A 56,889-nucleotide genomic window follows, 5' to 3' on the forward strand; every position below is an offset into this window, starting at 1 on the left:
TCGGCCGGTGTCATGGGTGATGTCACGGGCGATGTCACTTGGCGGACCTCTCAGTGCCTGGTGTCGAGTCAGTGCCTGGTGTTGATCAGGAATCCGGCGCGTTCGCGTTCCAGCCGCAGATCGGCCTTGAGCAGTCGGCTGAGAGGCGCGTACAGGGCTCGTACGAGCTCGTCGGTGACGGGCGGGGCCTGAGCGGACGGGCCTGACGCGGCGGTGGCCGCGGTGGCCGTGTCCGGGAAGGCGGAAGCGGGATCGGCGGCGTCGGCGGCGGATTCCTCGGATTGTTCAGGAGCGGGTGCGGACTCGGGCTCGGGTGTCGGTTCCGGTGGGGAGTCGGGGACGAGATCCGGGACGGGGAACGAGGGCGGCGCCTCGCTGCTCATGGCCTGACGCTGGACGGTTCGGGCTGCCTGGGCCGCTCCGGTTGCCTGGGCGGCCGGGATACCGAAGACCACACTGCCGTCGGCCATCCGCTGGGCCACTCCTGCGGCGACGGCGACGGAACCGGCGTCGCGGAAGCCGGAGGTGGGGAGGGCTCCGGAGACCGACCGGGGCGACGGAGGGCCTCCGAAGGTCCGTGGCTGCTGTTGTGGCTGTCGCTGCACTGCGGGCGGGAGTTGTGTGGGTGGCGGCGCCATCACCGTACGGGCCGCTCGGTCACCGGTGTCGTACGAGCGCTGGACCGCTGTCTCCGGGTGTGGAGCGGACCAGCGGACCGGTACGACGGGTGGTTTTGGTTCCGTACGTCCGGAGACCGAAGCCATGAGGGAGGCCGTGGGCGCGTCCGGGCCGGTGGCGAAGAGGGGTACCGCCCGTTGCGCGACGAGCGGCGCCACCGGCCCGGACGCTGGTTCGGTGGTGGGGCGGGGGAGTGTGCCGGGACCGTGGAGGCGTTGGATCCGTACGGGCGTGAGGGTGGGGCTGGGGCTTCGGTCGGGTGAGGGCGGGACCGTCGTGTGGTCTTGGGTGTGCTCTTGGGTGTGGTGTGGTGCGTGTTGTTCCATGTGCCGCTGTACGAGGGACGGCGCATCGCCGAGCAGTGGCCCTGTCGAAGTCTCCGCGTCCGGTGGGAAGTTGGGACCGGCCAGGTCCGGCGGTTCGGTCGGTTCGGTCGAGTCGGTGGTCGGCCCAGGAACACGTGCGGCGATCTGCCGCTGTGCGGTGGGCGGCAGCCCGGCCAGCGGTGCGCCGAGGCCCGGCACACGGGAACTGTCCCGTACAGGCGGGGCGCCGGATCCGGACGAGGCGGGCGCTGAGGCTGTCGCGGGAGGTTCAGGCGGTCGTCCGGACGGTTGGGGCAGCGACGGTTCGACCGGGCGTTCACCGACCAGTTGGCGTACGGGCAGTTCGGCGGGCGATGTCCCGGCCGAGACCAGCGAACCGGCCGCCTCGCTCCGTTGCACCGGCATGGCTGTGGGCTGTATCTGCGCCTGCACACGGGCTTGCGCCTGCCCCGGCATTTGTCCTGCGGCCGTGGGCGCCGTGGGCCAGGAGGCGACGACACCGTCCTCGGCCCGGCGACTCACCGTCGTGGGACCGCGGGACGCGACTAGTCCGTGCATCAGCCCGGAGGGCGCCTGCGGGCTGACCAGATGCCCGAGAGGAGTGGTGAGTGTGGCGTCCTGCCAACTGCTGAGTGAGCCGCGGAAGCCGTCCGGGTCTGTCACCAGGCCGGGAGTGGTCACCGTGCGCTGTACCGGAGGGAGTTCGCGCCAGTCGGCCACCGGGCGTTCGGACGGAGACGCGCTGCGCGCCGCGCCGATGGCGTCCTCTGCGTCCGTAGCGTCCGTAGCGTTCGCCGCGTCCGTCGTCTCCGTAGCGTCCGCCGTGTCCGTAGCGTCCACCGCGTCCGATACCTCGGCCCGGTCACCGCGCAGCCAGGAAAGCAATCCCATGATCCCGTGTCCCCCTCTCGCCTCTCGCCCTGCTCTGTCCTACTGCCCGGTGAGCCGGGCGATCTGTGCGACGTACCTCAGCCGCTCGGCATGCTCCAGATCGAGCAACTGGTCGAGCGGCCAGTGGAAGTGGTAGGCGAGGTACGCGACCTCCTCGTAGAGCAGGTCGGCCGCGTACGTCACGATTCCCCCGGGCGACCACCTCCGGCGAGATCCACGGCGAAGCTCTCCTGGCAGGACGGGCAGGTGACGGCGGCCCGGGTGTGCCCCTCGGCGTTGATCCGGCGGTAGAAGTCCTGGAGAAAGGCGAGATCGGAGGCGAACAGGTCCTCGATGACGCCCGGATGGATGTCCTCGACGGTTCCGATCCTGCTGACCACGCGGGCGATCAGGACGACCGACAGATACGCGGCGTTCTCCCGTACCCGGTCGTCCCTGAGCGGGATCAACTCGTCGCGAGCGGTGGCCAGTCGCATCACGCCCGAGCGGTGCACGGTGCCGGACTCGTCCACGTAGCCTCGTGGCAGCTCGAACGGGAACTCGGTACGCAGAGTCTCGCGAGCCTCATGGGCAGCACGAGACCCGTGGCCGTCCTGGTGCTCCCGCCCGTCACCGCCCGACCTGCCCGGCGCGGTGCCGTCGTCCGGTCGTACGGCGGGAGACAGTACGCGCCGCATCAGTCGACTTCCATGCTTTCGTAGGTGATGGCGAGCTTCTCCGTGAGAACGGAGGTGTCGCCCGCCTTCAGCGTGCCGATCTCCAGGGACTTGGGCCAGGCGTTGATCAGCTTGTAGCGCTTGATCGCGATGCCCTCGTAGTCGTAGACGATGATCGCGCCGTTGCGCCGGGCGTCCGACATCCGGCCGAACCGGGAGTCCTTGATCCACTGCTCGAAACTGTTGTCCTCGGTCAGTCCGCGGCTGACCGTGACCTCGCCCGCCTTGGGACGGCCCGGCAGCTTCTTGATGGCGTACTTTCCGTCGGCGGTGTTCTGCTTCAGCTCGATGACGTCCTGTTCCATCTTCAGACCGCTCACCTCGGTGATCTGCTTGATGAGGACGCTGTCGAATTCCAGACCGAAGGAGTGTCCGACGGAACTGTCGAGATCGGGAAGTGGCACTACCAGCCTCCAAAGCACTCGCTGTCGCTACTGCTCATCTCAGCCGTCTCACTCATCGACCGCGCCGGTTCCGCCGGTCAGTTGGGAGAGCCGGAAGACCACGAACTCCGCCGGTTTCACCGGTGCCACTCCGATCTCGCAGATGACCTGTCCGGCGTCGATGCTCTCGGGCGGGTTCGTCTCGCGGTCGCACTTGACGTAGAACGCCTCTTCCGGCGTCAGCCCGAACAGCGCGCCTCTGCGCCACTCGTTGACCAGGAACGCCGAGACCGTACGCCGGATACGGGCCCACAGCGCGTCGTCGTTCGGTTCGAACACGACCCACTGAGTACCGGCCAGAATCGACTCCTCCAGATAGTTGAAGAGCCGTCGTACGTTGAGATAGCGCCAGGCGGGATCCGCGGCCAGGGTGCGCGCGCCCCAGACGCGGATACCGCGCCCGGGAAAGGCGCGGATGCAGTTGAGGCCGATCGGGTTGAGCAGATCGTGCTCGTTCTTGGTCAGTTGGGTCTGGAGAGAGACCGCTCCTCGTATGACTTCGTTCGCCGGGGCCTTGTGGACTCCGCGTGAGGCATCGTTACGGGCCCATACTCCGGCGATATGACCGCTTGGCGGCACAAAGGCGTTACGGCCCGCCGCCGGGTCGAAGACCTTGATCCATGGGTAGTAGAGCGTCGCGAACTTCGAGTCGAAGCCGGTCGTCTCCATCCGCCAGCCCTTGATCTGCCGAGGGCTGAGACTGGGCGGCGGATCGAGGATCGCGATCCGGTCGCCCATCAGCGCACAGTGGTCGATCAGGCTCCGCTGCACCGAGACCACGGACTCCAGGTCCAGATCGCCGCGTTCATAGGCGCTCATCAGATCCGGTACGGCGACCATGGTGACCTCGTCGATCGCCTCCAGCGCGCCCAGGCCCGTGCGCCGATCGGGATCGCCGACGTACTCCTCCGCCGACAGCGGACCGGATGCGCCGCCGGCGTCGCCCGCGGGCCGGAGCGTCACGGTCTGGGCCTCGGGCCTGGTGGGCGCGGGGCCGCGTCCCGGCTCGCGGATCTCGATCAGTTGCGACCGCGCCCTCACCTGCGAGGCGACATTGTCCTTGCTGCGCTTGGACGAGACGGTGGGATAGGTCTCCACGACCTTGCCGTCGCGGGCCACCACCAGGGTGAACACATCCTGTGGCGGGTCCTCGCCCTCGGGATCGGCCACCGAGACGGTGATCTCGCCGGTCACACCGGGCAGCGTCCGTACGGTGTACGGTCCGAGCTGGGCCTCCGTACCGTCCGTACCCTCTGCACCTTCCGTACTGTCCGTACCTTCCGTGCCGGCCGGGAGCTCACTGGTTGTCCGGGCCTCGGATCTTTCGTCGTCGCCCTCACCCTCGCCCGTACCGCCGCCGCCGATGCGGATGACGTAGCAGATGCCGCCGCCATTGGCGAAGAAGCCGTAGACGGCGGAGGCGAGGTAGGTCCCTTCGACGAACTCGCCGAAGAGGCTGACGAACTGGGTCCAGTTGGTGATCAGCGTCGGTTCGTTGAACGGACCGCGCTGGGCGAAGCCGACAAAGGCGGCGACGGACGTACCGACGCCCTCGATCGGCCTGCTGCCGCTTTGTACCTCTTCGACGTAAACGCCCGGGGACAGATACGACGGCATGCGACTCTCCTTGACCGGGAACGAGGACGTCTTGACCAGGGGACGGGGTGATTCTCGCGGTGGGGGCGATCACCGGGAACGGGCGTACGGCCGCCTCGCCGTACCGAACCGACTGCCCGAAGAGGCAGAGCCGTCGGGCCATCTGATCGGGCAGTGAACACTGCCCTCGGCGCTGTCCCGCGTGTGCTGCTCCGTGTACGGTCCGGCCCCGCACCCTGGCTGACATGTCGGGGATCCGCGGCCCGGAGCGACGGTGAAGGCGACTCCGGAGAAGAGTTCCGCCGTCGTGGCGACGCGCGCCGCTGCTCCGCGGCAGGCGCCGCACGCGGATGTGTCGCATGCGGACGTCTCGCACGCGAACGTGTCGCACGCGGATGTCCGACACGCGGACGTGTCGGGCTCCTCGTCCGACACCTTGTCCGAGACCTTGTCCGACACCGGCACCACCGCCCCAGCGGTATCCCCCACCGGCCCGGGGCTGGATGTGCGGAGTGTGCGGCGTCTTCAGGCGGGCGCCGGGAACGCGGCGGTGGCGCGGCTGGTGGCGCAGCGGTATGCCGAGGTGGTCAAGCCGCCGCCGTCGCAGGCGCCGGGCTTCCGCCGGGTGCAGTCGGACGTCGCCGCGAAGAAGGCGAAGCTCAAGCAGCACAAGTCGGCGGCGGTGGAGTCGAGGTCGGCGCAGGACGCGGCGGTGGCTCCGCCGGACGACAGGCAGGCGCAGGGCAAGGCGGCCAACGCCGAGAAGATGAACGAGGCGAAGCCGGGCGAGTTCGACAAGAACGCGTTCATCGGGGCGGTGAACGAGGCGATCGCCGCGCAGGCGCCGAAGAACCTCGAAGAGGCCGACGGCTTCGCGGACTCCGGCCGGGCCGACTCCATCAAGGATTCGGTGGACGGCAAGGTCAAGGACGGCAAGGAGTCCTCCGCCGAGGAGATCGAGACCGCCACCACGGCCGCTCCGGACACATCGCAGGCCAAGGAGAAGCAGGTCACGCCGATGAGCCCGGATCAGCCTCCGGGCAATCCGGGCGCGCCGAGTGCGGCGGACGCGGTGCCGGCCCGGCAGCCGGACGAGGTCCTGGACTTCTCCGAGGGCCCGCAGCAGGTCGATCAGCAGATGGCCGATGCCGAGGTCACCGAGGAGCAACTGGCCCGGGGCAACGAGCCGCAGTTCGACCGGGCGTTGGCGGAGAAGAAGAAGGGCGAGCAGCACACCGCCGCAGTTCCTGCCAAGAGCCGGGCCGCCGAGGCCAAGCAGCTCTCGGCGGCGCAGGCGGGCGCGGCGGTGTCCGGCGCGCAGGCGATGAACGCCATGACCGCCGACCGCGGCGCCGCGGGCCGGGCGGTGGACAGCGGAAAGGGCGAGACGAAGTCTGCGGACGAGAAGAAGCGTGAACAGGTCACCGCCAGGCTCCAGAAGGTCTTCGACGCCACGCAGAAGGACGTTGAGAAGATCCTCGGCGATCTGGACGGGAAGGTCGACCGGCAGTTCACGGAGGGCGAGAAGAGGGCCCGGGACGATTTCACCGCCGATCACAAACGCCGGATGAAGGAGTACAAGGACCGGCGCTATTCGGGCTGGCGCGGCCCGTTCCGCTGGGGCAGGGACAAGCTGAAGGGCCTGCCGCAGGAAGGCCTGGACATCTTCAAGAAGTCACGTGAGCTGTATGTGACGAAGATGCAGGCGGTCATCTCCACGATCGCCGACACGATCGGCACCGAACTGGGCCGCGCCAAGGCCCGTATCGCCACGGGCCGCAATGAACTGAAGGCGGAGGTCGACCGGCTCCCGGCGGATCTGCGGCAGTTCGGCGAGGAGGCGGCGGTCGACTTCGCGGGCAAGTTCGACGACCTGGAGTCGCAGGTCAACGACAAGTCCCAGGAACTGGTCCAGACCTTGGCCCAGAAATACACCGAGGCCCTCAACTCGGTCGACGAGGAGATCAAGAAGCTCGAAGAGGAGAACAAGGGCCTGATCGCGATGGTCGTGGACGCCGTCGTCGGCGTCATCCAGACGATCATGGAACTCAAGAACCTCCTGATGGGCATTCTCGCCAAGGCCGCAAGCGCCATCGCGAAGATCATCAAGGACCCGATCGGCTTCCTCAGGAATCTGGTCTCCTCCGTCGGCGCGGGCCTGAACCTGTTCGTCGGGAACATCGCCGATCACCTCAAGTCCGGCCTGGTCTCCTGGCTCCTGGGCACGGCGGTCAGCACCGGCCTGGCGATCCCTTCGCGCTTCGACCTGAAGGGCATCATCCAGCTCATCGCCTCACTCCTCGGCCTGACCTGGGACAACATCCGCGCCCGCATCACCCGCAAGGGCGTCCCCGAACAGGCGATGGCCAAGGTCGAACAGTCCGTCCCAGTAGCCGGCGCCCTGGCCCGCGAGGGCCCAGCCGGCGCCGCCCAGGAAATCACCGCCGAGACGGGCGACCTCAAGACCACGATCCTCGACGACCTCAAGTCCTACCTCATCCCCACGGTCCTGATCGCCGGCATCACCTGGATCCTCTCCCTCCTCAACCCGGCCTCCGCTTTCATCCGCGCCGTCAAGGCAATCATCGACATCGTCACCTTCATCGTGACCCAGGGCGCCCAGATAGCCGCCTTCGTCAACGCGGTCCTCGACGCGGTCATAGCCATAGCCAACGGCGCCCAAGCAGGCGTCCCCAAAGCCATAGAAACAGCCCTCGCCACCAGCATCCCCCTCCTCATAGGCCTCCTGGCCTCACTCCTGGGCATAGGCGGCCTGGCCAACAAGGTCCGCCAGATCTTCCAAAAGGCCTCCCGCCCAGTGAACCGAGCCATCGACAAACTGGTCGACAAAATAGCCAAAGTCGGCAAGAAATTTCGGAAGCCTATGGAAGGGAACGGGCGGGCCAGGAGGACGAGGAGCGGCCATGCCTCGGCTGGCGGTACATCAATGGAGAGAATAAAGCGAGGAAAGCAGAACCGGCTTGATCGTGCCATCATCGCTCTGCGCCCCAAGGTCTACGATCTGATCGGACGCAACGTCTCAGGTGCTCGATTTCGCACCCAGTTGCTGATCTGGCGTGTGCAGTACCGACTTTCTAAATTGTCGGTGCGACGTGAAGACGGAAATCGTGTAAGCGTGGTTGCCAAGGTGAACCCGCAGGGCACGATAGCCGAAAAAGTTGTAAGCAAGATAGGGCCAGAATTGCACCCCATGCTGTCAAGAATCGGAAACGACCTTATCAGTCGCCCCGATATTGTGCAGGAAGCAATAAGAATCCAGCAAGACCGTCTTGATGCAAAGAGGCGACGCGAGAAGGAACGTCGCGATACGAAGGAACAACGCGAAGCGGAAGCTGAAGCTCGTATCGCCTCCGGGAAAAAGGCGAAGGTCAAAGATGTTCCTCTCCGATCCCGGCCCGGCAAGTCTCAGGCTGCCGAGGCGCTGGCTATCCACGAGCAGTCTCTGCGTCGTACGGCGAGAACCGACGACGTGATCGAGATGGCTGCAGGTCTGGAAGTCAGTGAGAGGCAGACGCGTTCGTCTCTCCCAGGGCACATCAAGACCCATGGTCTTGGGACGGGGCACTACGTGCTCCCACCACCGAAACCTGGTGATACGCGAAAGCGACGGGCCATCGTCACCATTCTCGATGCCTTGACCGCAGCGGGTTACACGCGTCTGCAGATCCAGCAGTCGGTCGCGGAGATTTCCCAGGGCGCCTACCCATCCGATCCGGAGATCGCTCAGAACGCCGAGGCGGCGAGGCAGCTCGCCGCTCTGACTCGCCTGATGTTTGCAGTTGAGGGCGGGCGTAACCCCGTCGCATTGGCCACCAGTACCATGGCGTGGGAGTCGTTGCACGTGCCAGGAACAACCTGGCGAGATGTCGTTCTTGAGCGGAACCCGATGTCCCCGACTGGTATCAACGCCACAGTCCGCGAGTCACTCATCCCGGAGAGCGAGCGAACGGGTGCCATGCGAGCACGGGTGGATCGCATGTTGCGTCATGAGTTGCATGCCACCGTTCGCTGGGTAGAGAGTCTGATGATCGGCGACAAGCCGTTGTTTGAGACTGAGCATGAATGCAAGATATTTGTTGAATCGCATATGGAGGACTACCTCAGGTCTCGCGTTGCCGCATATGTCCTACCGGGAGGGGTTCTGTGACCGCGCGCGCCATTCGTATCGTTCCTTCGCCTGAAGTCGGGTACGACCTCGTGGCTGAGGGTCTCGCTGCCTTGGGGTTGACGAGGCATGATGCTCCCTCGTCCGAATCGGAACGGGTGCCGAACGAGGAAATTTGGCTATCGTCCGACGAGAGGAGTGCGGTCCATTGGATCGAAGATGATCTGATCGGAGTTAGCTACATAGCTGTTCGCGGCACAGATGTCATTCCTTTGTCTGAGCGTATCCGATCCAAGCTGCCGACGGATGATGTCGCGCAGTTGCGGTCGCGCGCCATGGTGGATCGAGGTCCGGATGCCCTTATTGACACGCTGTATCGTACGGCGGTTGTGGCCGACTCGGGATACGATCCCGAGGCCTTTTCATTGCTGCGTTGGGGATTGAACGATCCAGACTCGCTTGTCAGGCGAGTAGCCTTGCTGGCTATTTCAATTACCGGCTGGCCTGAATTTACTGGATTGCTCGACGAGGTCAGTGCGAACGACCCCGTTGATGAAGTGCGTGATCAAGCAGAGCGAGTGCGTGATCTATTGCAGAGCAGTACTGGGAATGGCGGGGTATCTCAGTAGCTGAGAGCGTCTCGCGCTGGTGCAGATCGTAGCGAACGGTTAGTGGGGCAGGCCATTCGGCCTTGGTGACATCGCGGGCTGGGGCTTAGCGCGTAGTGGTCCTGGACGTTCGTGCAAGGTTCCCGAAATGTGGAGGCAGTTCGGGCTGCGCAGGGCGAGGTGGGCGTTTGCGTGCAGGTAGAACTGGAGCCGGTGTCGGCGATCGAGGCATGAATGACCACTGCCCAGGTCGCGGCGCTCGGTGGCGGCTTGGAGATCGTTGCGGACTTCAATGACGTTGGCGCCGTTTGGCGCACCAGCGTCGGGTCTGCTGTTTGTGAAACCGATTGCTAAGCTTGGTTCATGGCAGATGAGCAGGCGGGACCCGGGATCGGTGAGGGGCCGGCGAAGGCGATCAGTGTGTCGCTTCCTGAGGGCACCGTGCGGGCGTTGCGGGACAGTGCTGGTGGGCGTGGGGTGTCGGCCATAGTGGCTGCGGCCGTGGAGGAGCACCTGCGTAATCAGGCCGCGCATGAGTATCTCGCGGAGTACGAGCAGGAGCACGGTGCCTTCACAGGCGAGGAGAAGCGGGAAGCCGCGGACGTCTGGGCGCGGGCCGAGGAGCGGGAGGGGCAGTGGCGCGAGGCCGGCTGACGGGTGGGGGAAGCCTCGTGCTGGACAGCCAAGGGCTGTCGCTCTACCTGGAGCAGGACCGGGCGGTGTTGAACCTGGTTCGGTCGGCGCTGGACCGTGGGGCTGATCGCGTGGTCAGCGGTGCCACTCTCATCGAAGCCCAGCACGGGCGGATCAAGCGAGCTCACTGGAACTATGTCCTCTCGCAGGTGCGTGTGGAGCCGCTGAGCGTGGGGTGGTCCAAGGAAGCCGCGCAGTTGCTCCAGGAGACCGGGTTGCACGGTCATAAGTACGCCATCGACGCGATGGTCGCTGTCACCGCGATGCATCAGCCCGGACCGGTGGTCATGCTCACCTCGGATGTGGACGACATGGTCAAGCTCTGCGGCGGGCGAGTCACCCTCGTCGCTGTCTGAGGCGTGGCGAGGCTGGTTTGCGCGGTTTCTGGTTGCGCTGGATATCAGATGCCCCGACTCGGCCGTCAAGAATGCCGTCAGCTGGGGCGAGTGGTATCGCAGCTCGGAGGCAGTGCGACAGCGGCGGAAGTGGGAACGATCGCTGCCTATGTCGCCGCGCTCGGCGGCAGCTTGGAGATCGTCGCGAACTTCAACGGCACTCGGGTTGTTGTCGGCTGACGAGCCAGGACTGTCCGTTGTTGTGGTGGGCTCAGGTGAGTAGGTCCAGGTATGGGCCGAATTCCGATGCCAGGGTTAGGCGGCCCAGTTTTTGGTATTCGCGTTGGATCGCGTGGATCAGGGTGGGCATGGAGACCGGGGTGGCTGATTCGGCCGATAGGTAGGCCGCTGTGACGGCTACTGAGCGGATGTTGCCGCCTGCCAGTTCGAAGGATTCGGCGCAGAAGTCGAGGTCGAGGTCGGGGGCGCGGGGGAGGGTTCGGCCCAGGGAGCGGTCCCAGAGGAGGCGGCGTTGGGGCGGGTCCGGGATGGGGAAGTCGATGACCAGGTCCAGACGGCGGGTGAAGGCGTCGTCCAGGTTGGCGCGGAGATTGGTGGCCAGGATGGCGAGGCCGTCGAAGGACTCCATGCGTTGCAGGAGATAGGCGCTCTCGACGTTGGCGTAGCGGTCGTGGGCGTCCTTGACCTCGGAGCGTTTGCCGAAGATCGCGTCCGCCTCGTCGAAGAGCAGGACGCCGTTCACGCCGGCCGCTTCGGTGAAGATGCGTTCGAGGTTTTTCTCCGTTTCGCCTACGTATTTGTCGATGACTGTTGCCAGGTCAACCGTGTAGAGGTCCAGGCCCAGATCGGCCGCGATCACCTCGGCGGACATGGTCTTACCGGTGCCGGAGTCGCCGGCGAAGAGCGCCGATACGCCTCGGCCGCGCCCGCCGCCCGGCCGCATGCCCCATGCGCCGAGGACCTGGTCGCGGTAGCGGGCGCGGGCGGTGAGTTCGCGGAGCTGGGCGTGGGTGTCGGCGGGCAGGACCAGATCGGACCAGCTCACCGCGGGCTCGATACGGCGGGCCAGCCGGTCAAGGCCCGCGGCGTTCTGGGCGCGGGCGCCCTGCCGTACATGGTCGGAGGTGAGCGTCCCGCCGTCCAGCCGGGCCGTCTGCGCCGCGCTGCGTGCCGCGCCCTCGATCTGGTCCGGAGTGAGGAGGAACGGCGAGAGCAGTACGGGGATGTCGAGGCCGGACGGTACGGGAGCGGCGTACGCGTCCTGCCAGAGCGCGGCCCGTACGGACGGTTCCACCCGCGACGCGTGCAGGAGCAGCGGCGGACGGGCCGACCAGGCCGCGTCCCACGGGACCCGGCCGACGAGCACGGTGGGCAGCGGAGTACCGGTCAGCAGACGCAGCAGTTCCGGCCGGTCCCGGGCCAGCGCGTCCAGCGGCGCGCAGACCACCCCCGCACCCGTCAGCCGCGCCTCGCGCACCAGCGCGCGTACCGCTTCGGCCGGCGTCGGGTCCTCGGCCAGCCGCGACAGATCGAGGCCCAGTACGCCACGCCCCGCGAGGCTCAGCGCGGACGCGGCCACCGCCGTACCCGCGCCGCCCTGGTCCTCACGGAGATACGCCAGGCCGATGCCCGAACCGAGCGTACGAGCCAGCGGCCCGGGATCGCCGACGCCCTCGACGGCATGCCAGGGCGCCAGCAGATCCGCCAGCCGTGGATCGGGCGTGTCGTCGCCGAGCAGATGCATGGTGACCCGGTCGGGAACCCGTAACGCCCGCCCCAGAAAAGGACGTTCCGCCTCCTCCACCAGCAGCAGTCCCCCGGAACGCAGCGGCGCGTGCGGGCCCAGCCGGGCACGGGCGCTCGCGTCGGCGGGCGAGAGGCCGCAGAGCCCGAGGGCGAGACCGGTGGTCGGACGGCGGCGGGTCACATCGTCGTTGAGGTAGCCGTAGAACGCCTCGAAGCGGTCGTCCAGATCCGGTACGAGTGCGATGAGCAGGATCTCCACATCGAGAGGCGACAGGCCGAATTCCGTTGCCAGGGACGTCAGTCGGGACGGCGGCTCATCTGGCGCTGTCAGTACCGACGCCTCGCCCTGGGCCGGAACCGGGAACGTACGGCCCTCGTCCAGCAGCCGTGTGATCGTCTCCTCGGTGAGGTACAGGCCACGGAACGCGTCGTCCGGGTGGGGATCGGTGAGCTGACGCGCCTCGACCGCACGGCGGATACGTTGCTCCACGACGACGGCGCGGGCCAGCAGATGCCTCAGGTTCGAGTCCTTGTGCCGCCGAGGCTCGTCGTGCCGCTGAAGCTCATCGTGCTGCTGAAGCTCATCGTGCTGCTGAGGCTCGTCAGTCATCGCCTCTGGTTTCCGTGATACGGAGTGACAGGCCCGGGCGTGCGGTACCGGCTTCGGTACCGGCTTCGGTACCGGGCTCGGTGTCAGCTTTGCCGCCGTACACCGGCATCGACCGCCTCGTATCCGTACGCCCCCGCTCCTCCGGCGCATGGTCCCCGAAGCGCGCGTGCAGTCCCTCGTCGCCCACCGGCGGACCGGCCGGATACGTCGGCGACTCCGTCACCGGCACACTCACCACCAGATCCAGCGACGGCTTCAACTCCCCGCCGAGCGCGCTCCAGACATCCGCGAAGGAGCGGTCCTCCGGCGGAGGCAGCGCGATGGTCATCGGTACGGCGACCCCGATGTCCCCGAGGATTCCCGTCAACCGCTCGGGCGGCAGCGCCTCGTACCGCAGCAGACAGCTCAGGAGCGAGGAGAGCAGGCGGTGTTCGTCCTCGGGCCGTTTGGTCCAGGCCGTGATCAGATACGAGAGCTTGAAGAAGCGCGGCGGTCTGCGGCGGGCGACGACGGTGCCGCGTTCGTCGTACTCGTTGTACAGCCCGCGTTCGCGCCGTCGCATGTCCTCGCGGATGTCGTACAGATACAGATTGACCGTCGGCGCGTTGACCTTGGCGGCCCAGTCGCGGGTCGGCGCGTCGAACACCACCGCGATCTGGGCGCCTTCGAGCACCTCCGCCCTGAGCAGGGCGCGCAGCGTGTCATCGACCTCATGGATCATGACCCGACCTCCGTGACCCTCGTCATCCGGGCCGAAGAGGCCTCCGTCATCCCGGTCATCCGGGCCGAAGAGACCTCGGCGACCCCCGTCATCCGCGCCCCGCGAAGTCCGGTGGCTGGAGCTTGCGCTGGACCACCAGCACCGGTTTCTCCAGCCGGTCGAGATCCGTGACGTCCGCGCGGAGCTGGCGCGGCCCGAGCCGGTCCTTGCGGAGCACCAGCATCTGCGCCTCGAAGGTGCCGTCACCGCCGACGGTCACCGGCGCTCCCGCCGCGGTGATGCCCGCGCTCCAGCTCAGCCGTACGCGCGCGCCCGGCGGGTAATCCGTGCCGCGCGCCAGGACGACCTGTCCCGGTGTGGCCACCGCCGGAGTGACCGTCAGCCTCGGCTGGAGGACACGCAGCCGCGCCTGGTCCCTGTTGTCGGCAGCTCGGCGGTCAGGAAGTGTGGCGACGACGCTCCCGTGCACGTCTCCGCTGATCGCCGTCCGGTACGTGGCCGTCTGCGTCACCTCGATCCGACCGCCCGGCCGGATCGTGCACGGCGCGGTCGGCGTACAGCGGGACAGTCCCGCCAAGGTGCGCCTGCCGGGATCGGGCGTCCTGGGCCAGGCGGAGGTGAGGATGACACCGGTCGCTGTGTCCGGTCCCGCGTTGGTGAGGACGAAACGGGCGCGGGCGTCGCGCCCGGTGTACGTACGCTGCGGTTCGATCCGTACGTCCACGGCGACATCGGCCGTCGGCGGAAGAGGCGGCAGCGGCGGAACCGGCTGCTCCAGTACCTCCACCGTCGCCGTGTCGGTACCGGTGTTGCCGTTCGAGTCGGTGGCCGAGCAGGTGACCGTCGTACGGCCGACCGGGAAGAGCGAGCCCGAGGCGGGCGCGCACCGCGCGGGCAGCGGGCCGTCGTGGGCGTCCTCGGCGGTGGCGGTGAACGAGACGCGGGCGCCGTCCGGGTTCCTGGTCCGTACCGTACGGTCGTCCACGGTGACCACCGGTGCCTCGACATCGTTGACGGCGATGCTGATCGTCTGCGTCAGCGCGGGATCGGGCACGGCCCTCGGGCCGAGGCTCGCTGTGCCACTTGCCGTGCCGCCGGTCGCACCGCCCGTCGTACCGGAGCCCAGCAGGAACTGGACCGTGCAGGTCAGCGTGGTCCCCTGCGGAGCGTTCTCGGCGACCTCGATGGTCTCGTCGAAGGCCGCGGTCGCGCCACTGGTGAGGTTCCGGACGGGCGGTTCGAGGGTGACGGTGAGGGCGGGATCGCAGCCGTCGAGCTGGTAGCCGACGGAGGTGGGCAGATTGGTCAGGCCTTCGGCGATCTTGTCCGCCACCGCCTCCCCGTCGACATCGCTGAGCAGCGCGCCATTGGTCGCCTCGATGACTTTGTCGGCCTGGCCGGGCGGGTGCAGCGGGTCTTCCACCTGGTCGGGATAGTCGGGATTGTTGGCGTCGCCGGTTCCGTTGAGGCCGTCGCCTATCGCGGTGGCGATATCCACGCCCACGACCCTGATCCCACGGTCCTTCAGCGCGTTGATCGTGTCCGTGAGCGAGTGCCCCATGCTCGGGTCGTGGCTCGAAGCATCACCGACCAGCACGACCACCGGGCTCGCGTCCTCACGGAAGACGGTCCCGCCGTCGCTGCCGTGCGCGATCTGCCACAGTGCGTTGATCCAGTCCTCGGACGGTCCCATGCTGAACTCGCCACGGTGGGTGTCGAGTTCGTCGACGCCCGTCTGCACCGCGCCGAGATCGTGCGTGAGCGGCTGAAGAACGGTGTAGACCTCGCCGTTGTCGGCGTCGACCTCCTGGTCTCCGTACGTGGCCACGGCGAAGCGCGAGTCCGGCTGCTCCTCGCGCACCCTGTTGGTGATCACCGGGAGGTTCTGCTGAATCCTCGCGATCGCTGTGTTCATGCTGTAGGTGCCGTCCACCAGCAGCACGATGTCGGGCTTCGGCGGGATGGCGGGCGTACGGACCTGCTTGTCGACGGCGAGGATGCCGCCCGGGTCGAGCTCCTCCTCCACCACGGCCGGTGTGACGGGCGGTTCGGGAACGGCCGCGGCCGGCGCGGCGGCGGAACTGGGCAGGCTGCCGACCGCCAGCAGGAGCAGTACGAAGGGCAGCACGCGCAAGGCGGGCGCGACACGCGGTCGGTGTGCCTGCCACGTCCGTGCCGACGACCGTGCCTGCCACGTCCGTGCCGACGACCGTGCCTGCCACGTCTGTGCCGAGGACCGTGTCTGCCGTGGCCGCCCCGACCACCGTGTCCGGTGCGTCCGTGACGTCCGCAGGAGCCGCGCCCGTGCCGATCGCCGGAATCGCTGAGACCGCCGCACGGAACCCTCCCCAGATCGGCACGCCGGCCCTCACCATCCCCTGCTCGCGCCCCCGGCGGGCAGAGGGGCGCGAGTCAGTCCTGCGGGAACCCAGCTCTGCCCTTTCGGGCAGTGGTTCCGAGCCGTACCGCGAGCGGTTGGGCCGACGGCAGATGACGGCAGCTGACGGTACGTCAGATCAGCCCCTGACGCAGCGCGTACGCCACCGCATGAGAGCGATTACGCAGTTGCAGCCGGGTCATCACCGCGTGCAGCACGTTCTTTATGGTGCGTTCCGAGTAGGCGAGCTTCATCGCGATGTCGGCGGTGTCGTACCCCTCGGCGACCAGCCGCAGTACATCGATCTCCCGCGACGACAGGCCCGTGAAGTGCAGACCACGAGGCCCGAGCACCTGTCCCTGCAGTTTCCCCACCTGTTCGAGCAGCTTGCCGAGGAGGTCGGCGGGCACATGCCCTTCCCCGTTCGCCACCGCGACAATGACCCGTACGAGATGGTCGGGCGTCGCCTCCGACCGCCGCACCACACCGGCCACACCGCACTCCGCGGCGCTGACCAGCTTCTGTTCGTCTATCTCGGTGGCGACCAGCACGCCGCGGGAGGTACCACTGCGCTGGATGTTGCGCAGCATCCGCAACGCTTCGTCATCGATCACATCCACCACCACTACGACCACTTCCGGAGCGACCTCTTCCTCGTCGCCGCCGGCCAGTCTCACCTCCGGTCTGGTCCGCAACTGGCTCGCCACCCCGGCCTGGGAGATCGGATCCTGCGCGCATAAACCGACGATGGTACGTTCTGTCATGAATTTCCCCCTCCGCATATGCGAACCGATGGCGTCATCATGGGCGGAACCGGACCTGCGCGGCTTCGGTCCCAGTTGCCATACGCATCGGTAGCTACTCCTTTCCCACCAACGGCTGAGACGAAATCAGCTCCCACTGGATGGGCACCACATCTGCCCGAAAGTGTTCCTGTCCGGCCGCTGTTCGCGACTGTGAGCGGTCCTACCGTGCGGGCCATGAGTGTTACGGCGAGCCTCGACGCAACGACTGTCACCGCCGAGCCGGGCGTGGCGACGGACGTACCCCTACAGATCCTGAACTCCGGCAGCACCGTCGAGGAGTACCGCTTCGAGGTGGTCGGGGCCTGCGCGGCCTGGTCGACGGTGGAACCCGCGACCCTTTCCCTCTATCCGGGCGCCTCCGGTACCGTCGCCCTGCGGCTGAGCCCGCCGCGCGATCCGTCGGTGCCCGCGGGCGAGACTCCCTTCGGTGTACGTGTGCTGCCGACGAGCGAACCGGGCGAGGCGGTGGTGCCCGAAGGCCGGGTGACCGTGGCGCCGTTCACTGAAGTGACGTCGGAACTGGTGCCGCGCGGCTCGACCGGCGCCCGTCGCGGCAGACATCAACTCGCTGTCGACAACCGGGGAAACGCTCCGGTGACCGTACAACTGAGCGCGCGTACGGGCTCGGAGCGCGCACGGGTCGACTTCGCCGCCAAGGAACTGGTGATCCCGCCGGGACACGCGGACTTCGGGAAGTTACGGGTACGGCCGGCCAAGCGGATCTGGCGCGGAACGCCGGTGACGCATCAGTTCCAGGCTTTTGTGGCGTCGCAGTCGGCACAGTTGACGGACGGTCAGCAAGGCAGTCAGGAGGGAAGTCGGCAGCAGGATGAGTTGTCGCCGCCACCCTTCGAACCGCTCGTCCTGGACGGCTCGTACGAGCAGCAGGCCATCCTGCCGCGCTGGCTGCCTCGCGCGCTGGTCCTCGCGGCGGTGGTGGTCCTCGCGGCGGTCGGCCTCTGGTACGGGCTGCTCCGGCCGGCGGTTAAGTCGACGGCCCGCGAGGCGGTGACTCCGGAAGTGGTCGCGTCCGCCGCGCAGCAGACGCCCTCGCCGGGCGCCGGAGCCGCGAACGGCGGCAACGGCGCGGCGAACAGCGGCTCGACGGCAGGCGCCGACGGAGGCGCGGCCGGGGAGGGACAGCAGAGCAGCTCGGGCGCGGGATCCGGGTCCGGGGCGAGCTCCGGCTCGGACGCCGGCAGCGCGGCCGGGACAGGTACGCCCACCAGCGCACGTGTCGAGGTCAGGGACGCGGTCGGCGGCGGTACGAGCAGAGGATCGGCGTATCAGGTGCCCGCGGGCAGTACGTTCGAACTCACCGACATCGTGGTCCAGAACCCGCAGGGCGACGCCGGCACACTGGTCGTCTCCAGCCAGGACGCTCCCGTCCTGCGGCTGGCCCTGGAGAACTTCCGCGACACCGACTACCACTTCGTCACACCGATTCTGGTACCGGCCGGTGGCGAGATCACCATGACCGTCGACTGCCGGCAGGTGGGCAGGCCCGTGCAGGCGCCGAGGCCGTCGGGGTGCGCGGAGTCACTGCTGCTGGGCGGCACGCTGCGGACGGACGCGGCGCAGTAACGGCGGCGGGTCGGTCGGCGGAGAGGCAAAGAGAAGGCGGAGTAGAGGGCGGAGAGGGATCGGTCAGGCAGGCGGAGCCTCTTCTTCCTCCTCGGCGCCCTCCTCCGCCCGCTGGACGAAGGAGCCCTGTACGTCGGCCGGTTCCTCGTCCTCGCCCTCCGTGTCCTGGCGCTGTACGGACGGCGCGGACGACATGGACTGCACGGGCACGGACTGAACGTCCGCAGCAGGAGCAGGAGTCGGCGCCGGGCTCGGCCCGGACAGCACTCGGTCGGCGTTGGCGACGGCCTCCTGCTCGAAGCGGTCGGACGGATCGCTCACACGGATACCGCCGGGCGCCTCCGTACCCTCGACAGGCCCGTTGCGCTGCTGGACCACATGCGTCAACTCATGGGCCAGCGTGGTGCGTCCGCCGGGCGACGACGGATCGTAACTGTCCCGCTGGAAGACCACATGGTTGCCCACGGTGTACGCGTGCGCGCCGACGTCCTTCGCCGACTCGTGTGCCGCCGAGTCGGCGTGCACACGTACATCGGAGAAGTCGGCGCCCATCCGCGTCTCCATGTCGGTGCGGGTGTCGGTGTCGAGTGGCTGTCCGCCACCGGAGGAGACGACGTCGTGCACGGAGGAGCGCTCCTCCTCGGCCTGAACCTCCTCGGACTCCATTTCCCCGGCCCCGGCGGGCGCGGGGCCCTTGCCGAGCATCGATCCCACGGCGCTGTTCCCGACCGCCCGTTGCAGGCCGGCCATACCGACAGGTCCGACCACATCGGACCGTCCCGTCGCGGCGGCCTCGAAGAGACGCGACGCGCCGGCGGCTTCCCGTACGTCCGCCACGTCCGCCGTGCCCGTGGCCCGCGCGGACCGGAAGGACTCGTCGTGCTCGTGCCCTTGTGCCTGCTCCTGCTCGTGTTCGTGTGCGCGCATCGCGGTCTCCTCGGACCTCTCCGCCCTGCCTGCCGGCCTGCCTGAACCTCCACCGTCCACCCTCGCGGCGCGCGCGGCGGACCGTCCAGCCCCGGTCTCCATCGCCCGGGGGCACTCCGCCCTGCCTCTTGGGGCAGCGCGGACGCCCTGACGGCACACGGCGATGCCGGGCGGTCCTGGCGGGCATGTCGGACGGCCTTGGTGGGAGCGGTGGCCGGGAAAGGGCGGATCATGGCCGGTAAGGATTCACAGAGTGCCGGACAGGACGCTCGGACGTCCGGGGTTACGGGGAAGATCGATGAGACTCTGCTTTCTGGTGGAGGAGCAGTACCGGTACGACGGGATGCCCGTGGAGGTGATCCGCCGACTCACCGCCTGGGGGCACCGGGTGGATGTGCTGCGGCCTGGCAGTTCGCTGCTGCGGCTGTCGGAGACGGTGCGGGCGGGCAGCCATGATGCCTGGGTGCTCAAGACGGTGTCGGGAGGACCGGGACTGACACTGCTCGAAGCGGCGGCGGCGGTCGGGCTGACAACGGTCAATGACGCGCGGTCGATCCGTGGTGTGCGCGACAAGGCGCTCGCGGCGGTGATCGGGCGGAGCCGGGGGTTGCCGATGCCGGTGACGTACGCGGCGGCGCGGCCCGACGCGTTGGCGGAGCTGCCGGAGACGGAGTTCCCGCTGGTGGTCAAGCCCGCCGACGGGAGTTCGGGGCGCGCGGTACGGGTGGTGCCTTCACCGGACCGGCTGGCCGAGCTGGCGGGCGAACTGTCCGGCGAGGGCATGCTGATCGCCCAGCCGTATGTGCGCAACTCTGGGATCGACCTCAAGGTGTACTGCGTCGGCGGTGAGTTGTACGCGACCGAGCGCTGCTCACCGCTCCACCCCGACCGGCCCGCGCACGAGCGGCGCGTACCGCTGTCCGCCGAGATCGCGGGGATGGCGGCGGAGGTCGGGGCGGTGTACGGGCTCGATCTGTACGGCGTGGACGTGCTGCTGGGCCCGGACGGTCCGGTGATCGTCGACGTCAATGACTTCCCGAGCTTCCGGCTGGTGCCCGACGCGGTGGAACGGGTGGCGAGGGCCGTACTGGAACTGGCGCGTACGGGCGGCGCGCGGCCGAACATGGGTGAGGCAGCGTCGCGTACCGACGGTACGAGACCGAGCACCGACCGAACCGGACCGCGCACCAACGGGACAGGACCGCGTACGGACGGTACGGGACCGACCGCCGACGGGCCGGAACCGGGCACGGCGGACGTCATCCCGCTCCCGGAACCGGCGCGTGTTTCCGTACAGTTCCGCGCCACGGCGGCCGGTGAGGGCCGATGAGGATCTGTCTGATCACATCCCGGCCCGGCCATCCGCTTCTGTCCGCCACGACCGCACTGCTGACGCCGCGTCACGAGGTGGACTCGATCGATCCGGAGGCGGGAGATGACGCGTCCCGGCCGTCGGTGTCCGAGGGCTCGGGCGCGCTCGCCGATGTCTATCTCCTCAAGGCACGGACACCGCGCGCGCTGGCCCTGGCCCGGTCCTTCGAAAAGCGTGGCGCTCCCATGGTCAACTCGGCCGCCGCGACCGCACTCTGCCAGGACCGGGCGCCGATGGCCGAGCTGGCCCGGTCCGCCGGGCTGCCGTTCGCGAGTACACGCACGGTGGCCGCCCTACGGCAACTCGCGGCGGAGCCGGACCTGTTGCCGTATCCACTTGTGGTCAAGAGCCGCCACAGCCGACGGCACGATCTGGTCGCCCGTGTCGACAACGCCGTACGGCTGCGCCAACTGTGCGCGGAATGGCCCGACGAGCCGGTGGTGGTCCAGCCGTTCACCGCGAACAGCGGCTGGGACCACAAGCTATGGGTGATCGCCGGCCAGGTCTTCGCGGGCCTGCGCCGCTCGGAACTGGCCGATCCTCAGACAGATTCTCAGCGGGATTACCGGCCGGATTGCCAGCCGGACTCCCGGCCCGAGCCTGATCGCCTGCGCCGGCCCGGGAGCCGAGGCCCTGGCCCGACTCTCCCGCTGGCACTGGCCGATCTGCCCGGCGGATGGCTCGACTTGGTCCGCCAGGTCGGCTCGGTCTTCGCGCTCGACGTGTACGGCGTGGATCTGATCGACGCGGGCGGCGGCGCGCCACTGATCGTCGACATCAACGCCTTCCCCGGCATCAGAGGACAGGCGGGCGCGCCGGAGGCACTCGCGGCCCTGGCGCTGCGGGCGGCGACAGGCGAGGCGGAGGCGGCGACCGCCGTGCCGATGTGAGAGCTGTGCCGATAGGAGACTCGGGTGGTGTCCGGAGACCCTCCTGTCTCCCGTGTCCCATGGGTAAGTAATACTCACTTCATGGGTGCGAAGATTACGGGGAGGACCGCGAGGAAGATCGCGGATGCGCGCGGCGAGACGTTCGGAGGCGAAGCCGTACGGATCAGACGAGCGACCGCCCGCGACGCCAAGCGGCTCACCGCCCTCGTACGCTGCTCCCGTGCCTATGAGGGCCCGTACGCGCCGATGATCGCCGGCTACCGGGTCGGTCCCGACTACATCGAGGCCCATGAGGTCTTTGTGGCCGTCGGCTCCGGCGACCGGATCCTCGGCTTCTACGCCCTGATCCTGCTCACTCCCACTCCAACTCCCACTCCCGCTTCCACCCCGAGTCCCGCTCCCGCCACGGCGGAGCTCGACCTGATGTTCGTGGCCGACGACGCGCAGGGCCTCGGTATCGGCCGCCGGCTGATCGAGCATATGAAGGCCGGCGCGCGCGAGGCCGGGCTCGACCGTGTCCGTATCGTCTCGCACCCGCCCGCCGAGGGCTTCTACCGCAGCGTGGGCGCCCGGCGGACCGGCACAGAAGCCGCGAATCCACCCGCGGTGATGTGGGACCGCCCCGAACTGCTCCTGCCGATCGGGACAACCGCGCCGACCAGGCCGATCACGCGCGAGGGAAGCGACCGCGAGGGAAGCGGCTACGCGGCCTCGTCCACATGATGGACGCCGCCGTGCAGGGCGGCGGCCCACTCCCGCAGAAGCACTTCGTACGCCTCCGAGGGCCACGTACCGTCGGAGGCGTCGGCCGCGTCGACAAGCGCGCGGATCCGCTCATTGGCCGCGACGGCGTCGCGGGCCGAGGATGCGGTGGCACGAGTGGAGGACATATGACAAGCGTAGGCGCAGGGCGGGCGCCAAGACACCGTCGGGAGCGCGTCCTTGCTCACACTCCCTCGGCCCGACTCCGGCTCCCGCCCCGACCGGCCCCTACCTCTGGCTCGTCAGTGCCCGTGTCAGTGCCTGTCAGCCCGCCGATTCGCCCGCGTGCGGGCTCAGCGTGTCCGTGCCGATCAGTACGAACAGGGCGATGCCGAGCAGCACGCGGTAGATCACGAACGGCATGAAGCTCTTGGTCGTAATGAACTTCATGAACCAGGCGATAACGGCATATCCCACCGCGAACGCGATGATCGTGGCGAAGATCGTGGGGCCCCAGGACACATGGCCGCCGTTGCCCGCGTCCTTCAGTTCGAAGACTCCGGAGGCGAGGACTGCCGGGATCGCGAGCAGGAACGAGTAACGCGCCGCCGCCTCGCGGGTGTATCCCATCAGCAGACCGCCGCTGATCGTCGCGCCCGAGCGGGAGACGCCCGGGACCAGCGCCATCGCCTGGCAGATGCCGAAGATCAGACCGTCCCTGACGCCCAGCTCCTGGAGGGACTTGCGCTCCTTGATGGCGCGGTGCTTGCCGCCGGTCTCGTCACGCGCCGCCAGCCGGTCCGCGACACCCAGGACGATGCCCATCACGATCAGCGTGACGGCGATCAGCCGCAGATCGCGGAACGGGCCCTCGATCTGGTCCTTGAAGGTGACTCCGAGCACCCCGATCGGGATCGAGCCGACGATGACCAGCCAGCCCATCTGCGCGTCGTGGTTGCTGCGCATCGCCTTGTTCGTCAGCGAGCGGAACCATGCGGAAACGATACGGGCGATGTCCTTGCGGAAGTAGATCAGGACGGCGGCCTCGGTACCGATCTGCGTGATCGCGGTGAACGCCGCACCCGGGTCGTGCCAGCCCGCGAACGCCGCCGTCAGCCGCAGATGCGCGCTGGAGGAGATGGGCAGGAACTCGGTCAGTCCCTGGACGAGCCCGAGGACGAAAGATTCGAACCAAGACATGGGGTACTACGCCATCCAAGAGAGGATCATGCACTGGCCGGCGGAAACTGCGGGCACAGTGGCGGGCTGAGAGCTGACGGTCGATGCGCGGTTAGATCATATGGATGGGCAGATGGTCCTACTCACGTGGTCCTACGTCTCACGCCTGCTCGTCACTACGGACATGGCGTCGTTGAGGCCGGTGGCATGACGATCAGTGATCATCGATCAGCGATCACATGCCGGGTTGGGGCAGCCTAGCGTCTGAAGCTGACGGCACAGCTGGCAGCCCCCTGCCATCACCTTTGTCATCAGCCCTGCCGTCGGTGGCCCCGGCTCCCATTCACTGTGCTCACTCCCGTAGAGCATTGCGCGCGGTGAAAGTCCTACACATGGCGTATTGCGGAGAGGGATAGCTCACAGGCGCGCGCTCTGCTGCTCGTTCGGCGTGCTGTCCTAACATCTGGGCATGACGGTCCTGCCTGACGACGGGCTTTCCCTGGCCGCCGAGTTCCCCGACGCGACCCGCGAGCAGTGGCAGAGCCTGGTGGCAGGCGTGCTGCGCAAATCGGGTCGTGATGTCTCGGGGCCGGCCGCCGAGGAGGCACTTGCCACGACGCTTCAGGACGGGCTCATCACCCGTCCGCTCTACACCGCCGAAGACGCGCCGGGCGGCCGGATCACGCCCGGCGGCCAGGACGCGCCGGGCGCCGGCACCCCTCCCAGCGCCGCCGCCTCTCCCGGTTTCGTCGGCTATCCAGGTTTCGCGCCGTTCGTCCGAGGCAGCCGGCCCGAGGGCGGTGCCGTCTCCGGCTGGGACGTACGTCAGCGTCATACGCGGCCCGATCCCGCCCGTACCAATGAAGCCGTGCTTGCCGACCTCGAAAACGGCGTCACCTCCCTGTGGCTGGGCGTGGGAGCCGCCGGAGTCCCGGTGAGCGGTCTGGCCACCGCGCTCGACGGTGTCTATCTCGACCTGGCTCCCGTCGCACTCGACGCGGGCGACGAATTCGGGCCCGCCGCACGGGAGTTGCTGAGGCTGTACGACGAGCGCGAGGTGCCTCGCCACCAGGCGCGCGGCACTCTCGGCGCCGATCCCGTCGCTCAACTCGCCCGTACCGGACGGGAGACGGACGGCCACACCGAGGAGGCCGCGGAACTCGCCGCGCTCTGCGACCGTGAGTATCCCGGTCTGCGCGCCATCACCGTCGACGCCCTGCCGTACCACGAGGCCGGCGCCTCGGACGCCCAGGAGCTGGGCTGTTCGCTCGCCACTGGCGTCGGCTGGCTGCGTGAGCTCACCGCGGCCGGACTCTCCGTCGAAGCGGCCTGCGGACAGCTCGAATTCCGCTACGCGGCCACCGCCGACCAGTTCCTCACGATCTCCAAACTCCGTGCCGCGCGCAGGCTCTGGGCCCGGGTGGCCGAGGTCTGCGGCGCGCCTGCCGCCGGCGCACAGCTCCAGCACGCCGTGACCTCACCGGTGATGATGACCAAGCGCGATCCCTGGGTGAACATGCTGCGCACCACGGTCGCCTCGCTGGCGGCCGGCCTGGGCGGCGCCGACGCCGTGACCGTACTGCCGTTCGATCACTCTCTCGGGCTCTCCGACGCCTTCTCCCGCAGGATCGCGCGCAATACTTCGACGATCCTGCTGGAGGAGTCGCATCTCGGACGGGTCATCGATCCGGCGGGCGGCTCCTGGTACGTGGAACGGCTCACCGACGAACTCGCCCACGCGGCCTGGGCGTGGTTCCAGGAGATCGAGCGCGCAGGCGGCCAACGCGCCGCCCTGCGTGACGGGTTGATCGAGGAGCGGCTCTCGGACACCTGGCGGGAGCGCTCGGAGAAGCTTGCCCGGAGGCGTGAACCCATCACCGGAGTCAGCGAGTTCCCGCAGCTCTCGCAGCCTCCGGTGGAACGGGATCCGGCGCCCGGGACATCCGTCGGCGGGCTTGGCGGGCTTGGCGGGCTTGGTGGGCTTGGTGGGCTTGGCGGGCTGCCCGTCGTCCGCCGTGACGAGGCGTACGAGGCGCTCCGCGCCCGCTCCGACGCGTATCTCGCCGCCACCGGCGCCCGGCCACGGGTCTTTCTGGCGGCTCTCGGACCGGCCGCCGCGCACACGGCACGGGCCACCTTCGCCGCCAGTCTCTTCCAGGCCGGCGGGATCGAGCCGGTCCACGAGCCGGTGTCGGTCGACGCGGAGACCGCCGCCGACGCCTTCACCCGCAGCGGAGCGTCCGTCGCCTGCCTCTGCTCCAGCGACACGCTCTACACCGAGCACGCCGCGCCCGTCGCGGCGGCGCTCAAGTCCGCCGGCGCGCTGCGGGTCTTTCTCGCCGGCCGGCCCGGCGAGCACCGTGAGACATATCTGGAGGCCGGAGTGGACGAGTTCGTCGTCGCGGGCGGCGACGCGGTCGCCGTCCTCACCTCCGTACTCGACCGGATGGGAGTGGCGTGATGGGGATCCCCGACTTCACCGAGATCGGCCTGTCCAAGAGCGGCCTGTCCGAGACCGGCCCGGGACCCGGTGACAGCGCCGCGGTCACCGAGGACCAGTGGCGTACGGCCGTCAAGGAGCGGACCGGCCGCGCGGACGGCGAGCTGGTCTGGGAGACGCCCGAGGGCATCGCCGTCAAACCGCTCTACACCGCGCAGGACACGGCCGGTCTCGACTTCCTCGCCACGTATCCGGGCATCGCGCCGTATCTGCGCGGCCCGTACCCGACGATGTACGTCAATCAGCCCTGGACGATCCGGCAGTACGCCGGCTTCTCCACCGCCGAGGAGTCCAACGCCTTCTACCGGCGCAATCTCGCCGCCGGACAGAAGGGCCTGTCGGTCGCCTTCGATCTGCCGACGCACCGCGGCTACGACAGCGACCATCCGCGGGTGACCGGCGATGTCGGGATGGCAGGTGTGGCCATCGACTCCATCTACGACATGCGACAGCTCTTCGACGGCATCCCGCTGGACCGGATGAGCGTGTCGATGACGATGAACGGCGCCGTACTGCCCGTACTCGCCCTCTACATCGTGGCCGCCGAGGAGCAGGGCGTACCGCCCGAGAAGCTGGCCGGGACCATCCAGAACGACATCCTCAAGGAGTTCATGGTCCGCAACACCTATATCTATCCGCCGAAGCCCTCGATGCGGATCATCTCCGACATCTTCGCGTACACCTCGCGCAAGATGCCGCGCTACAACTCCATCTCCATCTCGGGCTATCACATCCAGGAAGCGGGCGCGACGGCCGATCTGGAGCTGGCGTACACCCTCGCGGACGGCGTGGAGTATCTGCGCGCCGGACTCGGCGCGGGGCTCGACGTGGACGCGTTCGCGCCGCGGCTCTCCTTCTTCTGGGCGATCGGCATGAACTTCTTCATGGAGATCGCCAAGCTGCGGGCGGCCCGGCTGCTGTGGGCCAAGCTGGTCAAGAAGTTCGATCCGAAGAACGCCAAGTCGCTTTCGCTGCGCACCCATTCACAGACCTCCGGCTGGTCGCTCACCGCGCAGGACGTCTTCAACAACGTCACACGCACCTGTGTGGAGGCGATGGCCGCCACCCAGGGCCATACGCAGTCGCTGCACACCAACGCGCTGGACGAGGCGCTGGCCCTGCCCACCGACTTCTCGGCCCGTATCGCCCGCAACACGCAGTTGCTGCTCCAGCAGGAGTCGGGCACCTGCCGGGTGACCGATCCCTGGGGCGGCAGCGCGTACGTCGAGAAACTGACGTACGACCTGGCGCGGCGCGCCTGGCAGCACATCGAGGAGGTCGAGGCGGCGGGCGGTATGGCGCAGGCCATCGACGCGGGAATCCCCAAGCTCCGGGTGGAGGAGGCCGCCGCGCGTACGCAGGCGCGGATCGACTCCGGGCGGCAGCCGGTCATCGGCGTGAACAAGTACCGGGTGGAGAGCGGCTCGGACGAGCAGATCGACGTCCTCAAGGTCGACAATTCCTCGGTGCGGGCCCAGCAGATCGAGAAGCTGCGGCGGCTGCGCGCCGAGCGGGACGAGAACGCCTGCCAGGACGCGCTACGGGCGCTTACGGTGGCGGCGGAGGCGGGTTCCGGTGGCTCCGGTGGCGCGGGCTCCGGAGCCGGCCTGGGCGGCCCGGGCGGTCTGGACGGGAATCTGCTGGCGCTCGCAGTGAACGCGGCCCGCGCGATGGCCACCGTCGGCGAGATCTCGGACGCCCTGGAGAAGGTGTACGGGCGTCACTCGGGCCAGATCCGTACGATCTCCGGTGTGTACCGGAACGAGGCAGGCACCTCCCCGGCCGTGGAGAGCACCCGTGCCGTGGTCGAGGAATTCGAACGGGCCGAGGGACGCCGTCCGCGCATCCTGGTGGCCAAGATGGGGCAGGACGGCCATGACCGCGGCCAGAAGGTGATCGCGACGGCCTTCGCCGACCTGGGCTTCGACGTCGATGTCGGCCCGCTGTTCCAGACACCGGCCGAGGTGGCGCGGCAGGCGGTCGAGGCGGACGTCCATATCGTCGGCGTCTCCTCGCTGGCGGCCGGGCACCTCACACTCGTACCGGCGCTGCGCGAACAGCTCGCGGCGGAGGGCCGGGAGGACATCATGATCGTTGTCGGCGGAGTGATCCCGCCGCAGGACATCGAGGAACTGCGCCGTGCGGGCGCGGCGGCGGTCTTCCCGCCGGGCACGGTGATTCCGGACGCGGCGCGGGATCTGCTGAGGGCGCTGGGGGAGTCGCTGGGGCATGAGGGGTACGGGGCGGGGGGTGCCGAGGGCGCAGGGGGCGCCGAGGGCGCGGCGTACGGTGCGGGCGGGCGGTGAGCGCGTGCCGCCGCGGATCGACATCGACAGTTACGTCAAGGGCGTGCTGGACGGGTCCCGCTCGTACATCGCCCGTGCCGTCACTCTGGTCGAGTCCACGAGGCCCGACCACCGCAGGCTGGCCCAGCTGCTGCTGACCGAGCTGCTGCCGCACTCCGGGAAGGCGCGCAGGATCGGGATCAGCGGTGTGCCCGGTGTCGGCAAGTCGACTTTTATCGACGCGCTGGGAACGCTGCTCACGGGCCTCGGCCACCGGGTCGCGGTGCTGGCCGTCGATCCGTCCTCCACCAGGACGGGCGGATCCATCCTGGGCGACAAGACACGGATGGAGCGGCTGGCGGTGGACCCGGCGGCGTTCGTACGCCCGTCGCCCACGGCGGGCACGCTCGGCGGCGTCGCCAAGGCGACCAGGGAGACCATCATCGTGATGGAGGCGGCGGGATACGACGTCGTCCTGGTGGAGACCGTGGGTGTCGGCCAGTCCGAGACGACGGTGGCCAATATGGTCGACTCCTTCCTGCTGCTCAGCCTCGCCCGTACCGGCGACCAGCTCCAGGGCATCAAGAAGGGCGTGCTGGAACTGGCGGACGTCATCGCCGTCAACAAGGCCGACGGCCCGCACGAACGCGACGCGCGCTCCGCCGCGCGTGAACTCGCGGGCGCGCTGCGGCTGATGCATCCGGTGGACGCGGCGTGGACGCCGCCGGTGCTGAGTTGCAGCGCGCGGGAGGGTACGGGGCTGGACGCGGTGTGGGAGCGGCTGGAACAGCACCGTGCGGTCCTCGGCGCGGACGGCCGCCTGTCCAGGAAGCGCAGCGACCAGCAGGTCGACTGGACCTGGTCGATGGTCCGCGACCACCTCCTGGACCGACTGCGCGAGCACCCGGGCGTACGGGAGCTGACGCCGACGCTGGAACGAGAGGTACGGGAGGGAACACTGACGGCAACGCTGGCGGCGGAACGGATTATTGAGGCGCTGAGGTAGGCGGAGCGGTGCGCCTCCCGGCGGGGCCGTGGTGCGGGGTGCGTTTCGGCTGGGGCCGGTGGGTGTGTGCGGGTTGTCGGTCGCTGCCGTTCAGGATGCGCCTGCGGCGCGGTGCGCGCGGGGGCGCCTGCGGCGCCCGCGCGGGGGCGCCTGCGGCGCCGGGGTGCGGTGCGGTGGTGGGTGCGGGTGCCGGGGCCTCCGGAGGTACATGTCCGGACGGCATGATTTACGCCGCGTGCGGGTTGCGTTGTTGTGTGCGGGCCGGTGTGCGGCACAAATCACGCTTTAGTGTCCGGACACGCACCTCCTCCGACCCCGCCCCCCTCCCGCCGGTTGCCCGGCTTTCCGCCCGGTCCGGGCCCGCATATCCAGCCCGTCCGGCGATTGAGGACGGAACCGCCCGCCCCGGCGCCGGGCTTCCGGACGGTGAGGGTGAGTGGGAACGCCCCGCCTGGCCGCAGGCCGAAAATCAAGCCCGTCCGGCGATTGAGGACACGGCCTACGGGCCGTCAGTGGTACGCGCCGCGTACTCCGCGTCCAGGTCGGTCACAGTGAACTCGCCTAGCTCTACGATCAGTTGTGTGGCCAGGAGCCAAGGGAGTGGCGGGCTTTGGCGTCATCGTGCCACCGTCCTCGTCGGCCGGGTTACTGGGCTTCGCCCGCGTGACGTCTCAGTGGCCCGGGCCCGAGGTCAGGACCATGCGGAAGCGGGCCTTGCTCGCGAGCATCTTGTCCAGCGCCGGGCCGGCCTCGGTGAGTGGTACTTCCTCGGTCATGGGCCGGACACCGGTGAGGGCCGCGAAGCGCAGGGTCTCCTCGACCTCGCGCGAGGTGCCGGAGGCATGGCCGTACACCTTGCGCGTACCGGTGATCAACTGGATCGTGCTGATCTGGAGCGGTTCCGGATGGAGTGCGATGACGATCAGTTCGCCGCGGTGGCCCAGCCCGTCCAGCGTGTCGGTCGCCGCCTTGCTGTTGGTCGCGGTGTTGAGGACTACCTTGGCGCCGCCAAGGGCCCTCAGCTCCGCCGCGACGTCCTGGCTCCGGTTGTCGATGTAGTGGCGCGCCCCCAGCTCGCGCGCGAGCGGCTCCTTGTCCTTTCCGCGTGCGATGGCGACCGTCTCGAATCCCATCTTGTCCGCGAACTGCACGCCGAGATGGCCGAGTCCGCCGACGCCGATGATGGCGACCAGATCGCCGGGACGGGCGGCGCTGCGGCTGAGCGCGCTGCACACGGTGACACCGGCGCAGCCCATCGGCGCCGCGTCCACGAAGCTGAAGCCGTCCGGGATACGGGCCAGGGCCGAGGCGGGCACCACGACCGTGTCGGCGTAGCCGCCGGGATAGGCCAGGCCCGGCGTCTGGAGAGTGGCGCAGTTGATGGCGTCACCGTCACGACACGCCACACAGTGGCCGCAGTTGCCGCCGAACCAGCCGACGGCGACACGCTGTCCCTTCTCGAACTCCTCGACACCGTCCCCGATGGCGTCGATGCGTCCGGCGATCTCATGGCCCGGGACCATCGGGAACGGCGCTTCGGGGAATCCGCCCTCGATCATCACGGCATCGGTGTGGCAGACGCCGCAGGCCTCGACGGCGACCCGCACCTGGCCGGGACCGGGCTCGCGGAACTCCTTCTCGACGAGATGCGGGGCCGCGCCCGGCCGGTCGACCTGCATGGCGCGGTAGGTACGAGTCTTGGTGCTGGTCATCACTGGCCCCCTACGTGTGGGCATGCATTACGTGTAGGCATGTCGATGTGCGCGCTGTGTGTCTGCTCGCGGGCGCGGACCGGTCATTCCAGTCTCCGTCCCGGTGGCTCCCGCCGCATTCCAGGCCGTGCCCCACCGGTGTCCGGCCAGGTCACGCCGTGAAAGGCTGGGAGCCGCCGCCGAGGGCCACGACGCCAGGGATTCGAGGGCCACGGACATGCGCATATGCCAGAAGGGACACCGTATGGATCACCAGAAGCTCCGCGAGCGGTTCGCGACGCTGACCACCGCCCATGTCGCGGACGCCTGCATCCGCGCACACGTGCCTGTGCGCTGTGCGCCACCGGCCGTACGGGCCGTCGTACCGGGCGGCCGGGTGGTGGGCCGGGTGGCTCCCGCCCGTCATGCCGGCAGCGTGGACATCTTTCTGGAGGCGTTCGAACAGGCCGCGCCCGGCGATGTGCTGGTGGTCGACAACGACGGACGGACCGACGAGGCGTGTGTCGGCGATCTCGTCGTGCTGGAGGCCGGTGCTGCCGGACTGGCGGGCGTGGTGATCTGGGGACTGCACCGCGACACCGCCGACATCCGCGAGATCGGGCTGCCGGTCTTCAGCACGGGATCGACGCCGACCGGCCCTCAGCGCCTGGACGCCCGTCCCGAGGGCGCGGTGGAGTCAGCCACAGTGGGCGAGTGGACGGTGGGTCGCGAGGATCTGGTCCTGGGCGATGACGACGGTGTGCTCTTCGTACCGGCCGACCGTGCCGAGGACCTTTTCACGCTGGCGGAGACCATCCGCGACACCGAGCGGCGCCAGGCAGAGCGCATCCGTTCCGGTGTGTCCCTGCGCAGCCAGGTACGGTTCGACACCTATCTCGCCGCGCGTCGGCAGACGCCTTCCCTGACCTTCCGCGACCATCTGCGGGCCGTGGGCGGAGCCATCGAGGAGTGACTGCTGAGGAGTGACCGCGCGTTACGGCAACTCGGCCGCCCCGGTCGGCCTCGCGGCCCCGCAGCCGCGCCTCAGCCGATGCTGAAGGCGCCCTCCGGCGGTCGCGGCGAGGGCACCGCCCCGCTGTCCCGTACCACCGTCGCGCCTCCGATGAACCGCCGTAGCGACGCGCCGTGTTCGACCCGCGCGGGAAAGGCGTCGGACGCGGTACGGCGGGCCAGCGCAGCCGTGTCGACCGGGCTATGCGAGGCGACCAGCACGGCATTGCCGAAGCGCCGGCCACGGAGCACGCCCGGCTCCGCGATCAGCACCAGCTCCTCGAAGACCACCGCGAAGGTGGCCAGTTGGGAGCGGAGGAAGTCGAAGGGCGCGCCGTCGGCGAGATTGGCGGCATAGATCCCGTCGGGCTTGAGGACCCGCGCGGCCTCCCGCGCGTACTCGACGGAGGTGATGTGCGCGGGCACCCGGGAACCGCCGAACACATCCGCGATCAGCACATCCACCGAGCGCGCGGGCGCCGCTTCGAGCCAGTGGCGGGCATCCGCGCTCTGTACGGTGATGCCGCTGCCGTCCGGTATCGGCAGCCGCTCGGCGACCAGCGCCAGCAGCCCGGCGTCGGCCTCCACCACACACTGCGCCGAGCCGGGCCGGGCCGCGGCCACATAGCGTGGCAGTGTGCAGCCACCGCCGCCGAGATGGAGCACGGTGAGCGGCTCGCCGTCCCGGGCTGCGCAGTCGACCACATGGGCGAGGCGCCGTATGTACTCGAACTCCAGATGTGCCGGATCGTCCAGATCGACATACGACTGCGGCGCTCCGTCGACCGTCAGCAGCCAGGCCCGCTCCCGGTCCACATCGGGCAACAGCTTCGCGGTGCCGCTGTCCACGGCGCGGATGACGGGGATCGGCTCGTTCACCGTCCCATTGTGCGCCGTCCGCGCATACGGTCCCGCGCCCGCCCTCCCCGTACAGGGAAGACGGACGCGGGACCTCGGCGCCAAGGGCTCGGAGCAGCGAGGCTCAGAGCAGCGACGTGACCGTACCGGCGCCGACCGTACGACCGCCCTCGCGGATCGCGAAACCGAGCCCCGGCTCCAGCGGCAGATCACGGCCCAGCTCCACGGTCAGCGTGACCGTCTCACCGGGACGCGCGACCGCCGTCCCGCCCAGGTCGATGTCACCGACCACATCCGCCGTACGGATATAGAACTGTGGCCGGTACCCACTGCCGACCGGAGTGGTGCGGCCACCCTCACGTGTGGAGAGCACATACACCTGTGCGGTGAAGCGTCGGCTCGGTACGAGACTGCCCGGCGCCGCCACCACATGGCCGCGGCGCACCGCGTCCCGTGGCATTCCGCGCAGCAGCAGCGCGACATTGTCGCCGGCCTCGGCGGACTCCATCGGCTTGCCGAACGTCTCCAGACCGGTCACCACCGTCTCCACATCGGCGCCCAGCACCTCCACGCGGTCGCCCACGCGCACCGTGCCGCGCTCGACGGCGCCGGTGACGACCGTGCCGCGCCCGGTGATGGTGAGCACGTTCTCCACCGGGAGCAGGAACGGCGCGTCCGTGTACCGGACGGGCATCGGCACATAGGTGTCGACGGCGTCGAGCAGCGCCTCCACGGCTGCGGTCCAGCGCGGGTCGCCTTCCAGGGCGCGCAGCCCGGACACCCGGACGACGGGCGCCGCGTCGCCGCCGTAGCCGTGCTCGGTGAGCAGTTCGCGTACCTCCAGCTCGACCAGGTCGGTCAGCTCGTCGTCGCCCGCGTCGGCCTTGTTGAGGGCGACGACGATGTGGTTGACACCGACCTGGCGGGCCAGCAGCACATGCTCGGCGGTCTGCGGCATGATTCCGTCGAGCGCCGAGACGACGAGGATCGCGCCGTCGAGCTGGGCGGCGCCGGTCACCATGTTCTTGATGTAGTCGGCGTGGCCCGGCATGTCCACATGCGCGTAGTGCCGGGTGTCCGTCTCGTACTCGACGTGCGAGATGTTGATGGTGATCCCGCGGGCGGCCTCCTCCGGAGCCCGGTCGATCCGGTCGAACGGTACGAAAGTGCCGGTCCCTCGGTCGCTGAGGACCTTGGTGATCGCGGCGGTCAGTGTGGTCTTGCCGTGGTCGACATGGCCCATGGTGCCGATGTTCAGATGCGGCTTGGTGCGCACGTATGCCGTCTTGGGCATGGTTCCTTCCAGGAACTCGAAGCGTGAGAGGGACCCCGGGGCCTTGCCGACCCTCCCCCTGCGGGGTCCGCCGGACGATCCGGGAAGGGTCAGCTTCGGGCGCCGTCGACGGGCGCCGAGGCGGCTGCGAGGGCAGCCGCGGCCAGAGCCGCGACTGCTGCCGCGGCGACTGCCGCCGCCGCTGCGGCCTCAAGGGCCGCTGCCGCCAAGCACGCTGCGAGGACGAGGAACGCGGCAGCCTTCGGCGCGTCCGCGACTGCGGACGGCACTGCGAGGAAGGCGTACCGGAACATGCCGCTGATCCTCGCTCACGGCAGCCGCCGCGTCGAATGGTTTTCCGCCGACGGCCAGTTGACCGTCCGCTTTGGAGGTCCGCTTCGGAGGTCCGTCAGAAGTGCTTCAGGGCCTCCCGTACCGACAGCGGCGACAGCCGGTCCCGCGCTCCCTCGACGAACTCCCGCACCGCCGCCGGATCGGTCTTCGCGTACTCCCGCAGACACCAGCCGATCGCCTTGCGGATGAAGAAGTCGGGATGGTCGGCGCGGCGCAGGCAGTAGTCGAAGAGACGTGCGGCGTCAGTGCCGGCCTTGTATGTGAGCTGGTGCAGCAGGGCCGTACGCGCGACCCAGAGGTTCTCGTCGTCCACCCATCGGTCCATGTCGGCCTTCAGCGCGGGATCGGCGGTCACCAGCGCGCCCGCGACATGCGCGGCGAGCGGATCGATGGTGTCCCACCACGGGACGGTGCTGACGAGATGCCGTACGACGGGCAGAAAACCGGACGAGCAGCGTCCGCTGTACCGGCGCAGATAGTCCACGGCGAAGTACTGGTACTCCCGCTCGGGCAGCTCCCAGCAGCGCAGGGCGACCGCCGCGCAGTCCGTCTCGTCCGGGCGCGCGGTGCCCTCCAGGACCGTACGGGCCAGTGCCCGGCACCGCGGCGCGGGTATGCCGAGGAACGGCGCGATCCCTTTCATGTACGCGACGGACTTCTCGGCGCGCACCGGATCGGCCGCCGTGGGATACACGGCCGTGAGCCGCTCCAGCACGGTGTCGGCCAGCGCGCTGTCCGGCACGGCGGGCTTCTGCGTGACTTGCGTGACTGCGGACGTCATACGGGCACCCTAAAGGCCGGCTCGGACACAGGCGCCGACCTGCGCGTTCTCCGGGCATTGCCCGGGCGTCCCCCGGAGCGGCCCGTTCCGTTGTGCCGCGCGGGGGACGACCGCCATCTCGTGCCCGGCGACCGGCCATCTTCGTCGGCTACGCTCGCCGGGTGCTCGCCCCCGTACCCCGGTCCTCGCCAAGCTTCGCGCTCCGTTGCTACCGGGCGCTTCTCTCGCCCTGGGCGCGGTTCTCCGTACTCGTGGCCCTGCTGGGCGCGTCCGCCGTCGTGGTGCTGCTCTACGAGCCGCAGAAGCTGCTGGCCGACGGCTGGCCGCCGCATGTCAGCGGCGGTATCGCCGTGGTGCTGTTCACCGTGGCGTACGGGCTGCTCGCGACGGTGTTCGTACCGCGCCCGCTCCTCAATATCGCCTCCGGCGCGCTTCTCGGCTCCTATCTCGGGCTGGCCGCCGCGCTCGCCGGGACGGTGCTGAGCGCCGCGCTCTCCTTCGGGCTCGGCCGCTTCCTCGGGCAGGAGGCGCTGCGCCCGCTGCTGCGGGGCCGCTGGCTGAAGGCGGTCGACCGTCAGCTCAGCTCCCACGCCTTCCGGTCGATGCTGGTGATCCGGCTCTTTCCCGGGGTGCCGTTCGCTCCGAGCAACTACTGCGCTGCCGTCTCCCGGATGCGGTGGGCGCCGTTCCTGCTGGCGACGTTCATCGGCTCGATCCCGAACAACGCGGCGTATGTGGTCGCGGGCAGCCGCGCCGCCTCGCCGACATCACCGGTGTTCCTGATCGCCATGGGCTTCATCGTGATCTCCGGTCTGGTCGCGGCGGTGGTCGCCTGGCGCAAGCGCCACCACCTCCGCCGCTGACCGGTGCACTGAAGCCCTGCCGTCAGCTCACAGCGGCCAGCCCGAGGTCGCCGCCCGGCGGCGCCGCGAAGAACCGCGCCACATCGGCCTCGGTGACGTCTGTCAATTCCCTGGGTGACCACCGCGGTCTGCGGTCCTTGTCGATGACCTGCGCGCGGATGCCCTCCCGCAGATCGTGGGTGGCCAGCGCGGCGCACGAGGCGCGGTACTCCTGGTCGAGCACGCGCTCCAGCGTCGGCAGCCGACGGGCCCGGCGCATCGCTTCGAGTGTCGCCTTGAGCGCGGTGGGCGACCGAGTCAGGATCGTTTCCGCGGCCTCTTTCGCCGCGGGCCGGCCACTGCCGAGCAGCCGCTCGACGATCTCCTCCACCGAGTCGGCCGCGTAACAGGTGTCGATCCACTCGCGGTCCGCGGCGAGTTGGCCCTCGGGCACGGCCGTCCCGTGCTCAGTCCCGTACTCGGTCCCGTACGCGCGTACCGTCCCGATGACGTCCGCCGCCTCGCGTATCCCGGGCCCGGCCAGCGCGGTACGCAGTGCGGCCAGCCGCTCCGAAGGTACGAAGTGGTCCGCGAGCCCGCACAGCAGCGCGTCCGCCGCGCCCACCGCCCTGCCGGTCAGGGCGAGATGCGTCCCCAGCTCGCCCGGCGCGCGGGAGAGCAGATAGGTGCCGCCGACGTCGGGGACCAGACCGATTCCGGTCTCGGGCATGGCGACCGCCGACCGTTCGGTGACGATCCGCAGACTGCCGTGCGCCGAGACACCGACTCCGCCGCCCATCACGATGCCGTCCATCAGCGCGACATAGGGCTTGGTGAAGCGGGCGATACGGGCGTTGAGCCGGTACTCGTCGCGCCAGAAGTCGGGCGAGGCGGAGCTTCCGGCGCGCGCGTCCTCATGGATCGCGCGGATGTCGCCGCCGGCGCACAGACCGCGCTCGCCGGCGCCCGAGATGAGCACCGCCGTGACGCTCTCGTCGTCCTCCCACTCCGCGAGGGCCTCGGAGATCCGCAGGACCATCGGGTGGGTGAGGGCGTTGAGCGCGCGAGGGCGGTTGAGCGTGATGCGGGCGGTGCGGCCGGCCCGGCCGAGCAGTACCGGTTCGTCGTCGTGGACCATGCCGCCCAGTATCCGGCACGCCCGAAGCCGTCCAAGGAAAGTACGTCCAAGGTCGTCAGGTCCGTTCCCCGGACCGGGCTGGCCGCCGCGTCACACGAGCCTCTAGGCTGGACACGCAGTCGGTTCGCGCTGTCCGCCAGGCAGCCGCGTCGTAAGAGGGAACCCGGTGGAAATCCGGGACTGCCCCGCAGCGGTGAGTGGGAACGACCGCCGTCATACGCACTGGACGCACCGCGTCCGGGAAGCGACGGCCAGTAGGAGCCTCGTACCGGTACGTACGTCATACGTACGGCCAACGGTTAACAGCCAATGGTCACGGCCAACGGCCACGGCCACGAGGTGTGCCCACAAGTCCGAAGACCTGCCACTGCCCGTGTGCGAGCACCGCACACGGAGATCTCGGTGACCTCGTGGGCGGGTCGGCGGATATGGGCGGGCGTGTGCGACACGTGGCTGCGTGGAGCGCGGCACCGTCCCGGCTTCCGTTCCTTCGCCTCCTACGAGTTCCGCCGGGATCGTTCCCGCACGACTCGCGAAGGAGAGTCCCGTGACACCCAAGTCCGCAGCCGCGGCAGCCCGGTCACATCCGAGTCCGATGTCGAGTTCGAGGTCAAGGCCGACGCCGAGGGCCACCGTCCTCGGCTATCCGCGCCAGGGCGCCGACCGCGAACTGAAGAAGGCCGTCGAAGGGTACTGGAAGGGCCGGATCACCGCGGACACGCTGCGGGAGACGGCCGCAGGACTGCGCCGCGACAACTGGCGCCGGCTGGCCGACTCCGGTCTCCACGAAGTGCCCACGGGCGACTTCTCGTACTACGACCATGTGCTCGACACCAGTGTGATGGTCGGCGCGGTCCCGGCCCGACACCGGGCTGCCGTCGAGGCCGACGCGCTCGACGGCTACTTCACCATGGCGCGCGGTGCCCAGGATGTGGCGCCGCTGGAGATGACCAAGTGGTTCGACACCAACTACCACTATCTCGTCCCGGAGTTGGGCCCGGACACCGTCTTCTCCGCGCACTCGGACAAGCAGGTCGCGGAGCTGCGTGAGGCCGTAGCGCTCGGCCACACCGCCGCCCGGCCGGTGCTGGTCGGCCCGCTCACCTATCTGCTGCTCGCCAAGCCCGCGCCGGGCGTGGCCGACGGTTTCGAGCCGCTCACCCTGCTCGACCGGCTGCTGCCGGTGTACGCGGAGGTGCTGGCCGATCTGCGCGCGGCCGGTGCGCAATGGGTGCAGCTCGACGAGCCCGCGCTCGTCCAGGACCGTACGCCCGCCGAGCTGACCGCGCTCGCGCGCGCCTACCGTGAACTCGGCGCGCTCACCGACCGGCCTCAGCTTCTGGTGGCGTCCTACTTCGACCGGCTCGGCGAGGCCCTGCCCGTACTGGCGAAGGCACCGGTCGAAGGGCTCGCGCTGGACTTCACCGGCCCTGCCGCCGCCAATCTCACCGATCTCGCGGCGGTCGGCGGGCTGCCTGGCAAGCGGCTGATCGCCGGAGTGGTGGACGGCCGCAATGTGTGGATCAACGATCTCGCGGCCTCGCTGACCACGCTCGCCACTCTGCTCGGTCTGGCCGAACAGGTCGATGTGTCGACATCCTGCTCGCTGCTCCATGTCCCGCTGGACAGCGCCGCCGAGCGGGATCTCGATCCGCAGCTCACCCGGTGGCTGGCCTTCGCGCGCCAGAAGACCGACGAGGTCGTCACTCTCGCCCGGGGCCTGGCGCAGGGCACCGACACCGTCGCGGCCCGGCTCGCCGCCAACCGCGCCGATCTCGCCTCCCGTGCCGCCTCGGCGATCACCTGCGATCCGGCGGTACGGGCCCGCGCGGCGGCGGTGACGGACGCGGACGCCCACCGGGACCAGCCGTACGCCGAGCGCACCGCCGCCCAGCACGCGCGCCTCGGTCTGCCTCCGCTGCCGACGACCACCATCGGATCGTTCCCGCAGACCGACGAGTTGCGTACGGCGCGCGCCGAACTGCGGGCCGGGCGGCTGGACGGGACCGGATACGAGGAGCGCATCGCGGCCGAGATCCGAGAGGTCGTCTCCTTCCAGGAGAAGGCGGGCATCGATGTCCTGGTGCACGGCGAGCCAGAACGCAACGACATGGTGCAGTACTTCGCCGAGCGGCTGACCGGATATCTCGCCACACGGCACGGCTGGGTCCAGTCGTACGGCACCCGCTATGTCCGTCCGCCGATCCTGGCGGGCGACATCTCGCGGCCCGCGCCGATGACCGTCGCCACCACGTCGTACGCGCAGTCGCTGACGGACCGGCCCGTCAAGGGCATGCTGACGGGCCCGGTCACCATGCTGGCCTGGTCGTTCGTCCGGGACGACCAGCCGCTTGGCGAGACCGCCCGGCAGGTGGCGCTCGCGCTGCGGGACGAGGTCGCGGATCTGGAGGCGGCCGGTACGGCCGTCATCCAGGTGGACGAACCGGCGCTGCGGGAGACGCTGCCGCTGCGCGCGGCGGACCGGCCGGCGTATCTGGACTGGGCGACGGAGGCGTTCCGGCTGACGACGGCGGGCGTCCGTCCCGACACCCAGATCCATACGCATATGTGCTACGCGGAGTTCGGCGACATCATCCGCGCCATCGACGACCTGGACGCCGATGTGATCAGCCTGGAGGCCGCGCGCTCCCATATGCGGGTCGCCGACGAGCTGGCGGCGGCGGGCTATCCGCGCGAGGTGGGCCCTGGTGTGTACGACATCCACTCACCGCGCGTGCCCTCGGCCGAGGAGATGACCGCCTTGCTGGGCACGGCACTTGAGGCGGTCCCGGCGCGGCGGCTCTGAGTCAATCCCGACTGCGGTCTGAAGACACGCGGCTGGTCCGAGGTCCGTACGTCCCTGGAGAACCTGGTGGCGGCGGCACGGACGACACGGAGCCGCTTCTCGTAAGGCAGCCAGGGAGGGGCCTAAGGCGCGGCTGAGGGCGACGTGGTGTCCTCGGTCGCCGGGCGGGCCGGATCGGTCCGCCCGACGGCCGAGGACGAATCGGCGGCGACCTTCTCCGTGCGGCGGGTCAGCCGGCGTACATCGGGCACGGTCAGGACCGCCGCCGTCAGCAGGACGATCAGCGCCGAGCAGCCCCAGAGCGCCGCGCTCCGCCCGAAGGCGCTCTCCGCCGGTCCCGCGAGCGCCGTGGCCAGCGGGACCATGCCGATCGAGCCCAGCCAGTCGTACGCCGAGACTCGGGAGAACTTCTCCTCCGGGATCTCCTGGTGCAGGGCCGTCATCCATGACACGCCGAAGACCTCCACGGAGATGCCCGTCAGGAACATCACCGCCGCCAGTGCGGCGGCGGACAGCGGTACCGCGAGCCCGGCCGACGGAAGGGCGAGCGGGAAGATGCAGAGCGTGCCCGCGAGCAGCAGTCTGCGCGGTCGCCAGCGCATCATCAGCAGCGCGCCGCCGACGGTGCCCGCGCCGAAGGCCGCCAGCGCGAGGCCCCAGGGACCGGGCCCGCCCAGCTCGTCCCGGGCGACCAGCGGCCCGTACACCGCCTCGGCCGCCACGACGACCGCGTTGACCACGGCGAACTGTACGACGATGCTCCACAGCCAGGGCCTGCCGATGAACTCCCGCCAGCCGTCGCGCAGATCGGCCAGCATCCCGCCACCGGGCGCACGGACCGGGACATGGCTCACATCGAGGAAGGCGCGCAGCGCTCCCGCCAGCAGGAAGGCGGCGGCGTCGATGGCGAGGACCCAGCCCGGCCCGAACGCCGCGATCAGCGCGCCGCCCAGGGCCGCGCCGCCGATTCCCGCGCCGTGCATCGCCATCCGGTAGAGAGCGAAGGCGCGGCCCGCGTGCGCGCCGTCGACACTGGACAGCAGCATGCCCTCGGACGCGGGACTGAAGAAGGCGTGACCGGTACCGCCGAGACCGGCCAGCACCATCATCTGCCACAGCCGTGGCTCGCCCGCGAGGACGAGCACCGCGAAGCACGCCTGTGAGACGCAGTTGAGGGCGTTGGCCGCGACCATCACCCGGTGCCGCGGCAGCCGGTCGGCGAGCGCGCCGCCGACGAGCAGGAAGAGGACGAGCGGAACCGTACGGGCCGCCGCCACCAGCCCGACATCGCCCGCGTCGCCGCCCGACTCCAGCACCGCGAACGCCGAGGCGACCAGCGCACCCTGGCTGCCCAGATTGGTGACGATCGCCGCGGCGGTCAGCAGCGTGTAGTTGCGGCCGGCCCACGCGGGACGGCGGACAAGGCGCCGGGAGTCGCGGTCGGCGGGACGGCGAGCCGCGTCGGAAGGAGAGTTCACCTTGGGACTATCCCCGTCTCAGCGCCCGGTGGCCAATCGATTACGACGAGGAGCCCGTCAGCCGTACGGTGCTCATGATCTGCTTGATCGTCGTGTCCGGGATCTCGTCCGGCACGCCCGTGTTGGCGTAGAGCACCCAGGTCGCGAAGTCGCCCTTGTCGTTGGTGAAGGTGAAGGCGATCGACTTGCCGTCGGTGTCGCACTTGTTCGGCTTGGTCACACCCGAGGTGGCGGCCGTCGCGTAGTGTCCCTTGAGCCCGGACGTGGTGGTGTAGGGCTTGGCGTCGGCGACCTTCACCTTCTCCTTGACCTTGTCCTCCGGTTCCTGCTGGGCGTACGCGGCCCAGGCCCAGCTTCCCGCCTCGTTCTTCGCGGCCGTCGCCGTGTCCTTGGCGCCCTTGCCGCCCTTGGTGCCGGTGCCGCCGAGCCCGCTGTCCTCCATCTTCCCGTCCTTGTTGGTGTCCTGCGAGCACCACTTGGACTTGTAGAAGGCGGGCGCGGAGAAGGAGATGACGGGCGTGCCGTCGTTCTTCTTGTGGTCCTCGAAGCCGGATATGACGCCGGTGCCCGAGACCTCCCAGTCGGCCGGGACGTCGAACTGCGTTCCGTGCTTCGGGTTGGTGACGACCTTCCAGCCCTCGATCTGCGGCTTGCTCTCCTCGCCGGCCCTGGGATTGTCACTGGGCGTGTCCGCGGTCGGCTCAGCGGGCTCGGAGGCGGACGCCGAGGACTTGGGATCGTCGGCGGCCTTGTCGGCCGTTCCGTCGTCCTTCTTCAGCACGAAGAACGCGGTGCCCGCGGCGGCGACCACCACGACCGCCGCCGCGACCACGGCGATGACGGTCGTCTTCTTCCTGTCCGGCGAAGGGCCGGGCGGACCGGGCGGGCCCGGCTGTCCCTGCTGCCTGGGCACGCCGTACTGCGGCACGGTCGGCTGCTGGTACGGGTTGGGCTGCTGATACCCCGGCTGCTGATACCCGGGCTGCGGTTGCCCCTGCTGCCCTTGCTGTCCCTGCTGCGGCTGCCCGGGCTGCTGCTGATAGCCCGGCTGCTGATAAGGGTTCGGCTGCTGGTACCCGGGCTGCTGATAGGGATTCGGCTGCTGGTATCCCGGCTGCTGGTACGGATTCGGCTGCTGGTCCTGCGGGTTCTGCTCGCCCCCGGGCGGCTGCTGTCCTGGCCACATGGCGAGTAACCATAGAGGGGTCGTCCCACCGCTGCCACGTCCGCCCTGTCAGGGGATGGCCAAGCTCTTCTACTCGCGGGTAACCTCGCGTTCCATGAGCGCTGATCAGATGTCCGTCGGCGAGATGCTCGCTGCCACGGTCCCCATGGCCGGGACCCTGGGACTGGAATTCCTGGAGACCACCGCCGAGCGTGCCGTCGTCCGGCTGCCGGACCGGCCCGCGTACCGCAACCATGTCGGCGGACCGCACGCCGGCGCGATGTTCACCCTGGGCGAGTCCGCCAGTGGCGCGATCGTGCTCGCCGCCTTCGGCGACCAGCTCGACCGGGCGGTTCCGCTCGCTGTCAAGGCGGAAATCGGCTACAAGAAACTCGCCATGGGAATCGTCACCGCAACCGCGACGCTGGGCCGCCCGGTGGCCGATGTCGTCGCCGAACTGGACGCCGGAGAGCGTCCTGAATTTCCCGTGACCGTTTTGCTGACGCGCGAGGACGGCGCGGTGACAGGTGAGATGACGGTCGTCTGGACCCTGCGCCCGCACTCCTGACCGTCCCCGGCCACCGGGTAGGCTGCCCGGCGTGCGCCCGCGCGCGCCGGGCAGCCGCCCGTGGATGGTCAGGGAAATCTGGTCACGGAAGTACGGAAGGAACCGGCTTTGCACGTCCAGGAGTGGCTTGAGACCATCCCCCCGGTCAGTATCTATCTCCTGGTCGGAGTGGTGATCGGCCTCGAAAGCCTCGGTATCCCGCTGCCCGGTGAGATCGTCCTCGTCAGCTCGGCGCTGCTCGCCTCCCAGCACGGCGACATCAATCCGTACATCCTCGCCGCCTGTGCCACGGCCGGTGCGATCATCGGCGACTCGATCGGCTATGCCATCGGCCGCAAGGGCGGCCGGCCGCTGCTCGCCTGGCTCGCCGTACGGTTCCCGAGACACTGCGGTGAGCCACAGATCGCCATGGCGGAGCGTTCGTTCGAGAAGTGGGGGATGTGGGCGGTCTTCTTCGGCCGCTTCATCGCCCTGCTCCGTATCTTCGCGGGACCGCTCGCGGGCGTGCTGCGGATGCCGTACTGGAAGTTCCTGATCGCCAATGTGCTCGGCGGAATCGTTTGGGCGGGCGGTACGACCGCCGTCATCTACACGGTGGGCGTCGTCGCCGAGGCCTGGCTCAAGCGCTTCTCCTGGCTCGGTCTGGTGCTCGCCGTGGTGATCGGCATCGTCTCCATGCTGGTCGTACGGAACCGTGCCAAGAAGGCCGCCGAGCAGCCGGCCGGGAAGTCGGCCGATCATCCGGCCGAGCCCACGGCGGGCGAGCCGGAGAACGCACGGACGGCACCGTCAGCACAGAGCGTGACCAAGCCGGCCGATGAGCCCGACGCCGTACCCGCCGCCGACTGACCGGAAACCGCGCCTGGTGAGCCGTCCACGCCTGGCCTGCTGGCCGTCCGGCCCGCCATCGCTCGCAGTGTCCCTCGGCCTCTGTCAGCTCTCGTACGCCTCGCGGTGGATCTTCGCCATCTCGGCATAGCCCGCCGCGTTGCGTCTGATTCCGGCCCGCTCCTCCTCCGTCAGCTCCCGCTTGACCTTGGCGGGCACGCCCGCGACCAGCGAACCCGGCGGTACGCGCAGGCCCTGCGGTACGAGCGACTGCGCCGCGACGAGTGAGCCCGTACCGATGTGCGCGCCGTTGAGGACCGTGGCGCCCATCCCGATCAGCACCTCGTCCTCGACCGTACAGCCGTGCAGTACGGCGTTGTGGCCGACCGAGACGCGCTCGCCGACCGTGAGCGGAAAGCCGGGATCGGCATGGAGCGTGCAGTTGTCCTGAACATTGCTTCCGGCACCCAGAGTGATCGGCGCGCGGTCGGCCCGGAGCACGGCGTGGTACCAGACACTCGCCTCCGCGCCCACACTCACCTCGCCCAGGACGACCGAGGTCGGCGCCGTGAACGCCGACGGATCGATCGCGGGCTCCTCGCCGCCCACGCCTCTGATCAATGCCCGTTCCGTCATACAGGCACCGTAGGCGATCTCTCCTCGGACACGTACGGCAGGTCGGCCAGGAGTGGCCTATTTCTGATGACAGATGATCAATAACCTTAAGTGCGTTGCCCGTTACCGATCGGGCCGGTATCGAACAAGGAGCTTCATGGCCACCGCACAGCAGGTCCCCGACATCCTGTCGCCCGAGTTCGCCGAGAATCCATATCCGGCCTACCGTCTGATGCGGGACAGCGCCCCGCTCATCTGGCACGAGGCCACGCAGAGTTACATCATCTCGCGGTACGAGGATGTCGAGCGCGCCTTCAAGGACAAGGAGTCGGTGTTCACCACCGACAATTACGACTGGCAGATCGAGCCCGTCCATGGCAAAACGATCCTTCAGCTCAGCGGGCGGGAGCACTCCGTACGCCGGGCGCTGGTCGCGCCGGCCTTCCGCGGCAGCGATCTTCAGCAGAAGTTCCTGCCGGTCATCGAGCGCAACTCCCGTGAACTGATCGACGGATTCCGGCACACCGGCTCCGTGGATCTGGTGGAGTCCTACGCGACACGCTTCCCTGTCAATGTCATCGCCGACATGCTGGGACTCGACAAGGCCGACCACGCCCGCTTCCACGGCTGGTACACGGCGGTCATCGCCTTCCTCGGCAATCTCTCCGGCGACGCGGAGGTCACGGCGGCGGGCGAGCGGACCAGGATCGAGTTCGCCGAGTACATGTTCCCGATCATCCGCGACCGGCGCGAGAACCTGGGCGACGATCTTCTCTCCACGCTCTGCGCGGCGGAGGTCGACGGCGTACGGATGAGCGACGAGGACATCAAGGCCTTCTGCAGCCTGCTCCTGGCCGCGGGCGGCGAGACCACCGACAAGGCCATCGCCAGCATCTTCGCGAATCTGCTGCTCCACCCGGACCAGCTCGCGGCCGTACGGGAGGACCGCAGCCTGATCGACCGGGCCTTCGCGGAGACGCTCCGCTACACGCCGCCGGTGCAGATGATCATGCGGCAGACCGCGCGGGACGTCGAGCTCAGCGGCGGTACCGTACCGGCCGGTGCCACGGTCACCTGTCTGATCGGCTCCGCCAACCGCGACGGCTCCCGCTTCCAGGAGCCGGACCGCTTCGATATCTTCCGGGAGGATCTGACCACGACGACGGCCTTCTCCGCCGCCGCCGACCATCTGGCCTTCGCGCTGGGACGGCACTTCTGTGTCGGCGCGCTGCTGGCCAAGGCGGAGGTGCAGATCGGAGTGGACCAGCTGCTCGACGCGATGCCGGACATCCGGCTCGCCGACGGATTCGATCCGGTCGAGCGCGGAGTGTTCACACGCGGACCGCAGACACTGCCGGTGGAGTTCACGCCCGTCGCGGCCTGACGGCATCCGCCGGGCCCGAGGGCATGCCCCGGGCCCGGCGGCCGGACGTACGGTCTCTGCCCGAAGCTACTGCACGACGGGCGTGAAGCTCACCGGCAGCGCGGTCAGTCCCCGCATCCAGATGGAGGGCCGCCAGGTCAGCTCGTACGGTTCCACGGCCAGTACCACATCGGGCAGCCGCTCCAGCAGCGTCTCGATCGCGGTACGGGCGATGACATCGGCCAGCAGCGGAGCCGGATAGGGACAGCGGTGCTCACCGTTGCTGAACGAGAGATGCGCGGAGTTCTCCGCGCCGATATGGCCCTCCGGCCAGATCTGCGGATCCGTGTTGGCCGCCGCCAGCCCCAGCACCAGACAGTCGCCCGCCTTGATGTGCCGGCCGCCGAGCTGGGTGTCCCGTACCGCCCAGCGGCCGATGAAGTTCTGGGTCGGCGTGTCCAGCCACAGCACCTCGTTGAGCGCCTGCCCGACGCTGAGACGTCCGCCGGACACATTCAGCGCGAACCGGTCGTCGGTCAGCAGCAGACGCAGCGTGTTGCAGATCCAGTTGGCCGTCGGCTGCTGGGCGGCGGCGATGACGGTGATCAGATCGACCACCATCTCCTCGTCCGTCAGCCCGGCCGGATTGCTCAGCATCCGTGAGGTCAGATCGGAGCCGGGATTATCCCGCTTGTCCTTGACCAGCCGCTGCATCCGCTCCATGACGCGCACATAGGCGGCGACCGGATCGTCGCCCTCGTCGGCGTCGAGCGAGATCCGCAGATCGCGCACCAGATCGTCGGTGTCCACACCGTCGGCCGGCATCCCGCAGAGCTGGACCACGGCCCGCATCGGCAGGGCGTGCGCGTACGCGGCCATCAGCTCGGCCTGCCCGCTGCCGGCGAAGGTGTCGATGAGGCCCTCGGCGATCTCCCGGCACAGATACGCCAGTTCGAACTGGTCGATCGCCTCCAGCGCGTCGGTGATCACTCCGGCCCGCCGCTGGTGCTCGGGGCCCTCGGCGAACATCACCGACGGCTGGTAGCCGACGAACGGCATGAGCGCCCAGTCGGCGGGGATGGACTCCCACTGGTTCCAGCGCCGTGAGTCACGGGCGAACAGCTCGTCGTGGCTGGTGACATAGGAGACCTCGGAGTAGCCGAGCACCAGCCAGGCGGGAATGCCGCCGTCGAGTGTGACGGGCGCGATCGCGCCGTGCTCCCTGCGCAGGGTGCGGTAGAGCTGGGACGGTGTCTGCTGGTACTCCAGACCGCTGAGCGGTACGGCACCCGCGTGCGCGGGACATTCGGGCGGCGGGGCCAGGTCGGGTCCGGAGCCCGTGGGGTCGGTCATGGTGTCATCTCCCGGGCCATGGCCAGTTCGTAGAGGTGGTCCACAAGGGTGATCAGAACGTTCTTGCCGGACGAGCGCACCCGGGCATCGCAGTCGATCAGCGGGACATGGTCCGGCAGCGAGAGCGCCTGACGGATCTCGTCCAGAGAGAACGCGGAGACATCGTCGTCGAACCGGTTGACCGCGACCACGAACGGTGTCCGGTGGTGTTCGAGCCGGTCGATGGCGTACCAGGACTCGCTCATCCGCCGGGTGTCCACCAGGACGACCGCGCCCAGCGTGCCCGAGAACAGCCGGTCCCAGAGGAACCAGAACCGTTCCTGCCCGGGTGCGCCGAACAGATAGAGCACCATCAGCTCGTTGAGCGTGATCCGGCCGAAGTCGAAGGCCACGGTCGTGGTGGTCTTGGTGGTCAGCCCGGCCGTCTCGTCCACACCGATCCCGGCCTGTGTCATCACCTCTTCGGTGTTGAGCGGACGGATTTCGCTGACCGAGCGGACGAGGGTGGTCTTTCCGACCCCGAATCCGCCCACGACGACAATCTTCAGCCCGGTCTCGGCGGCATCGGCCAGTGGAGTACGGGCCGGGAGTTCAGAGGTTGCGGAGTCCAAGGAGCACCTCCTTCAAGAGGGCGGAGTCGGGAAGTTCGGCGGAGCGCGCGGCGCGCGGATGCCGGGCGGTGATCCGGCCCGTCGCGAGGAGATCGCCGAGGAGGATACGTACCACCGTGACCGGCAGTTTCAGCTCGGCGGAGATCTCGACGACCGCGGTGGGATGGCGGCACAGTCCGAGGATCTTGACATGCTCCGACTGCATCCCGGCCGTCGGTTCGCACTCGCTGACGATCAGGGTGACCAGGTCGAACGAGTCGTCGTCGGCCCGGCTGCGGCCACCGGTGACGGTGTACAGCCGGTCCGGATCCCCGATGTCGACGGGCCGGCGGATCATGACGGTGAACTCTCCTGGAGGGGAGTGCTGCGCGGCTCGGCCCGCAGATGTTCACCGATCTGCTCGACCAGCTCGGTCATCTGGTGGCCCACCACACCGGGATCGGCGCCGTCCTCGGCCACCACCGCGAGATGGGCGCCGTCGCCGGCCTCGACGATGAAGAGCAGACCGCCGTGGAACTCGGTCATCGAGTGCCGTACGCCGCCGGTGCCGTTGCCGAACTCCACCGAGGCGCCCTGGGCGAGCGCCTGGATGCCGGAGCAGATGGCGGCGAGCTGATCGGCCTGATCGAGGGTGAGATGGCGGCTCCAGCAGAGTTTCAGCCCGTCACGAGAGAGCACCAGGGCATGCCGCGTGCCGGGGGTGCGTTCCAACAGGCTCTCGAGGAGCCAGGTCAGGCTGTTGTCAGTGGTCTGCTGCATGGTGTGCGTGGGGCGGGTGTTGCTGTCCGGTGAACCGGTCACCAGCCCGTGCCTCCAATCTCGCGTTCGGGTGGGGGATGGGCGCCGAGTCCCCGGGCGCCGTACGGGGAGAGCGCGGCCCTGGGGCCTGTCCGGCGGACAGGCCCTAGTCGGCCGGTATGCCGGGTATGTCGCCGCCTTCGGGCGGGCTCTGTCCTTCGGACGTGCTTCCGGTCGTGGACGTTCCGGTCGTAGACGTTTCCGTCGCGGGTGTTCCGCTTCCCGCAGGACCGTCGGCGGGGCGCCGCGCGCGGTGGAAGGCTCCGAACTGGGAGCCCGCGTCACGGCCGGGGCGTGTCTCACCGGACTCGGACTCGGTCTCCGGCTGCGGCCTGCCACGGTCGGCCGCGGCCATGGTGCGTCCCGGCGGGCGCACCGGCAGACCGTTGGGCGTCGCCACGTTGGGCCCGTCGGCAGGGACGGACAGGTCGGCGAGGAACTCGTCGGCACCACCGGCCACGGACCGGAGCGACGAGGAGGGCGGCAGCGTGGAGGAGGGCGGCGCGGCGGTGACCGCCGGTCCGGCGGGCGCCGCGACGGTTGCCTCCGGCGCCGGGCGCCGCAGCGACTGTTCGTTGGTCAGGATCCGCTGCTGCGCGATGAGCTGCGGCGGGAACAGCACCACGACACCCGTGCCACCGCGCGAGGACGGCCGGTAGTTGACACTGATGTGGTACTTGGCGGCCAGCCTGCCGACCACGGCCAGACCGAGCCGGGTGCCCTGGAGCATCGCCAGGTCGGTGACGCGTCCCGACACGGACTCCTCGGCGCGCCGCATCGCGGCGTCCGCCATCTTCAGTCCGCTGTCCTCGATGGTCACCACGAGTCCGGCGGTGCGCTCCTCGACATAGACATGCACCTCGTCGATCGGCGGCGAGAAGTTCGCCGCGTTGTCCATGAGTTCGGCGAGGAGATGCATCACCGGCTCGGCGGCGAACCCGGCGATCGCGGCGGTGCTGGAGCAGTGCAGCCGTACGCGCTGGTACGCGGCGATCCGGCCCACCGCGCCGCGCAGGATGCTCTCCATGCCGATCGGCTTGTTCCAGGCGCGGCTCGCGCGTCCGCCCATCAGCAGGGCCAGCCGGTCGGTGAGCAGTCCGAGCTGCGAGGTGTTGTGGTCGAGCTTGAGGAGATCGCCGAAGACCTCCTCGCCGTGCCGGTCCTGCATCTCCCGCAGATCGGCCAGCATGCTCACCGCCTTCGCCTGCACCCGGCTCAGCGCCTTGGCGCTGGCCGCCTGCGCTGCGGCTGCGCGCCGCTCGCTGGTGGCGAAGTCCCGTACCACCGTGTCCACCAGGACCCGCAGCCGTGGATCGGCAGGAGGATCGATACTGCCGAGCACCGTGTCGGCGGAGCCGCCCGAGCGCAGCCCGCCGAGCGCGGCGGGCAGCGTCTTCGTGGTGAGCAGATCCAGATCGTCGGCGGACCGGGCCAGCCGGCTCAGGGCGGTCTCGCCGTCGGCGGCGGCCTTGGCCGCGCGCCCTTCGGAGTCCGCCATCTCGGCGGTGAACATCTCCAGGACACGGCGGAGTTGGGGATCGGACGGCGCCGGTGTGGCGGCGAGCGTCTCCTCGGCGCTCGCGCCGTCCCGGAGTCTCTTGACCACGGCGGGCAGCGTGACGTTCAGAAGATGCGCGGTCTCCGCGCCGGACTGGGCCAGCCGCGTCTGCGCCGTCCTGATCTCGCTCTCCGCCGTGGCCGTACCGCGTCGTACGCGGCGGACCAGCAGCGCGGCCATGACGACGGCGACCGCCACACATGCCCAGGCGACCGCGACGGTGGCGGCCACCCAGGCACGGGCGGCGGCGGGAGCCGACGCGGCCACCGCGCCCGCGACCGCGCCGGTCACCACCACCAGCGTCAGGGGCACGGCGAGCGACGACCGTTTCGTGCGTATGCGGCGCGGGCTGGGGGCGACAGGCACTGACATTCCGCGGTCCCTCGGTACTTGAGTGCGGGGGGAAACAGACCGGCCGACCAGCGCGGTTCGGCCGCACGGGCGGGATCGGACACCGATGGGGACGGCGATCTTCCGCACCACATGTGGCGCTCATGCTAACCACGCGGAGTGGCACGGGAGGCCGTGGAGAGCCCGGAGCCCACACAACGGGGGAGTTCGTCCCGAAGTCACCCACCGGCCAGCGGCGGCATGGTAAATGGGGATGTCCGTTATGAGGCCTGTCGTACGGGCCTGGCCTGCCCGATCAGCGGCCCTTACCGCCCGTTCCGCCGCCGGGAGGCCGTCCGCGGAAGCATTCCGGGGACTCAACACACCTTGTGGTCAACTGATTTCAGCCAACCCGGGGTGTGGTGGCCGGTGCTGTGGGCGTCCCGTGGGTGGTGTCGTGGCCGGCGTCGTGGGGTGAACGTCACAGCGAGTGGGCCCGGTCCGGCCGGTCGCCGCCGACTACGGTGAGGCGGGTGCCGAAGAACAGAAACACGTTCTCATCACTCTCCTCACCGGCCTCCTGGCGGCGCCGTCTTCTCTCCCGGGCCGTCCACGAGGGCTGGCGCTGGATCCAGAAGACCGGTGCGGTGAGCGCCGAGCGTCCGGGACGGCTGCGCTTCCGCCGGATCGGCACCGGCACCCGGCTCGCCTTTCCGCAGGGCACGGTCTTCGGCGAGCCGTGGATCGAGCTGGGGGAGCACTGCGTCATAGGCGAACACGTCACTCTGACCGCGGGGATGATGCCCGGACTCGACCTCGGCCCCGAGACGGTGCTGACGCTCGGCAACGGAGTGGTGCTCGGCCGGGGCAGCCATGTGATCGCCGACACCACGGTGACCATCGGCGCGGACACCTACTGCGGGCCATATGTCTACATCACGTCGACCAACCACAGTTACGACGATCCGAAGGTGCCCGTCGGCAAGCAGTGGCCGCGGATGGAACCGGTGGAGATAGGGCCCGGCTGCTGGCTCGGTACGGGCGCGGTGATCCTGCCCGGCGCGCGGCTCGGCCGGAATGTGGTGGTCGCGGCGGGCGCCGTCGTACGAGGAGAGGTGGCCGACCACGCGGTGGTGGCCGGCGCGCCCGCGCGGGTCGTACGGAGCTGGGACGACGAGCGCGGCTGGCAGCCGCCGCTGCGCACGCCCGCGCCGGTGCCGATCCCGGAAGGCATCACGCCGGAACAGCTGCTGGCGCTCGGGGAGTTGGAGCGGCCGTCCTGACGCGCGCTGTCAGGCGGATACGGGGCGGGCGGGCCGGGCCGTCGTCAGCCCGCCGCCAGCAGCACTGTGCCTATGAGTGCGAGCCCGGCGCCCGCGGCCTGGATCGCGCGCAGCCGTTCCTTGAGCACTCCGCGTGCCGCGACCGCCGTGATCACCGGATAGAGCGAGGCCAGCACGGCGGCGACGGTGACGGGTCCGTACCACGCGGCCAGCGCGTACGTACCGTTCGCCGCCACATCGGCGAGTCCCACGAACGCAAGGGCCGGCAGAGCGGCTCGTACGGCACGGAGCCCGCCGCCGTCCTCCGGCAGCGCGCGGGCTCCGCGGCGCACCGAGAGATAGAGCGCGGTCCCGCCGACCGTCACATTGGCCACGCGCTGGACGAAGAGCGCGAGGAACAGCCCGGTCACGGTGGTCGAGGACTCGGAGATCAGCGCCATCACCGCGCCGAAGCCGAACGCGGCGACCAGCGTGAGCAGCACCGCCTGCCGCCGGACCGGGGCTCCGCGCAGCTCGGGGCCGCCCGCGAGAACGATTCCGGCCACGGCCACCGCGATCCCGGCGAACTGGAGCAGTCCCGGCCGTTCGCCGAGGACGAGTCCCACTCCGACCGGTACGGCGACGCCGATCGAGCCCAGTGGCGAGACCACGCCCATCGGGCCGAGGGCGAGCGCCTTGTAGAAGCTGAGCATCGCGACCGGGCCGACCACTCCGGCGGCGACCGCGTACCAGAGCCGTGGTCCGGCCTCCGACCAGCCGCCGCTGGCGATCACGATCGCGCCGAGGACCGCCACGGCGAGGGCCTGCGAGACCACGACGACGGTCAGGGCGGGCAGGCGCCGGGTGAGCAGTCCGCCGCCGAAGTCGGCGAGTCCCCACAGCACGCTGGTGGCCAGGGCGAACAGTGCGGTCATGAAGGGCCTCGCAGTACAGTGCGATGGACGATTCGGTGCAGCCCACCATAGTGCAGTCTGTTGAACTGTTTCATTGAATATATTGGACGGAATGTGTCTGACCTCGATCAGCTCACGCAGTCGCTGGCGCGCAATCTCAAACGCTGGCGAGGTGAACGGGGCTTCACGCTCGACGCCCTGGCCGCCCGCGCGGGAGTCAGCCGCGGAATGATCATCCAGATCGAGCAGGCACGGACGAACCCGAGCGTCGGCACCACCGTCAAGCTCGCGGACGCGCTCGGCGTCTCCATCACCACGCTTCTCGACTACGAGCAGGGCCCGCAGGTCAGAGTCGTACCGGAGAGCCAGGCTGTACGGATGTGGTCCACGCCGGCGGGCAGCCGCACCACGCTGCTGGTGGGCACCGAGGCGCGCGGGCCGCTGGAAATGTGGTCCTGGGTCCTGATGCCCGGTGACGCCAGCTCATCCGATCCGCATCCGCCGGGCACCACCGAACTGCTCCATGTGACCGCGGGCGAGCTGACGCTGGTCGTGGACGGCGGACCGCACTCCGTACCGGCCGGCGCGTCCGCGACCTTCGAGGCGAACGTCCCGCACACCTACCGCAACGACGGCCCGGACATCTGCGAACTGGTCATGGCCGTCTCCATCCCGCCCGCGCGCTGAGACAACCGGCCGGCCGTCCCGGGACGGCTGTTAGCGTGAGATCCATGCGTGCTCCTCTCGGACATTTCGACAACGCCGTCCCGGCCCCCGACCGCCTCGACCTGCTGACTCCGCCCGTCGCCGACGCCGTACGCGCATGGCAGGGCGACGTTCCGGCCGAGCAGTTGGTGTACGTGGACACCGATCCGGCGATCGCGGACACGGCGGTCTTCGCCGAGCACTACGGCACCGAACTGCTCGACCAGTCGGCCAACTGCGTGGTCGTGGCAGGTAAGCGCGGTGGCGAGACCACACTCGCGGCATGCGTCGTCCTTTCCCGCACCCGCGTCGACGTCAACGGCGCGGTCCGCCGTCAACTCGGCGCGCGAAAAGCCTCGTTCGCCTCGATGGACACCGCGGTCGGCGAGACGGGCATGGAGTACGGCGGCATCACCCCGATCGGCCTGCCCGCCAACTGGCCACTGCTGATCGACTCCGCTGTGCTCGACACCGAATGGATCCTCATCGGCAGCGGCAGCCGCCGAGGCAAACTGATCGTCCCGGGCAAATCCTTGGCGTCCCTGCCCGGCGCGGTGATCCTGGCGGGCCTGGGCATCTGACCTCAGCTCCGGCCGACCGCACAGGGTCGGCGCTCAGCCTCACGGCCAGGTCGGAGGAGTTGGGGGATCTCTGTCGCCGGGGATGTTGCGATGCTCCGCGCTGCGGATGCAGGGGGCTTTTCGCGTTACGTACCGACGGTCGGGCGACGTACCGTTTCAGGGTGAGTGAGCAACTAGGCGACACGCTGCGGCGCCTCAGGAAGCTGTCCGGGATGACACAAGAGGAGCTGTCCGAGACGTCTGAAGTGTCTGTTGACGTCATCAGGAAGCTGGAGCAGAAGCGGACGCTCTCTGCGCGGCTTCCCACCCTGCACGCGCTGGCTGATGGTCTCGGTGTCGAGCTGACGTCGCTGCTGGGGGATCCGCCGGGAGCACGGTCCGAGGGTGATGGTGACTCGCCGGCCCTTGTTGCTGTCAGGCGCGCAATCACCCCCACCGCCTTCGCCCCCGGACCGGACCCCGCGGAGGCAGACGGACTGTCTGTGGCTGAGCTGCGCGATCGGATCGCAGACGCATGGTCCGAGTACCATGCCGCGGAGTTCGACAGCCTCATGAAGACTCTTCCGGACATCATCGCGGACGCGCGGCGCCTCGTCGCGGCCGGCGAGGAGGGCTCTCACGCTGCCCTGGGGAAGTCGTTCCAGCTTGGCGGCCACCTTGCGGTCAGGCTGGGCAAGACGGATCTCGCGATCATCAGCCTGGAGCGTGCGATAGCGGAGGCGGAGAAATCCTCGGACCCTCTCCTGACTCCCATGATCTGTAACTCGGTGGCATGGGCGTATCAGCGCCAGAACAGGCTCCTGGACGCGATCTCCGTAGCGCGCTATGCGGCCGACAGGGTCAAGGGGGCGGGTCTCACCACCGCCGAAAGTGTGAAGGTGTGGGGAGCGCTGATGATGTCTGCTGCGACGAGCTACGCCCGGAGCAACGACTACGAGCGCGCGGACGAGATGATGCGCGCAGCAGAGAAGGAAGCGGAGCGGGTCAGCAAGCTTCCGGCATCCGAGGACAACCGCATGGTAAGCGTCTTCAGCAGATCGTCCGTCCGCATCGAACGCGTCCGCCTCGCAGTTCAGCACGGACATCCGGCGGAGGCCCTGAGCCTGGCCAAGGGGATGCGTCTCTCAAAAGACACGCCTCCGTCTTGGCGCACATGGTTGCTTTTGGATGTGGCGCGGGCACATACAGACTTGGGGGACGCCGAAGGCGCCGTCAAGGCGCTGGAATCCCTTCGCCGCGTGGCCCCCGCGTGGATGCGCCATCACACTCTGGCTGTGTCCATCATCCGGGACCTGTGGGAACTGCCGAACAAGCCGCAGGGGCTCCGACCGCTGGCGCAATTCGTCGGTGTGGCGGATTAGCGTCGCAAAAGATGTAGGTCCTGATTCACACGGGCAAGAATCCGTCCCACCGATCGTACAAGGGCGCGGAGACGACCTTCTGGCGAGTCTTCCCCTCGGACGGCTCCGCCGTCGGTGACCCGTCGGCGGAAGCCGCGGGAGGACAGTGAGCCTGACCAGACTGGCGAAGACGCTCCTTGTGACGTCTTATGGCGTCGCCTGGATGCTGCTGATCATCGAATGGGTGACCGCGTGAGCGGCGTCCTCCCCGGGTGCGAAGGAGTCTCTCCGATCGCACCCGGGTTTCGCCGGGAGTCTCGTCGACTCGATCGGACCGCTCAGGTATGACGTGAGCCGGCTGGTCATCCGGTGCTCGGACGAGGATGCCGAGCACCCTCCCCCCCCGGGGGGGCTAGCGTGGGAGTTGGGGGATCTCGATGGCCGGGCAGCGGTCCATGACCATGGACAGGCCCGCCGCGCGGGTGCGGGCGTATGCCGCCTCGTCGATCACGCCGAGCTGGAACCAGACCGCCTTCGCGCCGATCGTTACCGCCTCGTCCGCGACCGCGCCCGCCAGGTCGCTGTTGACGAAGACGTCCACGACATCGACCGGGAAAGGGATGTCGGCCAGCGAGGCATAGCCCGGTTCGCCGTGGACCGTCTCGGCCTTCGGATGCACCGGGACGATGCGCTTGCCGAAGCGCTGGAGCGTGGCCGCGACTCCGTAGGCCGCCCGGGAAGGGTTGCTCGACAGGCCCACCACGGCCCAGGTGTCACCGGTCGAGGTGAGGATCTTACGGATCGTCTCTGCGTCTGCGTACATGCCATCTGCGTACATGCCAGGAGAACGGACCGTACGCCCCGGCCATTCCCGTCGGACACCGCCGCATAGGGTGGAGAGATGCAGGAGCAGTACCGGACCGTCGCCCGCGCGGGCATGCACGAGACCGAGATCAACCGGTCGCGCTTTCTCTGCGCGCTCGCGCCCGCCGCGACCGAACGGGAGGCACAGGAGTTCGTCACACGCGTCCGCAAGGAGCATCCGACGGCCACCCACAACTGCTACGCGTATGTGATCGGCGCCGACGCCTCCGTACAGAAGGCGAGCGACGACGGAGAGCCCGGCGGGACGGCCGGTGCGCCGATGCTCCAGATGCTGATGCGGCGCGAGGTGCGCTACACCGCGGCGGTCGTCACCCGCTACTACGGCGGCGTTAAACTCGGCGCGGGCGGGCTCATCCGGGCGTACGGCGGAGTGGTCGGCGAAACCCTGGATGCCCTGGGCACGGTGACACGACAGCGCTTCCGGCTCGCCACCGTCACCGTCGACCATCAGCGCGCGGGCAGGCTGGAGAACGATCTGCGCGCCACGGGCCGTACGGTGCGCGAGGTGCGCTACGGCGAGACGGTCACCATCGGCATCGGCCTGCCGGACGCGGATCTGGCGTCCTTCCGTGCCTGGCTCGCCGATACCACGGCAGGAACGGCCGTACTGGAACTGGGCGGCGAGGCCTTCATTTGAGGATTC

50 protein-coding genes, 1 pseudogene and 1 riboswitch (1 of these 52 running past the window's edge) are annotated in these 56,889 nt (G+C 69.3%); of the genes and pseudogenes, 22 read left to right on the forward strand and 29 right to left on the reverse strand.

What is annotated here, in order from left to right:
• The 6 genes in view from ACFV6H_RS34840 to ACFV6H_RS34865 are tightly spaced (at most 54 nt apart) and all read right to left on the reverse strand, a layout consistent with a single transcriptional unit that may run on beyond the window.
• A protein-coding gene (locus ACFV6H_RS34840; RefSeq protein WP_093595887.1) for a phage tail protein crosses the window boundary here: on the reverse strand, positions 1–14 show its beginning. It extends 424 nt beyond the left edge of the window; 14 of the gene's 438 nt are visible here — the first part of the coding sequence; the start codon lies at positions 12–14; its stop codon lies off the left edge, out of view.
• Between the two features lie 54 nt (positions 15–68).
• Entirely contained in the window at positions 69–1,895 is a 1,827-nt protein-coding gene (locus ACFV6H_RS34845) for a hypothetical protein (protein ID WP_385550505.1), read from the reverse strand.
• A gap of 39 nt (positions 1,896–1,934) precedes the next feature.
• The gene (locus tag ACFV6H_RS34850; RefSeq protein ID WP_093595893.1) at positions 1,935–2,078 is read right to left on the reverse strand and encodes a DUF6760 family protein; all 144 of its coding nucleotides are present in this window, start codon (positions 2,076–2,078) and stop codon (positions 1,935–1,937) included.
• Positions 2,075–2,572, reverse strand: a complete 498-nt coding sequence (locus tag ACFV6H_RS34855) for a hypothetical protein (RefSeq protein WP_385550508.1) — start codon at positions 2,570–2,572, stop codon at positions 2,075–2,077. The genes ACFV6H_RS34850 and ACFV6H_RS34855 overlap by 4 nt, the downstream gene beginning before the upstream one ends.
• The gene (locus tag ACFV6H_RS34860; RefSeq protein WP_385550510.1) at positions 2,572–3,015 is read right to left on the reverse strand and encodes a phage tail protein; all 444 of its coding nucleotides are present in this window, start codon (positions 3,013–3,015) and stop codon (positions 2,572–2,574) included. The genes ACFV6H_RS34855 and ACFV6H_RS34860 overlap by 1 nt, the downstream gene beginning before the upstream one ends.
• A gap of 48 nt (positions 3,016–3,063) precedes the next feature.
• A complete protein-coding gene (locus tag ACFV6H_RS34865; protein WP_385550512.1) occupies positions 3,064–4,671 on the reverse strand; it encodes a phage tail sheath family protein in 1,608 nt (535 codons plus the stop codon).
• Positions 4,672–4,957: 286 nt separating this feature from the next.
• Between ACFV6H_RS34865 and ACFV6H_RS34870 the strand changes: the two genes are divergently transcribed.
• From ACFV6H_RS34870 to ACFV6H_RS34885, 4 genes are all read left to right on the forward strand, one after another.
• The gene (locus ACFV6H_RS34870; protein ID WP_385550514.1) at positions 4,958–8,818 is read left to right on the forward strand and encodes a hypothetical protein; all 3,861 of its coding nucleotides are present in this window, start codon (positions 4,958–4,960) and stop codon (positions 8,816–8,818) included.
• Positions 8,815–9,405, forward strand: a complete 591-nt coding sequence (locus ACFV6H_RS34875) for a HEAT repeat domain-containing protein (RefSeq protein WP_385550516.1) — start codon at positions 8,815–8,817, stop codon at positions 9,403–9,405. The genes ACFV6H_RS34870 and ACFV6H_RS34875 overlap by 4 nt, the downstream gene beginning before the upstream one ends.
• Before the next feature lie 342 nt (positions 9,406–9,747).
• Complete coding sequence (locus tag ACFV6H_RS34880) at positions 9,748–10,038, forward strand: hypothetical protein (protein ID WP_385550518.1); 291 nt, start codon at positions 9,748–9,750, stop codon at positions 10,036–10,038.
• Positions 10,020–10,433 carry a DNA-binding protein gene (locus ACFV6H_RS34885; RefSeq protein ID WP_384986568.1) on the forward strand — a complete coding sequence of 138 codons (414 nt, stop codon included), beginning with the start codon at positions 10,020–10,022 and terminating at the stop codon, positions 10,431–10,433. Before ACFV6H_RS34880 ends, ACFV6H_RS34885 begins: the two co-directional genes overlap by 19 nt.
• Positions 10,434–10,683: 250 nt before the next feature.
• On the opposite strand, the gene ACFV6H_RS34890 is transcribed toward ACFV6H_RS34885, so the two are convergent.
• From ACFV6H_RS34890 to ACFV6H_RS34905, 4 genes are all read right to left on the reverse strand, one after another.
• Positions 10,684–12,789: an ATP-binding protein gene (locus ACFV6H_RS34890; protein WP_385550520.1), complete on the reverse strand. Its 2,106-nt coding sequence runs from the start codon at positions 12,787–12,789 to the stop codon at positions 10,684–10,686.
• The gene (locus ACFV6H_RS34895; protein ID WP_385550522.1) at positions 12,782–13,510 is read right to left on the reverse strand and encodes a DUF4255 domain-containing protein; all 729 of its coding nucleotides are present in this window, start codon (positions 13,508–13,510) and stop codon (positions 12,782–12,784) included. Before ACFV6H_RS34895 ends, ACFV6H_RS34890 begins: the two co-directional genes overlap by 8 nt.
• Positions 13,511–13,598: 88 nt before the next feature.
• A complete protein-coding gene (locus tag ACFV6H_RS34900; protein ID WP_385550524.1) occupies positions 13,599–15,638 on the reverse strand; it encodes a VWA domain-containing protein in 2,040 nt (679 codons plus the stop codon).
• Between the two features lie 383 nt (positions 15,639–16,021).
• Positions 16,022–16,651, reverse strand: a complete 630-nt coding sequence (locus tag ACFV6H_RS34905) for a response regulator transcription factor (RefSeq protein ID WP_093602281.1) — start codon at positions 16,649–16,651, stop codon at positions 16,022–16,024.
• A 216-nt stretch (positions 16,652–16,867) separates the two neighbouring features.
• On the opposite strand from ACFV6H_RS34905, the gene ACFV6H_RS34910 reads away from it, so the two are divergent.
• Positions 16,868–18,277, forward strand: a complete 1,410-nt coding sequence (locus ACFV6H_RS34910) for a hypothetical protein (protein ID WP_385550526.1) — start codon at positions 16,868–16,870, stop codon at positions 18,275–18,277.
• Positions 18,278–18,340: 63 nt separating this feature from the next.
• On the opposite strand, the gene ACFV6H_RS34915 is transcribed toward ACFV6H_RS34910, so the two are convergent.
• Entirely contained in the window at positions 18,341–19,204 is an 864-nt protein-coding gene (locus tag ACFV6H_RS34915; protein WP_385550528.1) for a DUF4157 domain-containing protein, read from the reverse strand.
• Positions 19,205–19,502: 298 nt separating this feature from the next.
• Here ACFV6H_RS34915 and ACFV6H_RS34920 point away from each other — a divergent pair, with 298 nt between their 5' ends.
• From ACFV6H_RS34920 to ACFV6H_RS34930, 3 genes are all read left to right on the forward strand, one after another.
• Positions 19,503–20,534: a RimK family alpha-L-glutamate ligase gene (locus tag ACFV6H_RS34920; RefSeq protein ID WP_385550530.1), complete on the forward strand. Its 1,032-nt coding sequence runs from the start codon at positions 19,503–19,505 to the stop codon at positions 20,532–20,534.
• Entirely contained in the window at positions 20,531–21,466 is a 936-nt protein-coding gene (locus ACFV6H_RS34925) for a RimK family alpha-L-glutamate ligase (protein ID WP_385550532.1), read from the forward strand. Before ACFV6H_RS34920 ends, ACFV6H_RS34925 begins: the two co-directional genes overlap by 4 nt.
• 81 nt (positions 21,467–21,547) lie before the next feature.
• On the forward strand, positions 21,548–22,189 hold the full coding sequence (locus ACFV6H_RS34930) for a GNAT family N-acetyltransferase (RefSeq protein ID WP_385550534.1): 642 nt from the start codon (positions 21,548–21,550) through the stop codon (positions 22,187–22,189).
• On the opposite strand, the gene ACFV6H_RS34935 is transcribed toward ACFV6H_RS34930, so the two are convergent.
• Together ACFV6H_RS34935 and ACFV6H_RS34940 are read right to left on the reverse strand one after the other, a co-directional pair.
• The gene (locus ACFV6H_RS34935; RefSeq protein ID WP_093603465.1) at positions 22,168–22,356 is read right to left on the reverse strand and encodes a hypothetical protein; all 189 of its coding nucleotides are present in this window, start codon (positions 22,354–22,356) and stop codon (positions 22,168–22,170) included. The two genes, ACFV6H_RS34930 and ACFV6H_RS34935, sit on opposite strands and share 22 nt — an antisense overlap.
• 136 nt (positions 22,357–22,492) lie before the next feature.
• Positions 22,493–23,368: an undecaprenyl-diphosphate phosphatase gene (locus tag ACFV6H_RS34940; RefSeq protein ID WP_384986577.1), complete on the reverse strand. Its 876-nt coding sequence runs from the start codon at positions 23,366–23,368 to the stop codon at positions 22,493–22,495.
• Positions 23,369–23,816: 448 nt separating this feature from the next.
• On the opposite strand from ACFV6H_RS34940, the gene ACFV6H_RS34945 reads away from it, so the two are divergent.
• The 3 genes from ACFV6H_RS34945 to meaB are packed head-to-tail and all read left to right on the forward strand — an operon-like array spanning position 23,817 to position 29,138.
• On the forward strand, positions 23,817–25,808 hold the full coding sequence (locus ACFV6H_RS34945) for a methylmalonyl-CoA mutase family protein (RefSeq protein ID WP_385550537.1): 1,992 nt from the start codon (positions 23,817–23,819) through the stop codon (positions 25,806–25,808).
• Positions 25,808–28,153, forward strand: a complete 2,346-nt coding sequence (gene scpA, locus ACFV6H_RS34950) for a methylmalonyl-CoA mutase (protein WP_385550539.1) — start codon at positions 25,808–25,810, stop codon at positions 28,151–28,153. The genes ACFV6H_RS34945 and scpA overlap by 1 nt, the downstream gene beginning before the upstream one ends.
• 4 nt (positions 28,154–28,157) lie before the next feature.
• A complete protein-coding gene (gene meaB, locus ACFV6H_RS34955; RefSeq protein WP_385550541.1) occupies positions 28,158–29,138 on the forward strand; it encodes a methylmalonyl Co-A mutase-associated GTPase MeaB in 981 nt (326 codons plus the stop codon).
• Between the two features lie 671 nt (positions 29,139–29,809).
• On the opposite strand, the gene ACFV6H_RS34960 is transcribed toward meaB, so the two are convergent.
• Positions 29,810–30,850 carry an alcohol dehydrogenase catalytic domain-containing protein gene (locus ACFV6H_RS34960; RefSeq protein WP_385550543.1) on the reverse strand — a complete coding sequence of 347 codons (1,041 nt, stop codon included), beginning with the start codon at positions 30,848–30,850 and terminating at the stop codon, positions 29,810–29,812.
• Positions 30,851–31,094: 244 nt separating this feature from the next.
• Here ACFV6H_RS34960 and ACFV6H_RS34965 point away from each other — a divergent pair, with 244 nt between their 5' ends.
• On the forward strand, positions 31,095–31,802 hold the full coding sequence (locus ACFV6H_RS34965; RefSeq protein WP_385550545.1) for an RraA family protein: 708 nt from the start codon (positions 31,095–31,097) through the stop codon (positions 31,800–31,802).
• 71 nt (positions 31,803–31,873) lie between these two features.
• Here ACFV6H_RS34965 and ACFV6H_RS34970 read toward each other — a convergent pair whose 3' ends face one another.
• From ACFV6H_RS34970 to ACFV6H_RS34985, 4 genes are all read right to left on the reverse strand, one after another.
• Entirely contained in the window at positions 31,874–32,719 is an 846-nt protein-coding gene (locus ACFV6H_RS34970; RefSeq protein WP_384986582.1) for a spermidine synthase, read from the reverse strand.
• A 103-nt stretch (positions 32,720–32,822) separates the two neighbouring features.
• Positions 32,823–33,992, reverse strand: a complete 1,170-nt coding sequence (gene tuf, locus ACFV6H_RS34975; protein ID WP_385550547.1) for an elongation factor Tu — start codon at positions 33,990–33,992, stop codon at positions 32,823–32,825.
• 89 nt (positions 33,993–34,081) lie between these two features.
• Positions 34,082–34,285 carry a hypothetical protein gene (locus tag ACFV6H_RS34980; protein ID WP_385550549.1) on the reverse strand — a complete coding sequence of 68 codons (204 nt, stop codon included), beginning with the start codon at positions 34,283–34,285 and terminating at the stop codon, positions 34,082–34,084.
• A gap of 95 nt (positions 34,286–34,380) precedes the next feature.
• Positions 34,381–35,106, reverse strand: coding sequence for a DNA alkylation repair protein (locus tag ACFV6H_RS34985; protein ID WP_385550551.1), 726 nt, complete (start codon positions 35,104–35,106; stop codon positions 34,381–34,383).
• A gap of 161 nt (positions 35,107–35,267) precedes the next feature.
• Here ACFV6H_RS34985 and ACFV6H_RS34990 point away from each other — a divergent pair, with 161 nt between their 5' ends.
• The gene (locus tag ACFV6H_RS34990; protein WP_385550553.1) at positions 35,268–35,969 is read left to right on the forward strand and encodes a TVP38/TMEM64 family protein; all 702 of its coding nucleotides are present in this window, start codon (positions 35,268–35,270) and stop codon (positions 35,967–35,969) included.
• Positions 35,970–35,991: 22 nt separating this feature from the next.
• Here ACFV6H_RS34990 and ACFV6H_RS34995 read toward each other — a convergent pair whose 3' ends face one another.
• Entirely contained in the window at positions 35,992–37,086 is a 1,095-nt protein-coding gene (locus ACFV6H_RS34995; RefSeq protein ID WP_385550555.1) for an enoyl-CoA hydratase/isomerase family protein, read from the reverse strand.
• A gap of 103 nt (positions 37,087–37,189) precedes the next feature.
• Positions 37,190–37,470: riboswitch (cobalamin riboswitch) on the forward strand.
• 211 nt (positions 37,471–37,681) lie between these two features.
• Between ACFV6H_RS34995 and metE the strand changes: the two are divergent.
• Positions 37,682–39,997, forward strand: a pseudogene (gene metE, locus ACFV6H_RS35000) (5-methyltetrahydropteroyltriglutamate--homocysteine S-methyltransferase).
• Positions 39,998–40,014: 17 nt separating this feature from the next.
• Here the strand turns inward: metE and ACFV6H_RS35005 are convergent.
• Both ACFV6H_RS35005 and ACFV6H_RS35010 read right to left on the reverse strand, forming a co-directional pair.
• Complete coding sequence (locus tag ACFV6H_RS35005; protein WP_385550557.1) at positions 40,015–41,370, reverse strand: MFS transporter; 1,356 nt, start codon at positions 41,368–41,370, stop codon at positions 40,015–40,017.
• Positions 41,371–41,410: 40 nt separating this feature from the next.
• Complete coding sequence (locus tag ACFV6H_RS35010) at positions 41,411–42,556, reverse strand: hypothetical protein (RefSeq protein ID WP_385550559.1); 1,146 nt, start codon at positions 42,554–42,556, stop codon at positions 41,411–41,413.
• Between the two features lie 94 nt (positions 42,557–42,650).
• Here ACFV6H_RS35010 and ACFV6H_RS35015 point away from each other — a divergent pair, with 94 nt between their 5' ends.
• Together ACFV6H_RS35015 and ACFV6H_RS35020 are read left to right on the forward strand one after the other, a co-directional pair.
• Positions 42,651–43,103, forward strand: coding sequence for a DUF4442 domain-containing protein (locus ACFV6H_RS35015; RefSeq protein WP_385550561.1), 453 nt, complete (start codon positions 42,651–42,653; stop codon positions 43,101–43,103).
• Between the two features lie 108 nt (positions 43,104–43,211).
• Positions 43,212–43,952 carry a DedA family protein gene (locus ACFV6H_RS35020; protein WP_385550563.1) on the forward strand — a complete coding sequence of 247 codons (741 nt, stop codon included), beginning with the start codon at positions 43,212–43,214 and terminating at the stop codon, positions 43,950–43,952.
• Between the two features lie 84 nt (positions 43,953–44,036).
• Here the strand turns inward: ACFV6H_RS35020 and ACFV6H_RS35025 are convergent, their stop codons facing one another.
• Positions 44,037–44,567: a gamma carbonic anhydrase family protein gene (locus ACFV6H_RS35025; protein ID WP_384986592.1), complete on the reverse strand. Its 531-nt coding sequence runs from the start codon at positions 44,565–44,567 to the stop codon at positions 44,037–44,039.
• A gap of 136 nt (positions 44,568–44,703) precedes the next feature.
• On the opposite strand from ACFV6H_RS35025, the gene ACFV6H_RS35030 reads away from it, so the two are divergent.
• Positions 44,704–45,930 (forward strand): cytochrome P450, encoded by a 1,227-nt coding sequence (locus ACFV6H_RS35030; protein WP_385550565.1) that lies wholly within the window; start codon positions 44,704–44,706, stop codon positions 45,928–45,930.
• 66 nt (positions 45,931–45,996) lie between these two features.
• Here ACFV6H_RS35030 and ACFV6H_RS35035 read toward each other — a convergent pair whose 3' ends face one another.
• From ACFV6H_RS35035 to ACFV6H_RS35055, 5 genes are all read right to left on the reverse strand, one after another.
• Entirely contained in the window at positions 45,997–47,262 is a 1,266-nt protein-coding gene (locus tag ACFV6H_RS35035; RefSeq protein ID WP_384986594.1) for a cytochrome P450, read from the reverse strand.
• The gene (locus ACFV6H_RS35040) at positions 47,259–47,873 is read right to left on the reverse strand and encodes an ATP/GTP-binding protein (RefSeq protein WP_066953768.1); all 615 of its coding nucleotides are present in this window, start codon (positions 47,871–47,873) and stop codon (positions 47,259–47,261) included. The genes ACFV6H_RS35035 and ACFV6H_RS35040 overlap by 4 nt, the downstream gene beginning before the upstream one ends.
• Complete coding sequence (locus tag ACFV6H_RS35045; protein ID WP_384778784.1) at positions 47,854–48,210, reverse strand: DUF742 domain-containing protein; 357 nt, start codon at positions 48,208–48,210, stop codon at positions 47,854–47,856. Before ACFV6H_RS35045 ends, ACFV6H_RS35040 begins: the two co-directional genes overlap by 20 nt.
• Positions 48,207–48,632 (reverse strand): roadblock/LC7 domain-containing protein, encoded by a 426-nt coding sequence (locus ACFV6H_RS35050; RefSeq protein ID WP_093597512.1) that lies wholly within the window; start codon positions 48,630–48,632, stop codon positions 48,207–48,209. The genes ACFV6H_RS35045 and ACFV6H_RS35050 overlap by 4 nt, the downstream gene beginning before the upstream one ends.
• A gap of 145 nt (positions 48,633–48,777) precedes the next feature.
• Entirely contained in the window at positions 48,778–50,601 is a 1,824-nt protein-coding gene (locus ACFV6H_RS35055; RefSeq protein WP_385550568.1) for an ATP-binding protein, read from the reverse strand.
• A gap of 491 nt (positions 50,602–51,092) precedes the next feature.
• Here ACFV6H_RS35055 and ACFV6H_RS35060 point away from each other — a divergent pair, with 491 nt between their 5' ends.
• Positions 51,093–51,842, forward strand: a complete 750-nt coding sequence (locus ACFV6H_RS35060; RefSeq protein ID WP_385550570.1) for an acyltransferase — start codon at positions 51,093–51,095, stop codon at positions 51,840–51,842.
• A gap of 44 nt (positions 51,843–51,886) precedes the next feature.
• Here ACFV6H_RS35060 and ACFV6H_RS35065 read toward each other — a convergent pair whose 3' ends face one another.
• A complete protein-coding gene (locus tag ACFV6H_RS35065) occupies positions 51,887–52,756 on the reverse strand; it encodes an EamA family transporter (protein ID WP_385550572.1) in 870 nt (289 codons plus the stop codon).
• A gap of 93 nt (positions 52,757–52,849) precedes the next feature.
• Between ACFV6H_RS35065 and ACFV6H_RS35070 the strand changes: the two genes are divergently transcribed.
• The 3 genes from ACFV6H_RS35070 to ACFV6H_RS35080 all read left to right on the forward strand — a co-directional run bounded on the left by ACFV6H_RS35070 (position 52,850) and on the right by ACFV6H_RS35080 (position 55,382).
• The gene (locus ACFV6H_RS35070) at positions 52,850–53,422 is read left to right on the forward strand and encodes a helix-turn-helix domain-containing protein (protein ID WP_385550574.1); all 573 of its coding nucleotides are present in this window, start codon (positions 52,850–52,852) and stop codon (positions 53,420–53,422) included.
• A 44-nt stretch (positions 53,423–53,466) separates the two neighbouring features.
• Positions 53,467–54,021, forward strand: coding sequence for a YbaK/EbsC family protein (locus ACFV6H_RS35075; RefSeq protein ID WP_385550576.1), 555 nt, complete (start codon positions 53,467–53,469; stop codon positions 54,019–54,021).
• Positions 54,022–54,182: 161 nt separating this feature from the next.
• Positions 54,183–55,382 (forward strand): helix-turn-helix domain-containing protein, encoded by a 1,200-nt coding sequence (locus tag ACFV6H_RS35080; protein WP_385550578.1) that lies wholly within the window; start codon positions 54,183–54,185, stop codon positions 55,380–55,382.
• A 391-nt stretch (positions 55,383–55,773) separates the two neighbouring features.
• Here ACFV6H_RS35080 and ACFV6H_RS35085 read toward each other — a convergent pair whose 3' ends face one another.
• Positions 55,774–56,184: a CoA-binding protein gene (locus ACFV6H_RS35085; RefSeq protein WP_385550580.1), complete on the reverse strand. Its 411-nt coding sequence runs from the start codon at positions 56,182–56,184 to the stop codon at positions 55,774–55,776.
• 78 nt (positions 56,185–56,262) lie between these two features.
• Here ACFV6H_RS35085 and ACFV6H_RS35090 point away from each other — a divergent pair, with 78 nt between their 5' ends.
• A complete protein-coding gene (locus ACFV6H_RS35090) occupies positions 56,263–56,883 on the forward strand; it encodes a YigZ family protein (RefSeq protein ID WP_385550582.1) in 621 nt (206 codons plus the stop codon).
• The last annotated feature ends 6 nt before the right edge of the window (positions 56,884–56,889 follow it).

The organism is Streptomyces sp. NPDC059743, assembly GCF_042732975.1.
In the GTDB taxonomy this organism is placed as follows: Bacteria; Actinomycetota; Actinomycetes; order Streptomycetales; family Streptomycetaceae; genus Streptomyces.

Coding starts and splice junctions, on each gene's coding strand:
- ACFV6H_RS34845 (WP_385550505.1), bottom strand. CDS start 1,895: ATGGGATTGCTTTCCTGGCTGCGCGGTGACCGGGCCGAGGTATCGGAC.
- ACFV6H_RS34855 (WP_385550508.1), bottom strand. CDS start 2,572: ATGCGGCGCGTACTGTCTCCCGCCGTACGACCGGACGACGGCACCGCG.
- ACFV6H_RS34865 (WP_385550512.1), bottom strand. CDS start 4,671: ATGCCGTCGTATCTGTCCCCGGGCGTTTACGTCGAAGAGGTACAAAGC.
- ACFV6H_RS34880 (WP_385550518.1), top strand. CDS start 9,748: ATGGCAGATGAGCAGGCGGGACCCGGGATCGGTGAGGGGCCGGCGAAG.
- ACFV6H_RS34890 (WP_385550520.1), bottom strand. CDS start 12,789: ATGACTGACGAGCCTCAGCAGCACGATGAGCTTCAGCAGCACGATGAG.
- ACFV6H_RS34895 (WP_385550522.1), bottom strand. CDS start 13,510: ATGATCCATGAGGTCGATGACACGCTGCGCGCCCTGCTCAGGGCGGAG.
- ACFV6H_RS34905 (WP_093602281.1), bottom strand. CDS start 16,651: ATGACAGAACGTACCATCGTCGGTTTATGCGCGCAGGATCCGATCTCC.
- ACFV6H_RS34910 (WP_385550526.1), top strand. CDS start 16,868: ATGAGTGTTACGGCGAGCCTCGACGCAACGACTGTCACCGCCGAGCCG.
- ACFV6H_RS34915 (WP_385550528.1), bottom strand. CDS start 19,204: ATGCGCGCACACGAACACGAGCAGGAGCAGGCACAAGGGCACGAGCAC.
- ACFV6H_RS34920 (WP_385550530.1), top strand. CDS start 19,503: ATGAGACTCTGCTTTCTGGTGGAGGAGCAGTACCGGTACGACGGGATG.
- ACFV6H_RS34925 (WP_385550532.1), top strand. CDS start 20,531: ATGAGGATCTGTCTGATCACATCCCGGCCCGGCCATCCGCTTCTGTCC.
- ACFV6H_RS34930 (WP_385550534.1), top strand. CDS start 21,548: ATGGGTGCGAAGATTACGGGGAGGACCGCGAGGAAGATCGCGGATGCG.
- ACFV6H_RS34935 (WP_093603465.1), bottom strand. CDS start 22,356: ATGTCCTCCACTCGTGCCACCGCATCCTCGGCCCGCGACGCCGTCGCG.
- ACFV6H_RS34940 (WP_384986577.1), bottom strand. CDS start 23,368: ATGTCTTGGTTCGAATCTTTCGTCCTCGGGCTCGTCCAGGGACTGACC.
- ACFV6H_RS34945 (WP_385550537.1), top strand. CDS start 23,817: ATGACGGTCCTGCCTGACGACGGGCTTTCCCTGGCCGCCGAGTTCCCC.
- scpA (WP_385550539.1), top strand. CDS start 25,808: ATGGGGATCCCCGACTTCACCGAGATCGGCCTGTCCAAGAGCGGCCTG.
- ACFV6H_RS34960 (WP_385550543.1), bottom strand. CDS start 30,850: ATGACCAGCACCAAGACTCGTACCTACCGCGCCATGCAGGTCGACCGG.
- ACFV6H_RS34965 (WP_385550545.1), top strand. CDS start 31,095: ATGGATCACCAGAAGCTCCGCGAGCGGTTCGCGACGCTGACCACCGCC.
- tuf (WP_385550547.1), bottom strand. CDS start 33,992: ATGCCCAAGACGGCATACGTGCGCACCAAGCCGCATCTGAACATCGGC.
- ACFV6H_RS34980 (WP_385550549.1), bottom strand. CDS start 34,285: ATGTTCCGGTACGCCTTCCTCGCAGTGCCGTCCGCAGTCGCGGACGCG.
- ACFV6H_RS34985 (WP_385550551.1), bottom strand. CDS start 35,106: ATGACGTCCGCAGTCACGCAAGTCACGCAGAAGCCCGCCGTGCCGGAC.
- ACFV6H_RS34995 (WP_385550555.1), bottom strand. CDS start 37,086: ATGGTCCACGACGACGAACCGGTACTGCTCGGCCGGGCCGGCCGCACC.
- ACFV6H_RS35010 (WP_385550559.1), bottom strand. CDS start 42,556: ATGTGGCCAGGACAGCAGCCGCCCGGGGGCGAGCAGAACCCGCAGGAC.
- ACFV6H_RS35015 (WP_385550561.1), top strand. CDS start 42,651: ATGAGCGCTGATCAGATGTCCGTCGGCGAGATGCTCGCTGCCACGGTC.
- ACFV6H_RS35025 (WP_384986592.1), bottom strand. CDS start 44,567: ATGACGGAACGGGCATTGATCAGAGGCGTGGGCGGCGAGGAGCCCGCG.
- ACFV6H_RS35030 (WP_385550565.1), top strand. CDS start 44,704: ATGGCCACCGCACAGCAGGTCCCCGACATCCTGTCGCCCGAGTTCGCC.
- ACFV6H_RS35035 (WP_384986594.1), bottom strand. CDS start 47,262: ATGACCGACCCCACGGGCTCCGGACCCGACCTGGCCCCGCCGCCCGAA.
- ACFV6H_RS35045 (WP_384778784.1), bottom strand. CDS start 48,210: ATGATCCGCCGGCCCGTCGACATCGGGGATCCGGACCGGCTGTACACC.
- ACFV6H_RS35050 (WP_093597512.1), bottom strand. CDS start 48,632: ATGCAGCAGACCACTGACAACAGCCTGACCTGGCTCCTCGAGAGCCTG.
- ACFV6H_RS35055 (WP_385550568.1), bottom strand. CDS start 50,601: ATGTCAGTGCCTGTCGCCCCCAGCCCGCGCCGCATACGCACGAAACGG.
- ACFV6H_RS35065 (WP_385550572.1), bottom strand. CDS start 52,756: ATGACCGCACTGTTCGCCCTGGCCACCAGCGTGCTGTGGGGACTCGCC.
- ACFV6H_RS35075 (WP_385550576.1), top strand. CDS start 53,467: ATGCGTGCTCCTCTCGGACATTTCGACAACGCCGTCCCGGCCCCCGAC.
- ACFV6H_RS35085 (WP_385550580.1), bottom strand. CDS start 56,184: ATGTACGCAGACGCAGAGACGATCCGTAAGATCCTCACCTCGACCGGT.
- ACFV6H_RS35090 (WP_385550582.1), top strand. CDS start 56,263: ATGCAGGAGCAGTACCGGACCGTCGCCCGCGCGGGCATGCACGAGACC.